The following is a 51940-nucleotide window of genomic DNA, read 5'->3' as shown; positions in this document are numbered from 1 at the left end:
CCTCTCCAGAGACATCGCAGAGAAGATCATGAACCGGTATCAGCTGGACCGGATCGATATCGAAGTGGAGAAGAGGGTCAAACGCCAGGAGACCCCGGAACTCGCCGCCCTTCAGACCGAGTACTCGATATTCAGCCGTGATATTGAAAAGGACATACTCCCCACCTGTGTGGCGCTTGGCATCAGTTTGGTCGCCTACTCGCCCTTGGGCAGGGGAATGCTGACCGGCCGCTACGCCTCGATCAGCGATCGGCCCACCAGCGAGACTGATTTCCGGGCCCAGATGCAGCCGCGGTTTCAGCCGGGAAATATCGAGGTCAACCTCAAACTGGTGGAGGCGATCAAGGAGATTGCCGCCCAAAAGGGATGTGTGGCAGCGCAGGTTGCCCTGGCCTGGGTGTTGGACCAGGGGGATCATGTCGTAGCCATTCCAGGCACGACTCAGCTCGCCAATCTCCAGACCAACCTGGGGGCAATTGACTGTCGCCTCACAGCGGAAAATCGAGCAACGCTGAATGAATTGGCCGATCAGGTGCTCGGGGAACGATACTCCCCTGAAGGGATGTCGGCGGTCAACCGGTAACACCGGCGGGAACCGCCCCCCAGTGCAGGGGCAACGGCTTTCCACCTAATCCGCATAAACAAACGCAAGACCGCTATGCAGTTGACGCCGCTTAGCTTTTGTCGTTGTCGCAATTAACAGAGGCGCCTGTGCGACCAGAAGTAAAAAAAAGCAATGTAGCCACAGCGTTCGAAACCAAGGAACGGTGCTTTATTGAAGAAACAGCGAATGATTCCGGAGATGAGTTTGTTTCTATTTCTCGAGCAAGAGTTAAACCCGGCGTAACTACCGCGTGGCACAAATTAAAAGGAGTAACTGAACGCTACATAATCATTTCTGGACAAGGCCGTGTAGAAATAGATGACCTGGATCCAATTGATGTATTTGTGGGTGATGTGGTACGAATTCCAGATGATACGCCCCAGCGAATCACCAATACCGGCATAACGGACCTTATTTTTTTCGCTGTATGCTCTCCCCGATTCCTGCCTGACTGTTATGAAAGTCTCGAGTAGGATTAAAGAGGTCATTACATGGACAAAGAAGCACTTGTTTTAAAAATTGTTTTAGGTGAAATAAAAGGAAAGAACCAAGCCATTCACGCCTATGACAAAATGGTCTGGACCGTTAGAACAGGATTTCTCACTCTTTATTTTGCTGGTTGGGGCATTCTTTTTAAATCGATCGTTGACAATTCTCCAGGCGCCCAAGTCAACTTACACCGAGTCTTGATGGCGATGCTCTTAGTCTCTATTGCATTAAGTGCTGGAGGCTTAATTATCGACCAGAACTATGTCCGGCGTAAATTTCGCGTCATATATGCCCTTGACTCACTGCTATCGTCCCTTCTGAGGATGGATGACGTTAAGATAGCAGACGGAAACGATGAAATCACTGGCTATCTCCAAGTGTCTGGTGACAAAGATGATACCAATTATACTAAAGTCTCAGGATATAGCCCCGCATGGAAAGCAGGATTTGCGATTTATCTGGTACCTGTCGTTATTGCTTTAATCAGCGTAAAACTGCTTTGGTAATTCGGAGGATGGTAATCACTTACATTGTCAGACGGCCTCAGTCCACGATAGCCGGCAGAAATATAAAATAGTTGAATAAATTCATACCTTAAAATTACTCTATATCACTCGATAGAAGTCTAAAAACGACCAGTCGGCCATGGCCGGAGCGAAACGGCACGAACCGGCCCTTCAAGCGGAACAACCTCCTGCAGGACCGAAGGCCGATGCATCCATGATGCAGGAGAACCGCCGCCGGCAATCTCTCGGCAAGCAGGCATCGGCTGCGAACGCTTTCGCAGAACCGCTGCTTCGAACCGACCCGACAAACAAGGAGGATCGTATGACAGTCACGGTCAATTTCCCCTTCAGCCGCAATCTGCGGTCAGCCCAGCCGCGCCGCCTCAGTCGTATTTCCGACGGTGACACGCCTGTCATTGAGCAACCGATCCGGATGGTTTCATGCGACACGCCTGAAAAGGCCGGCTACGCAGGGAAGCCTGAAAAAAGCCAGCCGAAGCTCGATCTGTGTCGAGAGCGGCTGACCAGCGGTTTCTATGATCAGGTGCCGGAAGATTTCAGACAGTATCTCTGCACCAAGCTCACAGCGGATGCAGCAGAACGGCACATCGGTGCAGGAGACCGTGCTACAGGTGTTTTTGACAGCAGGCTTGCAGAAAGACTGACGAGGCCGGATGGTGTGGTCAGGCGAGTCGCCACCATTCCTACCGGGCAGATGATTGATTCGTATGGAAGGCTATTGGCCTATATCGCCCCTTGGTTTAGCGGCCCTCCGAACGATCCGGTTCCGCTGCCTGACCACCCGGACCGAAGAACCCTCAATCTTGACATGGTAGAGAATGGCTGGGCCGCTTTCTTCCCAATCTACCCTTCACTTCCCCGTAACCGTGACATGAACCTGGCAATCACAGCAGCCGAGACCGCCTGGGGCAATAAGCGTGGCGCGTGGGATGAGTTTGGCGAAGACATGCTGCTTGCCTATGAATTCAGGATGTGCATCAAGCTTGGAACAGCCGAAACGGCGGCCCAGGGTTTACAACGTGCTTTTCAACGCATCTGTATCGATCTTCGAGATTGTTCTGAAAAGGGACGTTTCGGCTGGCACGACGTCCCACCCCCTTATCGACTGTGGGTTTGGGCCGATGAGATCGAGCAGGCTCGCACTGACCTGGGTTTGTAGGTCTTGCCGGGTTTCCCCGGAAAGGTCTGCGGCTAGTAGAGTCGCCAAATGGAAGGCACGCTTTATGGACAACGCTATTGTTTTATTGGGTTGGCCGGAGAGAATAATTTCTGGGTTAAATAATTGAGCCGACAAATGAAATTTTTTTGGGCATATTGGGTTCCGTGTAAGGAAAAACCATGAACGCGTTGAATCGGCAAGTCGCGATTATAAAACCAAAAGCGCCTTATGCGGCATGGATCAATTCGCTTCCAGGCATGCTCGATGATCCGGTCGGCTTCGATTCGCTGAACGAGGACTGCACGGCTCTGCTGATACCGCATTGCGATGACGACAAGGACTCCCTAAAATTCATAAAAACGCTTTACAAAGAAATATTTGAGATCGAACTTGAAAGTTGGAGCATTGATGAGACAACGTGGCCGAAGAAAAGAGATTACAAGATATTTCGCGAATGGTTCAAAATAGAGTTCCATTCAGAAGTTTTTGATTTTGGTGAAGGTCCAATCGAAATCGATGACGATTGAGCATGCGTCCCATGCTTTACCAGGGGGGTGCTCCGCTCCGGCCGCTAAGCCGGCCCGGTAAACAGCATGCCACTTACCGGGTACGGGGGACAATCCATGGATGGCAGTAATAGCGAGCAGGCGGCTATGGCTGAATTCAGGCTGAATATGGCTGTCTTACGGAAGTTTCTTTCTTCCGTTCCCAATGGACTGGCATTCGATGAATAATTGCAAGCTTCTCAAAATATCCTAAAACGAGGTGCAGAAAATGGATGTATCCTATTATGTGACAACCTCATGGAATGTATTCATGATACTTTTTCCAACACTGTCGCTGATCGGAATATTTGTCACCTGGATGGCCTGGGTAAAGGGTTGCTGGCGGTTTGAAAGAAACACGGCGGACGCCAATAAAAGAGAGACGACGATCCGTTATATGATCGTCAAGTTCCTCACGGAAATCATAAACGACTTTAAGCACATATTAGCCATCCTGTTGACGTTCATGTTTGTCGCTACGGTGTTTTCGATTATCTATTTCGCCTTGTTTAAAAATGAGAACTTTACGGAACTCAAGGACGGTCTTCAAGTCGCGGTAGCCACTCTCGGTGGGTTGGTCGGCTCCATCATCGGTTATTACTTTGGAGAATCGGCCGCCAGCAAAAGAGGTGTGGGCCAAGACACGATAGCGGCCACCGGCCAGGAGATCGTCCAGGAAGGCTCCGGCGAATCGGTGGTCGAGGCGTCGAGACCTCCGGATTTAAATGAGGCCCAATCCTAAGCTTACATGAACACGCGATACAAAGAAGGTGGATAGATGAAAGCATTTGAAGTGGAAATACACGACCAACCCTTTGACCCTGACAGCAGCGACAGATCGGTATTTTATTACAAGCGCGGCGAACAATACCTGTACAAGGTCTTTATCTATCTGGTGGGAAGAGATCTCCCGTTTGTCAACAAAGTCACCTATTACCTTCACCATACCTTTCCCAAACCGGAAAGGAGCATCTTCAGAACCGACGCCAATCCCAACTGCAAGCTGATCACCTGGGCCTGGGGAAAGTTCAACCTGAGGGCGGCGGTTGAAGATAAAAAGGGGAACCGATACGAAATCAATCATTTCCTGCAATATGATCGCTACTTCGAGACGGAAACGTTTAAAACGGAGGGGCTGAAGCTGGTCAAAACGCGTTGAAACCCGATCGGGATAACATCGGCATACCGGAACGCGCAGGGCGGATTGCAGGACAGGCGGTTCAGGCCGTCGGCCGGATGCCTCGTGTCAGAGACAGGGAACAACCGCCCATCATACGCGGATGTCCATCTCCGGTTCGGCGGTTTATGGCAGCCGGCCCCGCCTTAACGCTCATTTTGACAAAGGAGGTGCTATGACGACCATTGTCTATGCCGACAAACCCGAAACGATCCTCCATGAAAGCGCCGGCAGCAGTTCGAGGGCGGTCAATCACGTCCTGATGGGAACATGGCTGGAGGTTCTCGAGCAAGACGGGGCGTGGTACCGGGTGAAACCGCGATCCAACCGCGGCAAGGGCGGCTGGGTTCGCCAGTCGCACACGCGCGCCACGCCGGCGCTCAAGATTTTCGTGGTCGATGTCGGACAGGGGGACGGTGCCATCGTCGAAGCCCCCAACGGTCGGCTGCTGATCGACGGCGGCCCGAGCAAAAGCTTCTACCAGTTTCTGCGGCACCGATACTGGCCCCTGATCAGGGCCGGAGAGAAGGTGCACGTCGACGCCGTCGTCGTCAGCCATCCGGACATGGATCACTTCAGGGGACTCACCCACGCATTGAACGATCCTGATTTCACCTTTGGAGAAGTCTTCCACAACGGAATCATCCGCTATGACGACGACCTGCCTGCGGGCCAGCCCTTCGATCTCGGCCGGCTGGAAAACGGCGGGACCGTGCTTGCCGAGACGTTCGACGACCTCGACTACGCGGGCGTCCTGATCGGCAGGGGCGAGCTCATGAAGACCTTCGAGGACTTCTGGCAAGCCGCACGCAAGGCGCGCACCGAGGGCCGCCTCACGGGTGCCAGGCGCATCACGAGCCGCAACGCCACGCTGCCGGGTTTCGCCACGGACGATCCCGACAAACTGCGCATCGAGGTGCTCGGACCGGTGCCGATATCGGAAAACGGCGACGTCAAGTACGTCACCTTCCCGGACCCGAATGACCACCCGATCGCGACCCCGAGCTCGTCACACACCCGCAACGGCCACTCGATCGTGCTGAAGCTCGTCTTCGGCAAGCACTCGTTTCTCTTCGGCGGCGACCTCAACATCCCGGCCGAGAAACACCTGATGGCACACTACGGCGATGCCAACCCGTTCCGCGTAACGGTCGCCAAATCCTGTCATCACGGGTCCTCCGATTTCACGGTCGACTACCTCAAGAAGGTCAAGCCGTACGTCAACATCGTTTCCTCGGGCGACAACAAGAGTTTCGACCACCCGACGGCCGACGCCGTGGGTGCCGCCGCGCGCTGGACGCGCGGCACGCTGCCGCTGTTTTTCTCGACCGAACTCGGCCGCGCGCATCCCAGCGGCGGGGTGCACTACGGCCTGGTCAACGTCCGCAGCAACGGGTCGGTCCTGGTGGCCGCGCAGATGAAAGAGCAGCACAAGCGCAAAAGCGACGTGTGGGATTCGTTCACGGTGCCCTGGAAAGGCAAGTTCCCCGACGCCGTGTAACCCCGGAAACCAGCCACGCGGAGGGACCGGGACGTATCGCTTTCCGAACGGGCGAGGCATCGGGTCGCATTTTTATTTTAGCTATTGAGAAACCTTGCGTGACTGATATAGGATGGATATCTGCATCAGCGTCTGCCATCGAACCGGAAAACCCACCGCCGTTTTCAGATCCAGCCGAAGCGGGCATGTTCTGAGTTGAACAACGCCCGGGGTGGATGCTGCGGAGCGAATCTTCTCGCCGGGCGAGCATGCACGCCGGTCCCACGACAACGCCGGCTGCCTTTTTTGGGGGCGATACCCGGCGGATACGTTTTCCAGGGAGTCTGGCCGATGACGATCAATCCGGATTTTCTCTCTCCTTGCGGACTTTACTGCGGCGTATGCGCCATTCATATCGCCCATCGCGACGAGAAATGAAAATTCCGCGGCTGGCCGGGCTTTACCGGGGGGGCGTTGAAGGCAAGGGCAGGCTTCCGAACAGTGAAACCCTTTCAGCCGAAGATATCCGATGCAGCGGGTGCCTGTCCGATGACCGGTTCATGCATTTCAGGCAGTGTGAAATCAGTGACGGCACCCGAAAAAAAGGATAAGCGGGGTGTCATCCGTGCGACGACTTTCCCTGCCGGCACATTGACCATTTTCCGATGACCGTTGAAAAGAAGTCCTTTTTCGGGTGGTTCCCCACCGGCGAAAAGTCGGTGCCGAACAGTGGGTCAAGGATGAAGCGGCCCGCTGTGTCTGCCCCGGGTGCGGCAATACCGTTTTCCGGGGCGCGGTGACGTGCAACCGGTGCAAAGTGAAGCTGGACCTGGACTAGTACCCGGTCTATGTGCTAACCAGCCACATGTAACCCAACTTGTCAAACAGGACATTCAACCATGTCCATCCTGACCCTTTTATTTTACGCCATCGCCCTGCTGATCGTCGCGTCCACGGTCATGGCCGTCACCCGGCGCAACATGGTCCATGCGGTGCTTTACCTGGTGTTGTCGTTCTTCGGCACGGCCATGCTCTTTTACCTGCTGGGCGCACCCTTTCTCGCGGCGCTGGAGATCATCATCTACGCCGGTGCGATCATGGTCCTGTTTCTGTTTTTGATCATGATGATCCGGCTGAAAAAGCTGCCGGGCATGTTCTTTCCGGTCGGACAGCTGCTGCCGGCCATTTTCATCAGCGCGGGCTTTCTGACCGTCAGCTCCATGATGGTCGGCCGCAACCCGGCGGGGTGGGCCCCGATGACAGCGGCCCAGGCATCGCCGGCGGCCTTTGGCGTTTATCTGTTCCAGACCCACTGGCTGGCCGTGGAAATCGCCTCCATGCTGCTGCTGGTGGCCCTGGTCGGCGCCTATGTGCTGGGCCGCCGGGTTCGCCGACCGTCGGCGGACGTCCGCAAGGAGGCGCCGTGATCGTTCCGCTCAACCACATCCTGCTGCTCTCGGGGCTCCTGTTCAGCCTGGGCCTGTTCTGCACCCTGGCCCGGCGGAACCTGATCATGATGCTGCTGGGCATCGAAATCATGCTCAATGCCGCCGCGGTGGCTTTCGTGGGCGCGTCCCTGCACTGGCAGCAGATGGAAGGCCAGGCCATCGTGATTTTTATCCTGGCGGTCGCCGCCACCGAGGTGTCCATCGGTCTGGCGGCCGTCCTCGTGGTCTACCGGCGCACCGATTCGGTCGACCCAGCCATGGATGCGGTGCTGTGGGAAAAAGGAGGGCCGCGATAGCCATGCAACCGGCAACCCCGCTCCCCGTCAGCCTGCTCGTCACCGGTGCCGCCCTGCTGCTGCCCCTGCTGGCTTTCGGTGTGATCATGCTGGCCACCCGGTCCCGCCACCGGCTCTCGGCGGCCATCTCCATCGGGGCCGCCGGCATGTCGCTGCTGGCAGCCGTCACCCTGCTCGTGCAGCACTGGCAGATGCAGGCGCCGCTGGTGTTCCAGGCGGTCTGGATGGTGTCCGGTCAGATGACGATTCCCATCGGCATCCTGCTGGACCCGACCAGCCTGTCGATGTTCACCGTGGTGGCGGCGATCAGCTTCCTGGTCCAGGTCTACTCGCTGGGCTACATGGCCGGGGACCCGGGATTCGGTCGCTATTACGGCTGCATGTCCCTTTTCGCATGGGCCATGCTGACCCTGACCGTCTCCAGCTCGCTGCTGCAGATTTACATCTTCTGGGAACTGGTGGGACTGGCATCCTACCTGCTCATCGGGTTCTGGTTCGACACGTTCAGCGCCAGCGAAGCCGGCAAAAAGGCCTTCGTGATGACCCGCACCGGCGATGTGGCCTTCCTGCTGGGGCTGGTGCTGCTCTGGCTGCAGCTGGGAACCCTGGACATTCCGGTGCTGACCGATCCCGCAGCGGTGGCTGCCCAGCTGTCGCCCGGCATGATCACCCTGACCGCCCTGTTGATATTCGGCGGCATCGTCGGCAAGAGCGCCCAGTTTCCGCTGCTCACCTGGCTGCCCGACGCCATGGAGGGCCCCACGCCGGTGAGCGCCCTGTTGCACTCGGCCACCATGGTGGCCGCCGGCGTCTACCTGTTCTCGCGGCTGTTCGGCTTCTTCTCGCTTTCGCCGACGGCCATGGCGGTGTGCCTGGCCATCGGCACGATCAGCATGCTGCTGGCCTCCACCATGGCCATGGTGGCCCGGGACATCAAACAGGTCTGGGCCTATTCCACCATCAGCCAGCTGGGCTTCATGCTCATGGGGCTGGGCGCCGGCAGCCTGTTTGCGGGCGCCTTTCACCTGATCACCCATGCCGGATTCAAGGCGCTGCTGTTTCTATGCGCCGCTGTGTTCATCCATCATTGCGGCACCAACGACATGTTCGAGATCGGCAGGCAGGGCGGGCGCCGGCTCAAGTCGGCCGTTGTCTGCACGATCATCGGGGCGGGTGCGCTTGCCGGCCTGCCCCCGCTTTCCGGATTCTTCAGCAAGGAGATCATCCTGGGCCACCTGCTGGACAGCGGACACCCCGTCGCCTTCCTGGCTGCGGCGGTGGGCGCCTTCCTGACCACCTATTACTCGTTTCGCCTGATCTTCATCATTTTGTTTCCCCGAGATGAGGGCGACTCCCCGCCGGAGAACGACCACGGCGGCCACCACGGTGCCGGAGACGAACGGCCCATGGCCGCCGTGCTGTGGTGCCTGGCGGCCGTCACCGTCGTCCTGGGGTGGTGCCAGACGCCCCTGCACGATTTCCTCGCGCGCGCCGACGCGGGGGTCAAAGCAGCAATGCCGGCCCACCCCAGCTGGCTGCCGATAGCCGCATGCCTGCTGGCCGCGGTGGCCATATTCCAGGCCTGGCTCGAATACGGGTGCAAGCAGGCCCGGCAGGTCGGCTGGGTGGAGCGCATCCCCTGGCTGGCCGACCTGTTCGGCCAGCGCTGGTATCTGGACCGGCTCTACCGCTGGTTGCTGGACACCCTGGTCTACCGGGGGGTGTCGCGGCTGTTTACCGCCAACGACCGGCGCGTGATCGACGGCGCCCTGGACGGGCTGGGCCGCTCGACCATCGGACTGGGACGGGTGATCGACTGGGTTCACAGCGGCATGATCCAGTACCGGCTGATGATCATGGTTGCGGCGGTGGTCGGATTGATTCTTTTCATTGGATGGGGCGGGTGACCATGGCATACCAGCTGGCGGACTTTCCCTTTTTAACGATGCTGCTGCTCTGCTGTGTTGCGGGCCTGCTGGCGATCTTAGCCATTCCGGCAAGGCATGTGCGGGCCATCAAAATCGTCAGCGCCGTGTTCAGCGGCCTGACCCTGATCATCTCGATCTATCTTTTCGTGGCCTATGACCAGCAGGCGGGCGGCTACCAGTTCGTTGAGCGGGTGGCCTGGATTCCCGCCCTGGGCATTGCCTATTTCAACGGGGTGGACGGCTTCGCCATGCCCATGCTGCTGCTTACCGGCATCGTCTTTTTCACCGCCGTGCTGACCTGCTGGGAGATGGAACTGCGAGTCAAGGAATTCTTCGCCCTGGTTTTCCTGCTCGTGGCCGGTGTCTTTGGCCTGTTCATGAGCCTGGACCTCTTTTTCATTTTCGTCTGGTTCGATGTTTCCCTGTTTCCCATGTACCTGCTCATCGCCATCTGGGGAAGCACCCGCAAGGAATACGGGGCCATGAAGCTGACCCTCTACCTGCTGGCCGGCAGCGCGCTGATCCTGCCGGCCATCGTTTACCTGGTGGTTCAGTCGGGCGCCATGACCTTCGACCTGCTGGCCCTGATGGAGGGAAACCGGTTTACCCCGGCGCAGCAGCGCATCGCGTTTTTTCTGCTCTACATCGGCTTCGGCATTCTGGCCGGCGTCTTTCCCTTTCACACCTGGTCGCCGGTGGGTCACGTGGCCGCACCCACGGCGGTGTCCATGATCCACGCCGGCGTGCTGATGAAGATCGGGGCCTTCGGCATCCTGCGGGTAGGCATGTTCCTTTGCCCGCAAGGGTGGCAGTACTGGGCACCGCTCATGGCCGGGCTGGCGGTCTGCGGCATTGTCTATGGCACCTTCGTCGGGTTGAGCCAGACCGATCTCAAATATGTGATCGGCTACTCCAGCGTGGCGCACATGGGCATCGTCGGCCTGGGGCTGTCCACCCTGACGGTCGACGGCCTCAACGGGGCGGTGTTCCAGATGTTTGCCCACGGCATCATGACGGCGCTCTTCTTCTCGTCGGTGGGCTATATCTACGACCGGACCCACACCAAGGCCATCGCCGAGCTGGGGGGGCTGAGCCGGACGATGCCGCGGGCGACCGCCTTTTTCATCATCGCCGCGCTGACCGGTATCGGCGTCCCCTGCCTGGCCAGCTTCTGGGGGGAGCTGGTGGTGTTCATGTCCTGTGTGCGGGTCTATCCGGTAGCCGGCGCGCTGGCCATCTTTGCCCTGGCCGTGGGCGCCCTCTTCATGTTGCGGGTGGTCCAGAAAACCTGCTACGGTCCGCCGCTGGAAAAATATGCGGGCCTGGCGGACATCACGGCCGCGCTGGCGGTGCCCCGCATCATCCTGGCGTCGGTGATCGTGCTGTTCGGGCTCTTTCCCGGCCTGCTGTTTGACATGATCCATACGGCCACGATGCAAGTAATTGGATTGCGATGAACTGGATACTACTCACTCCCGAACTGACCCTGCTGGTGGCGGCGGCCCTGTTCCTGATCCTGGCCTGCCTGAAACCGGATCCGCGCAGGGACTACCAGCTGGCGGTGACCATGGCGGCGTTCACCGTGGCGGCAGCCATCGCCTGTGCGACGATCAGCGGCGACCTGTTCAATCACGTCTACCGGGTGGATCTCTTCTCCCAGGTCTTCAAGGCCTTGCTGGCCATCGGTTTTTTCCTGGTTGTCGTCCTGTGCGACGACTTTCGGGGCGTGGCCCCCTCGCACCACGGCGAGGGGTATTTCCTGCTGGCCGTCTGCACGCTGTCCATGATGATCCTGGCCTCTGCGGTCCACCTGCTGGCTATCGTTCTCGCCCTGGAACTGTCCAGCTATTCACTCTACATCCTGGTTTTCCTGCGTCGGGAGAGCCGCTGGGGGATGATTGCGGGACTGCGCTATTTTTTTGTGGGAGCCAGCGCGTCGGCCATCATGCTCTTCGGCCTGGCCATCGTCTACGGGATGACCGGTGCGGTGCACGTCGACATGCTGGTCCAGCGGCTGCCGGCCTTGATGGGCCATCCCATGGCGGTCACCGGGCTGCTGTTGACCCTGGCCGGGTTCTTCTTCAAGCTGGCCGTCTTTCCCTTTCATTTCTGGGCGCCGGAAGCCTACCAGGGCGCACCCAACCCGGTGGCGGCCTTCATTGCCGCGGTGTCCAAGGTGGCCGCCGTGGCCATTTTGCTGCGCCTGATCTCCCTGGCCCAGGGCAACAGCGACCTGCTGGCCAGAGGACTGATCGCCATGGCTGTCGTCTCCATGACCGTGGGCAACCTAGCGGCCATTGCACAGAAGGATTTCAAGCGGCTGATGGCTTTTTCCAGCGTCGCCCATGCCGGCTACCTGCTCCTGGCCATGCTGTGCATGACACCGGCCGGCTATGCCGCCGCCATGTTCTATGGAGCGGCGGTGCTGATCATGAAATACACCTGTTTTATGGTCATGACCCGGGTGGCCGATGACGGCCGCAACCTCCAGATCGATGAACTGGCCGGCCTGCACCGGCGCTCCCCGCTGCTGGCCTTGGCCCTGATGATGGCCCTGTTCAGCCTGGCCGGCATCCCGCCCACCATCGGGTTTGCCGGCAAGTTGATGATTTTCGTGGCCGCCATGCAAAAGGGCTACCTGGCACTGGTGCTGATCGCCATGGCCAACGTCGTCGTCTCCTTGTACTATTACCTGCTGGTCCTCAAGGCCGCCTACCTGGATGAACCCGCCCGGCCGCAGCCTGCCATCCGCCTGACGATGCCCGCCCGCCTGGTGGCCGTTGCCATGATCGTTCTGACGGTGGCCCTCGGGTTTTACCCGACCACTCTGCTGAACCTGGTTCAGGCCGCGGTGTTGAGATTGCCGTAACCCTGCCGCGTGTTCTCCGGAAACACCCGTTAACCCGGCATATTTTCTATCCACTTTCCCTTTTTTCCCGCGCACGAACAGACGCAGGCGAGAAATCCCGGCTCAATCGTTTGATCATTCCCATCCAAAAACTTGATTGAATCAAATTTTTGAGCGTCCGCATCAGGCTCGCACATATTAATTTCATTTATTTACAATAAGATAAAGGCGCACGGGCCTTCGGCACGACTATTGTAGAAGTAGTCGGTGACGCGTGGGTTCCGGACCGAGAGTTCGCACCGGAACCGTTAACGGGCTAAATCACGGAGGTGTAAAATGAGTGACGAGACCAAAGACGTTGAAAAGAGCGACCCGGAAAAATCAGTCTCCAAGGAAAGTGACAGCACCTGTTGCTACTACGTCGATCCATGCGGGTGTCACGTTGATCCATGCTGCTGCTCGCCCCGCTATGTCTCCTGTTGCTGTTAGCCGACGGCCGGCGCCCTTGGTGTGCCAGCGTTTTTGCGCCGCCTGAACGATCACGACAATCTGAATGGATGGTGGTAATTGCCAGTGCCTGTTCCATCAGTTCAGCGAACGACACGATGTCAGGAACCCAACCATGAATCATGAGACCGCAGACAGGCGGATGCATCAGCGGTGCGTCAAGGATGTCAGCATGACATGCGCGCATGTGAATGCCGACGACGACCGCATGGTCACCGTGCGCAATTACAGCAGCACGGGCGTCTATTTCGAATCGGTTGAACGCGAGCGGATCGGTGCTTTTGTCGTGATCAGGGCGCCCGGTTCCCACGATACGGGGGCGCCTGGCTCTCCATCGGACGATCCCATCGAGTTCGCCATCGGGAATTCCGATCCCCGGGTTTGCTGGGCGTTTCGGTCGCATTCGGTGGCCAGGGTCGTGCGCTGCGACAAGGTTGACGACGCGGCCCGTTTCGGTGTCGGTGCCGAAATATTGATTCTTTCCGAATGATCCGGCAGGCGATGGTCGACAGACGGCCCCTGCACGATCAAGCACCCGGGTTCGATAAACAGGTTCATCATACCATGCGTTGAAACAGAATATCGTCGTTAATGATATGGAAAGACCCATGAAAAAAATGCCATCCAGAGACACGACCGGCCACTGCCAGGGAGAATGTCGCGATCGGGTCCGTGAAGGTGAAGTCGATCGACAGACCATGATCGACACTGCCGTCAAAACGTACACGGCGCCGGCTGGACGATCCGCGTCCTGACCATGCCGACGCGACGGTCGCCCAAGGCCACGGGCGTCCTGCCCGGGTATATGATCGACGGGGCAGAACCATCTCCCGCGGGTCTGACTTCACCACCAGGGATGCGCCGGCCGTGAGGATGCCGACTGCCCGGCGTCACCGGAGGAAGAAATGACCATGGGGAAAAATGTCACCCGGAAACTGATCGATGCCCATCTGATCGACGGCGAACCGGCCGTCGGTGAGGAGATCGGCCTGCGCATGGACCAGACCCTGGCCCAGGACGCCACGGGAACGATGGTCATGCTGGAATTCGAATCCATGAACGTCGGGCGCGTGCGCACCGAATTGTCCGCCCAGTACGTCGACCACAACCTGCTGCAGACCGACTACCGCAATGCTGACGATCATCTTTTCCTGCGCAGCGCCTGCCGGAAATTCGGCGTGTGGTACAGCCGGCCGGGCAACGGCGTGAGCCACCCGGTGCACATGCAGCGATTCGGCGTGCCGGGCAAAACCCTGGTCGGTTCGGACAGCCACACCCCCGCGGCCGGTGGGCTGGGCATGCTGGCGTTCGGTGCCGGCGGCCTGGAGGTGGCCACGGCCATGGCCGGGGGGCCCATTTACGTCACCATGCCCAAAGTGATGGGGGTCCACCTGACCGGCCGGCTGCCGGACTGGGTCAGCGCCAAGGATGTGATCCTGGAGATGCTGCGCCGCCATGGCGTGGACGGCGGCCGGGGCAGGATCATCGAATATTTCGGGCCGGGACTGGCCGACCTGACGGCCATGGATCGGCACGTCATTGCCAACATGGGCACCGAACTGGGCGCCACCAGCACGGTCTTCCCCTCCGACGACGCCGTGCGGCAATTTCTCGCCGAGCAGGGCCGCGCGGACGCCTGGCGGGCGCTGACCGCCGATGCGGATGCCGGATACGACGAGACCGACGAAATCGATCTGTCCGGCCTGGAACCGCTGATCGCCCTGCCCAGCAGTCCGGGGAACGTGGTGCCGGTGCGCGAGGTGGCCGGGCGCCCCATCTACCAGGCCTACATCGGCTCGTCGGCCAATCCGGGACTGCGCGACTTTGCCGTGCCGGCCCTGATGGTCGCCGGCAGACAGGTGCCGGACCATATCTCCTTCGATGTGAATCCCACCTCTCGCCAGCTCATCGAAAACATGATCGAAACCGGTCTGATGGAACATCTGATCCAGACCGGTGCGCGGTTCCACCAGGCCGGCTGCAACGGCTGCATCGGCATGGGTCAGGCCCCGGCCACCGGGAAGATCAGCCTGCGGACCGTGCCGCGAAACTTCCCGGGCCGCTCCGGCACCGTGGAAGACCAGGTTTACCTGTGCAGTCCGGAGACTGCCGCGGCATCGGCCCTCACCGGCGTCATCACCGACCCGCGGACCCTGGACATGGCCTGTCCGCGCTTTGCACCGGCGACGGCGCTGAAGATCAACACGGCCCTGCTGGTGCCGCCGGAGTCGGGCGATGAGGATTGTGAACTGGAAAAAGGGCCCAACATCAAGCCGCTGCCGGTGTTCGACGCCCTTCCTGACCGCCTTGAAGGTCCCGTGCTCCTCAAGATGGGGGACGATATCTCCACCGACGAAATCATGCCGGCCGGCGCCGCCGTGCTGCCCCTGCGCAGCAACATCCCCGAAATCAGCCGCTTCGCCTTCAGCCGCATCGACGACACGTACCACGATCGGGCCATGGCCTGCCGGGACAACGGCGGCTCCTTCGTGGTGGGTGGCAACAATTACGGTCAGGGGTCGAGCCGCGAACATGCCGCCCTGGCACCGCGGTTCTTAGGGCTGCGCACGGTGGTGGCCAAGAGCTTTGCCCGCATCCATGCCCAGAACCTGGTCAATTTCGGCATCCTGCCCCTGACGTTCGAAAACCCGAAGGACTGGGCAGCTATCCATCCGGGTGATGTGCTGCAGCTGGGCAAATTGCGGACGGCGCTGCCGGCGGGCCGGCAATTGCGCCTGGTCAACACCACCCGCAGCGAGACCTACACCCTGGTTCACCGCCTCAGCGGCAGACAGCTGCGCGTGGTGATGGCTGGCGGCCTGATTAATGCGATTCGGACAGGTGTGCAGGGACAAGGCCGATGAAGCGGTGGTCGTGTGCGTCTGAAGGGCGCTCCACCCGGCCGACGGAACATCCGTTCGAATCCGGGTATGAGGAAAAGGCCTCCATGGACGACACCGGTGACACCCCGCACACCTGCAGCATGCCTGGGACCGATCAAGACGGTCGTGCCAATCTTTGCTGCTGCTATATCATGGACACGGATGGCCGCCTCCAGGACGCCTGCTACCGTCCGGCGAACGACTGCTGCTGATCATAGGGTTCAAATGACGACCCACAGCGACATAAAACGGGTGAAAAAACCCCGCATTGAATTGACCGGCCATGATCTGAAGCACCTCGGCGAGATCCATTCCCCCCTGTCCGTTCCGGTGCTGGCCAGACGCACCGGACTGCCCTACATGCAGGTCTACAACATCCTTCATGGACGCGTGAAATCCATATCGGACCGGCATTACCGGCTTCTTTTCGGCCAGGCCCCGCCTCCCCGGAAACCAAAGAAAGTGGATGGCACGGCGTTCAGAGCCATGGTCGACTTGTGGCTGTTTCTCAATGACGGCCTCACCCGATCGGATCTCAGTCGTGATTTCGAGGAAGGTGCACCCCCCAAGAAACCCGACCTCAGGATCTTCAGCGGACAGGTCCGGACGGTGCCGCCCAGGCTGGAACGCATCATGCGCAAAAAGTTTGCGGACGCTGGCGTCGCCGGGGGGCAGCTCGACCAATGGCTCGCTGAACTGGACGCGCTGCCCCCCGGCGGCCGGGTCCCTTACCGCCGGATCAGGCCGGTTCTGCACTTTCTTCGGGATTCATTGGGATTGCACCCCACCGCCATATTGAACCAGTCCGTCGAACGTTACGAAACCGGCTTGCTGAAAAGCGTCTCCCGGGACATTTTCAACCGGGCGATGGCCCTTAAACACCGGACCGAAAAAACCCTGGCCCGGGGTCGAAAACGGGAAATCGAGAAGTTAAAGGAAGAGGTCTGCGGAGGAAAGGCCGGCTACTCCCTCTATCTGGAGGTTGAAGAGGAGTTGACCTTTCTGTGCAGGTACGCCCGAAAAAGCGCCAAAAGCTATCTGGGCAGAAGCATGTGGACGTACCAGACCGGTAAAGCCAGGCGCATCAAAGACTGGCGGGCCCGACAGATCTTCGAAGACTGCGACCGGTTCATCCGGGAGACGCCGGACCTGCCCCTCTACTGCCTGCCGCGGTCCCGGCGGGCCAGGCGGGTCCGGATGCTGGTCGATGTCCTCGTGGCCCGAACGACGCAGCTGCTTTCCGAACAGGAGGGCCTCGTTTTCGAAAAACGGATTCTACGTCCTGCTCACGCACGGGATGAATACAGCAATCAAAAGCATGGATTCACGCGGTTCGACATGGCACCCGGCGTCCTGGGGATGAAAAAGAAGGCCTTCGACCTGATGGTGGCCAAAAACTGCGAAATCTTCAGGTCGGTCGGCAGATACACCAAGCGGTGGTACCTGTCTGACCTGTACCTGAAAGAACTCTCCCAAAAGGAATTTTTCGATTTGATTTCGGCAAAGTATGAATGGATGGCCAAATCACTGAACCGACCGGCGGGGGTCGACGCATGCCTGCATTGAGATTGTTTTATCGTGTGCCGGTCAATGCTCCGGGTCGAAGCCGAGCCCGGGCCGGCCGGTGGGGTGCAGGGTGCCGTTGCGCAGCCGCACCGCCCCGCATGCAGGGTCGCCGGTCAGGTCCAGATGACCGTCCAGGTCGGCGTATTTCACATTGGGGCGCGCCAGGGCAAAGTGAAGGCCGGCGGCAATGCCCAGTGCCGACTCGTCCATGCACCCGACCATCACCTCCAGGTCGGCGGCGTGGGAGACGGCGTTGATCTTCAAGGCCTCGTCGATGCCCCCCACCTTCATCAGCTTGATGTTGATCATGTCCACCAAGCCTCGCCTGGCCAGCCGGAAGGCGTCCTTCAGGCTCATCAGGCTTTCATCGGCCATGACGGGCAGCGGGATCTGTCGGGTAACCCGCCCCAGCAGCCGGTCCTGCGCCCGGGGGGTGGGCTGCTCGATGAGTTCCAAACCAACCGGCCGCACCGCCGCCACGAAACGCAGGACGTCGGCCTCCGAATAGCCCTGGTTGGCATCGAAGCGCAGCTCGATCTTCTTTCCCACGGCCTCACGAATTTTGACCAGACGCTCGATATCGACCGCCACGTCCGCCCCCCCCTTGATTTTCAGGGCCAGAAACCCCTGCCGGGCATAGTCGACGGCCCTGGCGACGGTTGCCTCGACGGGCAGAATCCCGATGGTGATGCTGGTGCGCATGCGGCTGCGGTACCCACCGAGAAGGTTGCACAACGGCAGTCCGGCCGCTTTGCCGAGAATGTCCCAAAGGGCCATGTCCGCCATGGCCAGAGCCGCCGGTTGATCCTTCAGGTGCGGCCGGATACGCTCCATGAGCATCACGAGCCGCAACGGATCCGACCCCTTGAAGGCCGGCAGGATCACCTTGCTGCAGGCGTCCATGACGCCTGCCGGCGTCTCGCCGGTCACTTCCAGGTCCGGCGCCGCACAGCCGTACCCGACGATGCCCGCCGAGGTCTCCACACGCAGGAAGACATTGGTAGTCGAGCTGATAGTCTCGTACGCGATAGTGTAAGGCTCGGTCAGCTTCATGGTGACCGGCCATGCTTCGATGTGCGTTGTTTTCATAGTCAATACTTGCGCTGGTATATTTCCTTTAGCGTCATGGTTTTCAGCTGATCCACGAAAATGACCAGGTGGGCGATGATGAGCTCCCACATCTTCTCCCCTTTTTCCACACTGGCTTTGGTGGGATCGCCCATGACGCCGCTGGAGGATATCTTGTGGGTGTGGGCGTACCAGGAGACACTCCGCTTGGAGGTGAAATCGAGATACCGGCTGGTGAAGGCCGGCACCTCCATCTGCAACCGGTCCATGCGCACCAGATGGGGCCGGATGGCCAGGCTGGTGCTGGTTTCGATCTCGCCGGCATGGACATCGTTGGGGGTTTCGATGAGGCTGTCCACATCCACGTCGCTGGTTTCCCCGGTGTCCACGCAGACGAAGATCCGCGCATCCTGATTGATGCGCTGGGCGGCAAAGTTCAACGACGGGGCATTGCCGCCGTGCCCGTTGATGATCACCAGCTTCCTGATGCCGTTTTTGGCCACGCTGATGCCGACGTCGTAGACCAGGTTGGCCAGGGTGTCGTTGTTGATGCTGATCGTGCCCTTGAAGGCTTCGTGGTGGTAGGAGACGCCGTAGGCGATCAGCGGCAGCACCAGCGGCTTGGGGTCGCGGCAGCCCTCGGCGACGCGCCTGGCCAGGTACTCGGCGTCAAAGGCGTCCGTGTCCAGGGGCAGGTGGGGTCCGTGCTGTTCGATGGCCCCCACCGGCAGCAGGGCGGTGTCCACGACGTCGAGGCGATGGGCGGCATCCGGCCAGCAGAGCTCACCCCAGAAATAGGTAGTCGGCCGCCTGTCGGCGTCGCCGGTCTCCTCGGCCTGCAATGCCCCGGATTCGGGCGCAAAAGGGGCCCGCAGATCCGGGTGGGCAAAGGGATCCACCGGCTGCCAGGCGGTCCCCTGACGCTGCACCGCCCCGTCGGCATGTTCCATGTAGATGCGGTACAGGTCCACCCGCAAGTCCTGAGGGATCCCGTCGATGGGCGACACGTCTGGGTCGAACCGCAGCATCATGATTTCGGGGTGGGGTTTGGCGGACCGGGCAACGCTGTCCGGCACGCGCAGATGGTCGAGCTGGGCCAGCATGAAAAACAGCTGGCCCGCTTCGGCCGATGCCTGGGTGTAGACCCCTTTTTCAAACAGGGCGTCCAGGCAGACGGCGATCTGATTGTCGCTGTAGCCGCAGCGGGACGGATCCTCCTCCAGCGCCGTGAGCATGCCCACGATGCGCCGGCATTTTTCGCACTTGCCGCAGGGTTTGATCCGGTCGCCCGCCTTGTGGGTGGCGTGACAGGAGGTCTGGTGCTCCTGAATGTGGGCGTACCGCTTGACCAGCATCTTTTCGATGAGGAGTTCGGACAGGGGGCGCAACATGGAGAACTGGCTGACCGCCCAGCCCTTGCGCATGAAATACCGCGACAGGGCGGTATCGAACCAGATGCTCTGGTCGTACAGGCCGTCATAATGGCGGATGCCCTGGGTGGTGACGCGCCGCGAGGTGTCGAACTCGTCCCCGATGATCAGGCGCCCGATGCCCCGTTTGCGCAGCAGCGGCAGGACACCGAAGAGAAATACCGCCACCGTCCACAGGCGGATGGGGTACTCGTCCGACCGCACGCCGGCGAAATCTTTCCTGATGAAGGGCATCCGGCGAAGCATCCAGGGGTACAGCCGGTCGGCATTGACCCAGACCCGCGCGGTGTTGGGGATGTTGTCCCTGAAGTGGCGGTAGGCGTTTAAGGCCGTGTACCAGTGCCGGCCCGATTCGTTGACGAAAATGGGGTGCACCTCCCGGCCCATTTCGTCCAGCAGGCCGAAACTGAGCAGGCTGTCCTTGCCGCCGCTGGAGAGAACGCAGTGGCGGCTCGAATCGGTTTTCCAGTGGGGCAGATGATCGGTTCGAACCGTGACGGGGAATGTCAGCTGCGCCCGCAGATAAGCCTTGGGCTTGACTGCCGGCAGTCGGGCCGCCTCTCCCACCAGAAAGGGGTTGGGCGCTAAAAACTTCTTGACGAAAATTTCCCGGGCGGTGTTTTCCGCCATCTCTCTGAGAAACTGGCGGTCGGTTTTGTCGAACAGGCCGTTGAAGACGATGGCGCGGCAGAACAGACCGTAATTGAGGGCCACCTGGGCGGCGATCATGTCGGCCAGGTTCCGCGATTCGGGTCTGCCGGGATCGAACACATCCTCTTCGTACGTATAGATCAGTTCGGTCTGCTCGGCCTGGTCGCCGTAAAACAGCCGGTACGGCGCCACAAGGCGCCTTCGCTCAAGCTTCACCGGCCCCACCTCCAACCGGTCGAACACCGCCAGGATGCTCAGGGGATCGTCATTGCTGTCTACCATGGGGGGGGATGACTCCGGCATCGGCGCCGCCTTTCTTGCCCACTGTCCTTTTTCAGGATGCCTTCCAATCGCGTTCGTGCGTCATCGTTTCTTCAAATGGGGAACCAGCACAGCCACCAGGCCGTCCCCTTGATCCCGGAGCACATCGAATGCCGGCAACCCCACCACCTTCTCGATGGCGTCGCAAACGAAGGGGATCTGGTCGACGGAAAGGTTCTCGTGATTGACGGTAACGGCGACCACGGGCTTTTCCGACAGGGTCTCGATAGCCTGGATCTGCCGCGACAGGGGCTGGATCGGATAGCCGGGGAAGCCGTCGTATTCTTTTCTGGCCGGGGCGTGCTGCAGGACCACCAGGTCCGGCCGGCCGGCCGCTAGGATTTCGAAGCCGCCCGGGTAGGCCGGATTCATCAGGCTGCCCTGCCCCTCGATGACGATCACGTCGGGGTGCTGCTCGTTCCAGGCCTGCCACACGGCGTGTTCAATCTCTCCGGACACGAAATCGTTCACCAGCGAATCCATGATGATGCTGTACCGGGCACCCTGCATCCAGGCGGTCTGGCCGGTGCCGATCATCTGGGTCCGATAGCCCAGTCGTTCGAAAGCCTGCACCATCAGCCAGGCGGTGGTCCGCTTGCCCACGGCCGAGTCGGTTCCCAGCACGGCGATCTTCAGCGCGGCCACGTCCTCGATCTTGCCGGAGAAGAAGTGCAGCCGGTCCCTGGGCGGCGGTTTGCGGATATCCCGGATAGCCACGCCGCGCATGTCCGCCTGCCGGGTTATTTCCTCATCCTCGGACAGAAAATCATGCAATCCGCAGTCCACATTGAGATTCATCTCGATGGCCCCGATCACATCATGGAGGGCGCTTTTTCCCAGCCGCCCGCCGTCGGGGGCGATGCCGATCACCAGGTGGGTGGCCGGGATTCCTGCATCTTCGGCGGTCTGAACGGCCGCTTCGATGGAGTCAACCACCGGGATGCCGACGGCTTTGCCGTCGAGCACCTCCCCGGCATCCCGGCCCGCATGCCGGGAATCCACCACGGCAGCGATCTTATACCGGAGGCAGAAGCGAACCAGTCCGTGGGCCGTCTTACCGTTCAGGGTATTGAACGCACCTTCACAATAGACAATGGCATTGCCGTCGACTTTCATGATTTTCTCCCCGTCAGGACGACCACATAGCGGTCGTTGGGCAAAGGGTTGATTTTGTGGTTTTCGATCAGGGCGATCAGTCCGGCCGTGGAGGCGGGGAGCACGTCCAGCCCCTCCCGCTCGCGGATCAGGCGGGAATACAACCGCATGTTCTTGTCCGAGGCATCACCGGCCCATCCGTTGGTTTCCCGAATGGCCTTGAGCGCCAGGTTGCCGTCAATGGCGTGCCAGTTGATCAGCGGTTCGTTCACCCGGGTCTCCCGTATCTTTTCGGGGACCAGGTCTTCGCAGGTGGGTTTGTTCTTCAAGGCGGCGTGGACGATGGGGTTTTTACGGAAGGAGGAGCCGGCCACCATCCTTGGCATGCGCGATGTCTTGCCCCGCCGGTTCAGGCTGGCGAATCCCTTGCACACCCCGGCAAAGGTCGTCCCGTTGGACACGGGCAGGGCGACCGCCGCCGGCGCATCGCCCAACTCGTCGTAAATTTCATAGGAGATGCCGCCGTAGGCGACCAACTGCATGGTGGTGTTGCTGCCGCCCGGGTTGGCATCGTACCATTCCTCTTTGTCCGCCTGCTCGCTGGAGGCTTTGACGGCCCCTTCATAATCGCCCGGCACACGGACGATCTCTGCCCCCAGCGACTCGATCTCCCCTATGCGCCGGGTGTGGTAATTGCCCGGGATATAGATGACACAGCGGATGCCGGCCAGGGAGGCCGCCAGTGCCTGCGCCACACCGAAATTTCCGCAGGTGGCCACCGTGATGGTGTCGAACCGGCGCCGCATGGCATCCATGGCCTGGAAAAAGGCGACGCGGTCCTTCTGGGTCCCGGTGGGATTGCCGCCTTCGAACTTCAGGAAAATCTGGCGCAAACCGGTTTCCCGTTCGATGTTGCGGGCACGGATAAAGGCCGTATCGCCCACTTCGGAATCGATGATGTCCTCGTAAGCTTCAAGACGCTCAGCCAATGGGCGGGAGTGATCGGCGGTGATTTCCCGCTGACGGTTCACCTCCTGGTGGATCTGCTGAAACGCACCGGAAGCACCGTCCATCAACCCGAACGGCTGGTTGAGATTGCTGTTTCCATTCGTCATGTTCGATGTCCCCGTTTTGGAAAGGCCCGGTTTCCGACGGCCGGAAAGCGACGGCGGCCGCATGGCGTGTCGGGCTTTTTTGGTTTTGCGGATCATGTCTGCACCGGCCACGCCCGCATACCCTCGCCTTCATGGACGGCCAGGATCTGTCCGGGTGGAACAAATGGTTCCGGTTTTTTAAAAACCAGAACCCACCTATCACTGCTAATTATAATCAAGATAACAATATGTTGGCAAAATGCGTACTGTATTTTAGAATTCCGGCGCGGCTGGCGGACGGGTACTGATCGGATCTAACAGTTCTGATTTTATACTAGAATTTGCGATTATTCAAACAATATCTGATAGATATGATAATGGCCCAATCATTGCTCAACCGGAATCACCGGGCTGTCGACGGCGCCCGGCGGATATATTCAGAGACACGTTGTCCTTTCCAGCCAACAAAGGAGAAAAGCAATGAAGCGAGGTAAAATGAAGTTCATGACGGTGCTGGTCGCATTGGTGTTGATGGCGTCGGTCCCGATGACCGCCATGGCATCGGAGCCGGTGACCATCCAGGGCGAGATCAACGACAGCTACCAGATTGTTGACAGCAATGGCCAGGTTTACGAGATCGCCGAGACCGAGAAAGGCAACGATCTCGTCGAAAACCACATCGGTGAGAAGGCGAAGGTGGTGGGCACACTGCAGCAGGATCAGGATGTGAAAATCATTACGATCACCGCGTTCGAGATTCTCGCCGAATAAGAGAACTGAGGACCCGGCCACGGATACGGCCGGGTCCTTAAGTTAGAAGAAGCAGGAGCGATCATGAGCAAAAAAGTTACCGCATCCATGCAGACGCTTGTCGGTATCGTCACCCCTTACGCGTGGGATGAGAGCGACCGGGTTTCCGCTGTATCTCTTTCAGCCACGGATGATGAAGAATACATCATCGAGAACAGCGGACGATTTCTCGATCTGCTTCAAAAACCGATCCGGGCCCAAGGGATGGTTACCAGCGGCAAGAAGATGCATCGGGCGATCAATATTAAAAAATTTCAACTCTTGGAAAGCGCTTCGATCAGCGAGTAGCCAATTACAGGGAGTCTCCATGGAAAAAAAGGATCTCGACTATTTTCGTCAGCTGCTGGAAACGGAATTGAATCTTCTCTTCGAAAAGGCCGGGGAGACCGTTTGGGAGTTGATGGAGGCCACCTCCGACAGCGAATCGGACCCGTTGGACCGTGCGACCCAGGAGCTTTCCCAGAACAATGTGTTCCGGATTCGCAGCCGGGAGAGCCGGCTGATCAAAAAAATCAGGGAAAGCCTTCAAGCCATCGAGGACGGCACCTACGGTATCTGTGAAGACTGTGAAGAACCGATTGCCATCGAGCGGCTGATTGCCAGACCGGTCACCAGTTACTGCGTTCAATGCAAAAGCCGCCGGGAGGCGTTTGAAAAGGCGATCGGGTACTAACCGCAATTTCAGTCATTGAAATCCCTCGTTGGCCGCAGCGTTGTCGATAGGATTGACGATTGTCGCCGTTGCCTTGGGCCCGGCATTTCCCCGACCTGCCATCCGCAGCCATTCTCAGGCGCCAAGCCACCATGGCCCTGACCAACCGACCGGCGCCACCCCAACCATTCATCAGACCGGCAGCGGCCGGGCCACCACTCGAACCGGCTTGTCCATCCGCCCGAAAAGGGAATCATGGTATCCAGATTGGGCTTGTGTTTAACCGTTTTTTATGGGAAATCCGAAAATATGGCATTGCAGTAGAGCGCCATCGATGATGATCCCGTCAACACTAACCCTGACCAGGCACTTGACCTGGTGACGCCCCTGGCGCAGCCTCATGGATACCATCCTCATTGCATCGCAGGACCCGCACACGAACACTGCCATCCGCAGAATAGTATCTCCCGACGACCACATCCATGTCGCGGATTCATCGGATCAAATCCTGGAGACGATCAAAGCCGTCACCTGCGATTGCCTTTTCATCGAACTCTCCCTGATGGAAGCCCTGCATGACACCCTGGACGGTTCGACGGATTCGAAGACCACGATCCAGCACCTGAAGGATATACGGCCGCTGATGGCCATTATCGTGATTGCCGGCAACGACGATGTCCGCGATGCCGTGAGGTACATGAAAAACGGGGCCAGCAACTACATCACGACACCCATCGATGCGGATGAAGTGCGCCTGGTTATCGATGAAATGTCAAGTGAGCGGCGCCGGCAGTCCGAACTGGCCTACCTGCGGGACCGGATATGGAAGGATGATTCTCTCGATATTGTCCACACGCACAGTCCCCGGATGAAAAAGGTGTATGACAATGTCATGTCCGTAGGCCCGACGAAGACCACCGTGCTTTTGCTGGGCGAGACCGGAACGGGAAAAAGCTTCACCGCCAAGCTCATCCACCGTCACAGCAACCGAAAGAATGGTCCGTTTATCAGCGTTCACTGCGGTGCCATACCGGAGACGCTGATCGAGAGCGAACTGTTCGGCCATGAAAAGGGATCCTTTACCGGCGCTCACCGACGAAAGCTGGGCAAGTTCGAAGTGGCCTCAGGCGGCACGATTTTTCTGGATGAGATCGGTACCATTTCCAAGTCGGCACAGGTCAAGCTGTTGACCGTCCTGCAGGAAAGTATCTATCAGCGCGTTGGCGGCGAACAGACGCTGGCAGCCAATGTACGCGTGATCGCGGCATCCAATGCCGACCTGAAACAGATGTGCGACGAAGATCTGTTCAGGAAAGACCTCTATTACCGCCTCAACGTGTTTCCCATAACCATTCCGCTATTGAGTGAACGCAAGGAAGACATCCCGGTGTTTGTGCATGCATTTCTAAACAAATTCAATCAGTTCAATAGCAAGCACATCCAGGGGGTTCACCCTTCGGTGATGCAGGCTCTGCTGCGATATGACTGGCCTGGCAACATCCGTGAGCTCGAGAACCTGCTGGAGCGTGCCTACATCCTCGAAACGACCGCCGAACTGACGCCGGAAAGTTTTCCCTCCGAACTGTTCGATCATGCCGAACCGCTGACCGAAATTGCCATCGACACCAGCGACACCCTGGCAGCGGTCAGGCAGAAGGGGCTTGCAGAGATCGAGCGGCGATACCTCAAAGAGATCCTCGCCCGAAACATGGGAAAGATCAATGCGTCGGCATCGGAGGCCGGCATAGGCACCCGTCAATTGAACAAACTGATGCACAAGTACAAACTGGACAAGGGTGTCTTCAAATAGTTTCCTTCGCCCCACCTGTGGAGAACTATGATGTCCGATCGGACATCAAAACCGGAACTCCCTGTTCCCGTACCGGCAACTCATTCATATCAATCCTAATTTAACCATCCTTCGGCGCCTTTTGACGGGAAATTTCCGTTGGTCGATGGGCCGCCATCAGAATTGCCCCGGTTCAGCAAGAACCGGACCCAACCGTATTTCATTACAATTCAAATAGATATGATTTGGCATGCTAATTGATAGGGTCATCTGTGCCACGCACCCTTTCCATTTTTGGCGTAGGGGGGCCGAGGCGTCATCATCTCAGTCCGAAAAGCAAGAAAGGAAACCAATCGATGAACTGGAAATTCTGGAAGAAGGAATCACCCGACTCAACCACTGGCGTAAATGGGCCCAAACTTGCCAAACCAAAGGAGCTTCCAGAACCGGTCGGTCGAAAAATGGTCACGGCCATGAAGTTGGATCCGGATCTGGTGTGGTCGCTCAAATATGTGAGCCGGCCAATGGGTGATCGACGCAGCGCCAGTGAATTCAGGATCTACAATCCCGAAACGGCGTTACAAAGAGGGATCGCGGTCAAGAACTGGACATCCCTGGACGACCTGCCGGACCTGATTCTCTATACGGGTTCTTACGATAAGAGTACCAACAGCATCGACATTCATTAGCCGGTAACGATCCGCTAGACTCGATAACCAGTTGAAGGACGCCCCTCGCCCGCCATTCGTGGGCATTACGGGAAGCGCGGAAAAATGCCCGCCCTGTATTCAGGCGGGCATTTTGTCAAGGCCACCAGGCATGATTCCGGCACCCTTTCGACCCGCCATCCGACTCCATGGTACCGACCGAACGCAATATCTGTCAACTATCTGTTATCATATTTAATAAAATTATTCTGACAACGCTTGACAACGCCCTTTTTCGCTTTAAATTTGCGATATCTTTCACAGGCGGCGCCCAGATTGTATCCACTACCAATTGACCGGTGAGTGTTGGCTCAATCACCGTTGGCAGGGTTGCCGGAGTGATGGACCGACGCTCCCGCCAGTTAGAATGAAAATGAGAAAAAGTCAGCAACAAGGAGAAAAAAATGAAGGTCAAACCACTGAATGACAGAGTGCTCGTAGTTCGCGTCGAAGAAGAGAAGAAAACCGCCGGCGGCATCATCATTCCGGACACCGCCAAAGAAAAACCCATGGAGGGCAAGGTGGTCGCCGCCGGTCCCGGCAAACTGGATGAAAAAGGCAAGCGGATGCCCATGGAGTTGAAAAAGGGCGACCGGGTACTCTTCTCCAAATACGCGGGGACCGAAATCAAGATCGATGGTGTCGAGCACCTGTTCATGCGAGAAGACGACATACTGGGTGTAATTGAATAATTCGGGGAGGAAAAACAGATGGCTGCAAAAAAAATTATCTATGGTTCGAGCGCCCGCGCATCGATGCTCAAAGGCGTCAACACGCTGGCCAATGCGGTCAAGGTGACGCTTGGCCCCAAGGGAAACAACGTGGTGCTGAATAAATCCTTCGGCTCGCCTCTGGTCACCAAAGACGGTGTGACCGTAGCCAAGGAGATCGAGCTGACGGACAAGTTCGAAAACATGGGCGCGCAGATGGTCAAGGAAGTGGCCAGCAAGACCAGCGATGCGGCCGGCGACGGGACCACCACCGCGACGGTGCTGGCCCAGGCCATCTATGCCGAAGGTCAGAAACTGGTGGCCGCCGGCGTCGACCCCATGTCCATCAAGCGCGGCATTGACCTGGGCGCGGTCGCGGTGATCGATGCCCTGAAAAAACTGTCCAAGCCCACCAAAGACCGCAAGGAGATCGAACAGGTGGGCGCCATTTCCGCCAATAACGACGAAACCGTGGGCAAGCTGATCTCCGAAGCCATGGAGAAGGTCGGCAAAGAGGGCGTCATTACCGTTGAAGAGGCCAAGGGCATGGAGACCTCCCTGGACATCGTCGAAGGCATGCAATTCGACCGGGGGTATATCTCCCCCTATTTCGTCACCAATGCCGAGAAGATGGTTGTCGAACTGGAGGAGCCCTTCATCCTGCTCAATGAGAAGAAAATATCCAACATGAAGGACATGATTCCCCTGCTGGAGTCGGTGGCCCGTTCGGGCAAACCCCTGCTGATCATCGCCGAGGATGTGGACGGTGAAGCCCTGGCGGCGCTGATCGTCAACAAACTGCGCGGCACCCTGAAGGTGGCCGGCGTCAAGGCACCCGGTTTCGGTGATCGCCGCAAGGCCATGCTCGAGGATATCGCCATCCTGACCGGCGGCCAGGTGATCTCGGAAGACCTGGGCATCAAGCTGGAAAACATCACCGTCAACGACCTGGGCAAATGCCGCACCGTGAAAATCGACAAGGACAACACCACGATCGTCGACGGCACCGGCGCCAAGTCTGCCATCGAGGGCCGGGTGCGCCAGATCCGAGCCCAGATCGAAGAGACCACCTCCGACTACGACCGCGAGAAGCTCCAGGAGCGGCTTGCCAAACTGATCGGCGGCGTGGCCGTCGTTAGCATCGGTGCGGCCACGGAAACCGAGATGAAGGAGAAAAAGGCCCGCCTGGAAGACGCGCTGAACGCCACCCGCGCGGCCGTTGAGGAGGGGGTTGTCCCCGGCGGCGGCGTGGCCCTGATCCGCTGCATGGCCGCCCTCGAGAAGGTCCAGGCCAAGGGCGAAGAGAAAAACGGCATTGCCATTTTAAAGCGCGCCCTTCAGGAACCCCTGCGCCAGCTTGTCTGCAACGCCGGCCTGGAAGGCTCCGTGGTAATCAACAAGGTCCTGGAAGGAAAGGACGACTACGGCTTCAACGCCGCCACCGAACAGTACGAGAACCTGCTGGCATCCGGCGTCCTCGACCCGACCAAGGTGGTGCGCTTCGCCCTGCAGAACGCGGTGTCCGTGGCCGGCCTCATGCTGACCACCGAAGCCATGATCGCCGAGAAGCCCGAAAAGAAAAAAGCGCCGGCGATGCCGCCCATGGGCGATGACATGTATTGACATGCATCTCACGCTTGAGATGGCTTCTGGCTATTAACGCCGCAAAGGATAGTAAAACGATACCTGCCCGATCGTCCAACGATCGGGCAGGTATCGTTTGTTGACATCCTTAAGTAGTCCCGTCATGTATTCGCTTCTGGTGCGCTTTCCTGCAACGGCCGGCCGCCCGGTGCCAGACCGGCAAGAATGGCTCTGGCGACCCATCAGCAGGGTTGGTTCCCCTCCTTTTCGCCTTGGTTTCGATCTTACTGCCTCAAGGCCGACGTTTGCTGGATAAGGATACGGCTGCCCGGTCAATGGGGGCCGCCGCCAATGTCTTGAGAAACGCCGGGAACCAGGGCATTCAAGGGTATGCCGTTCAAACCGGTCAACGGGCGCGGTGCCCACAAGGATCCCGGTAAAACCCTGTCGGTCACCTTCGCGTGGACGGTGACCAACGCCAGTTCATTGAAAACCGCCACCACGTCTTTATTCTTCGATAGACCGACCGGCGGCATCGTCCGGGTGGACCCAGACGACCTGGGGGATGGGGCCGAAAACGTCCGTGAACTGGCTGTGCGTATAGTTGGCCACCGAGCTGTTCAGCAGAACCAGCCAGGATGCTGCACGCGCCAGCGGTTGCTGGACCGGCAGCGGCGTCGACCCGCCATGCGAGGCCGTGGCGGCAAACTCGATTTTGCCCGAGGGCGTTTGATACCGGTCGGTCGGCCAGTTGCCGCATCACCCGGATTTCATGCCAGCTGTCGTCCAGCGGGGCAATGGCCCGTTCAGACAGGCGGCTGTGGGGATGGTGGTCGGAAACAGCGACGTCCCGCTTCTCCAAAAAGGTGGGAGCAGGCAGAACCACGTCGGCGCGGGCGGCGGTTTCCGAACAGTGGGTGTCATGAACGACCACGAACACATCCTCACGATCAAGGCCGCACCGAACGGCAGACTGGTCGGGCAGGGTCATGGCCGGATTCGACCCGAAAACATAAACGAGCTTGAATTCACCGGCCGCCAGCCGACGGCCGATGCCGGCCTGGCCAACCACTTTGCTCCGATGAGCAGACAGCCGCCGGCCGGTGATCGTCGGCCAGTCAATCTCATGCCCTCGTGAATTGCTGTACTGAAATCCCCGGTGAATCCCCAGCAATACCGGCAGCAAAGCCACGGCCCTGGCTGCCTCCGCCCCCTGCATGGACTTCTGGAGGCCGAGTCCGATCATGAACGCCGCTGACCCTCTCGACCCGATCCGGTGTCCAGTCCAGGGCAACGTCCCAGGTGACAGGCGCAAAGGATGCCGGCCTGCCGGCTTTAGATTTCACATGAGGACCACACACCCGATTATCGCTGTAGACCCGCTGCGGGTCTCCGTTGCCCCTCGGACAGAGACCCCCGGGTTACCGGGTTTTCGGTGCTTCCCCGAACGACGAGGATTTTCCCCCGCTCGACAGCGACGTCCATGAAACAGGTGTCCGGGCAGTCGCGATGGCATACGGTTTTGATGGTTTTCAATGGGATTGCCTTTCTAAATAGGGGGCGTCCGGGTGCAGGGATCCGCCAACCCGGCGTCCCTATCGTCCGTTCCGGCGCCGGAACGCTTTGATCAACCGGCCGTCAATGGCGATCAATCCCATGAAGATCAGCGCCATTCCGCCGAAGGCATTCCATCCGGGCCGTTCTCCCAGCACCATGACCCCTAAAAAGATGGCGCTGGCCGGAATCAGGAAGGTGACCAGCAGGATGTTGGTGGCTCCGGCAACGGCCAGGACCCGAAAATAGATGATGTAGGCCAGTGAGGTGCTCACCGCGGAAAGTCCGAGCAGCGCCGCCCAGGTGGCGGCGCCGGGCGCCAGGTGCCAGGGTTGTTCGACGATCAGCGCCATGGGCAGCATCATGACCGTCGATCCGCACAGCATGCCGGCGGAAACGACCACCGGATCCATGGCCTTGAAGCGGCGGCCGTAAATGGCTGCGCATGCATAAGATACGGAAGCGCCGACGACAGCCAGCTGGCCCAGCACCTGGATGCCGAATCCGCCCAGGGACTCGATGCCGATCAGCACGGCCACGCCGACCCAGCCGACCAGCACCCCGGTCATCCGGTTGGTCGTAAGCCGCTCCTCGCGCGTCATCAGGTGGGCGAGGAGCACACTGAAAATCGGTGTGGTGGCGTTCAGAATCGAGGCCAGGCTGCTGCTGATATGGGTCTGCCCCCAGACGATCAGGCTGAAGGGAATCAGGTTGTTCAGCGCCCCCAGAACGAAAAACGCCCCCCACACGCCGGCGGACACGGGCATCCGCTTTCCGGTCAACCCTACGACGGCCAATAGAATCATCGATGCGAAAGCCACGCGGCACAGCACAATGGTCAGCGGCGTCATCTCTCTTACGGCAACGCCCACAAAGAAGAAGGAGCCTCCCCAGATAACCGACAGAATCAGGATCAGCCCCCATTCCCTAAGACCCATGACGGCGTTCACATCCGTGGAATCCGCCTGCTGCACCGGGGCATCGCCTGAATTGACGGTGGTACTCATAGATTTCATTTTTAGTGGGGCTTATTATGATTCCGGGTTGAATGGTTGAATAGCTTTTTGTGCCTTTATACCCGTTTCATCATCGCTTGGCGACCCGAATATTGCTGGGATGGAGAGCAAGATTCGGGTGGCTATCCACCGTTGGCTCCGGTAGGATGGCCCCACCACGCGGATGGAGGTTAAAATGGACCCGATCGACTATTCACAGCAATCCGAAGACTACCGGCGCGTCGAAAAGGCCATCCGCTTCATCGAGGCCAACTTCAGGTCCCGGCCGACCCTGGATCAAATCGCCGCGCATGTAAATCTCAGCCGATTTCATTTTGACAGGCTGTTCAAACGCTGGGCGGGAATCAGCCCGATCCGGTTCCTCGGCTACCTGACCCTGGACTACACCAAACGGAAGTTGGCCGAATCGAAAAGCCTTCTCGATACCGCGCTGGCCGCCGGCCTGTCCGGGCCGGCCCGCCTGCACGATCTGTTCGTCACCTTCGACGCGATGACGCCGGGGGAATTCAAACGGATGGGCGCAGGATTGAAAATCCGCTACGGGTTCAGCCCGTCTCCGTTCGGCGACTGCCTGATTGCCCGAACGGACAGGGGAATCTGCCATCTGGGATTCGTGGACGGCAGCAACCGGGCCGATGCCCTGGCGCAGCTTGACGCGGCCTGGCCGGGTGCGGTGAGGGTTGAAAGCCGCAGCGACACCGACCTGATCGCCGGCCGCCTATTCAATCCGGAACCGGTGGATGGCGCGCGTTCGTTCCACCTGCAGCTCAAAGGGACCAACTTTCAGGTCAACGTCTGGCGGGCGCTGCTGAGGGTGCCGGCAGGCAGTTTTGTCACCTACCAGGACATGGCGGGCTATATCGGACGGCCCAGGGCCTTCAGGGCAGTGGCCAACGCCATCGCCATCAACCCGGTCGCCTACCTGATCCCCTGCCACCGCGTCATCGCCAAATCAGGCGCGATTCATCGATACCGCTGGGGAGCGGCGAGAAAGAAAGCCATGGTGGGGTGGGAAGCTGCCGGGGCAGGATAGAACCGTCGGGAAAAGGCCGGCACTCACTCGCACTGTGACGCGCAGGCCACGCACAACGCCGCACCCGGCACGGCCATCAGCCTGGCGAAGGCGAAGCGATGTGGCCGACGGTCAATCGATGCGCCGGCGCATATACCGCTTTCGCTAAACGCGCTCCTTTTTTGTCATGGTTCGCTGCATTTCAGTCTTTGTGCATGCGGTCCAGGATCTCCTTCTCCCCTTCCCGTTTCAAGCGCTGCACCTCATCGAGAATCCTGCCGTCCAGGGGTTCGGGCTGGTGGGTGTCCACGATCTTGCGCACCTCCTGGCGGACACGATCCTCCATGGTCGGCTGGCCGGCCGCCTGCCAGGTGGCGATGGGCTGCCGGTTCAACAATCTGGCCTGCCACAGCTCCTTGCGCAGATGATCCACCGTGTGCCGCTGGGCCAGGAAATTGCCGCCGGGTCCCACGGCGTCGATGACGTCCCGGGCCAGGGTGTCCGCGTTCACGGTGATGCCTTCGATGAAGCGCTTGGTCATGCCGATGATTTCGTTGCCCATGACCAGCTGTTCGCAGGAGCAGGCCATGCCGCTGGCCATGTAGCCGACGTCGTGGATCAGGTTCAACCCCGCCAGCGCCTGGCTGAAAATGGCGAAGGTGCTCTCGATGCCGGCCTGGGCATCCAGGCGCTTGGCATCGGTGGCGCCGGCCAGGCCCCACGTAGGCAGGCCGAAAGACTGCGCCACCTGGGCCTGGGCCGCCAAACCCAGGCTACCCTCGGGCGCACCGAATGCCATCAGGGCGGTGGCCATGTCCAGGATGCCGACGTTGCCGCTCATGGACACCGGGCAGCCGGGGTTGCGCAACTGGGCCAGGGTGATGTGGATCAGGGATTCGGCGGTAATCTGGACGACCGTACCGGCCAGGGTCATGGGTGACGTGGCACCGGGCTGGGCGGTGGCACCGGGCACCTGGGGCATGTACCGGTCGGCCGCGATAAAGATGCGGTCCACCACTTCCTGGGGAAAGACAAACGGCGAGATCGCCTCCGGGTAGAGAAGCACGAAGGGGCGTTCTCTCAGCCGGTCGGCCCCGCCGGCCACAATCGCCGCCATTTCAAATACATATTCGCAGCCCAAGGGGGTGTAGCCGATAAAGACCATGGGTTTGCTGGTGTTGGTGACCACCGCTTCGAACTCGTACAGGTCGGCCACGTTGCCGTCGACATCCTGGGACGACCCCATGGGCATCACAAAGTCAATGTGGGGCAGGGCGTCGGCTACCCGGGCACCGATGGCGATATCCGCCACACGCGTTTCGTGGTATTCACCGGTGAGGGCATCCTTGGTGTTGGGGCTGGCCGTCGAGGTGCTGTAGTGGCTTTTGCGTCCCTCCACCTCCATGGCCCTGCGGCCGCACCGGTCATAGATGGTCCACCCTTTGGGAACGGTCGCCAGGCAGCCTTCGACGAGGTAGCGGGGAATCTTCACCCGTTCGTCCTTGACAATGGCGCCGGCCCCGGCCAGCATCCGCCGGGCTCCTGGATGAAGGCATTTGAACCCCGATTTTTCGATCACTTCAAAAGCGGCCTGGCGGATTTCCCAGACCTGGTCATCGGTCAGGACACGCATGTCAACGCTGCGGGTTTGGGTTCGTGAGGTCTGAATCACCGTGTGCCTCCATTCATCAATTTTAGTTGTTGTGTCAAATCAGCGGTGCTCTGCCGTTCAGGGTTGGCATTCATTTATAGCCGGCCACCACTGCCTTGACGGCAGCGGCCTTCTTCTCATCCATCGGTGTGGACGTGTGGGTTTTCAGAATCTGGTTCAAGCGCTCGTGGGCGCGGTCCAATAGGCTGGTCCTGCCGTCCGCCGACCAGCGCTCATAGCTGTTGCGGCAAATCAGCCGTGGACGCCACTGCGTGCTGCGCAGGTGTTTGAGCGTGTGAGGCTGGGTGAGAAACTGTCCCTGCCGGCCCCCCTGCGCGATCACCTCAACGGCCAATTGATCGTCGTCGACGACTATGCCTTTCTGGATCCGGCGGATCTGGTCGATCACCTCATCCATGATCACGATCATCTCCAGGCTGCCGGTCAGGCCGAAATCCAGGTAGCCCACATCGTGGTTGAGGTTCGAGCCGGCGGCGGTGGACAGGTAGGTCAGCAGGCCGGCTTCGTAGGTGGCCTGGCCGTCGGGGATCTGGGCGTCGCTGGTGCCGGCATAGCCCCAATTGGGGATATCGAAGTAATGGCTCATCTCCACCATGCCCATGTATGCCATGAGGTATTCGGGGGCGTTGTAGGAGCACTGGCTGGTGGCCATGTCCAGCACGGCGGCACCCATCCCCATCAGGAAGGGCGCACCCGGCGCGGTTAGCTGGTGGACGACCAGACCGAAAAAGCATTCGGCCAGGCCCTGGACCACGTGGCCGGCGACGGTCATGGGCGCGGTGGAGCCGGCGATGGGAGCCGGAGAGTAGATCACCGGCATGCCCGTTTCCGCGCAAAAAATCAGCTTGTCGATGCTTTTAAAGGGGTGTTTGAGCGGGCTGATGGGCTCGTCATACTGGACCCAGTATGGCTTTTCCCGCAGCTGGGGTTCCCCGCCCCTGAGGATTTTGGAGATTTCCCACATGGCCGCCAGGTCGTCGCGGCTGTCCGCCGTGTTGACGATGGGTTTAATGGAGTTGGCCGACATGGCGGCAAAGCTTTCCACGTAGGACCGCTTGGCATCGATGTCGTGGGGATGGGCAAACGACATGATAAAATCGATATTGGTCAGGGCGTCGCACACCCGGGCCGCCCGGACGATGTGTTCCAGGCGGGTATGCGTCCGCTCCAGGGTCTTGCCGTCCACGTGGTACATGAGATCGGAGCCCGTACCGAAATAGGCCCGCCGCCCCCCCAGGTCCATCACATGCTCGCCTTCCCGGTTGAACATAGGGATGTTGGCCGGTGCGCTGTCCACCGCTTTTTCAACCAGTGCGGGGGGAATCGTGATCACGCCGTCCGCATCCTGGCGGCATCCGGCGTCCTTGAGCAATTTTGCAGCGCCGTCGTGCTGCAGGCGCATGCCGGTGTGCGCCAGCACCTCAAGGGCGGCGTGGTATATTTTTTCCCTGTCTGTTTCAGAAAGAAAGGTCAGCGTGGGCGCAAAGGCATTGGGTTCCAGGTTCATGGTCGGTATTCCTTTTCGGTTGGCGGCGGCGATGGCGCCGCTTAAGTGGTTCAGGACGGGGGGGCAACGGGCTCGATGCCCAGAGCGGTCAGCGTTTCCTTCAACGGACGCCCCTTTTCGTCCCAACCCATGGCTGCGTAAAAGTCGAGAAGCATCCGGGTCATGACCGCCTGCGTCAGCAGCGTGTCTCCATTTAGAAAGAACATCTCGGGGAGGCGGTCTTCATCCATATCCGGGGCATGCTTGAGATTGAACAGGCGTTCCATGGCCGCGATCCGATCACCGATATGAAAGAGGTCATCGGCGTACAGGGACAACCCGGTGATGGCCGAGGCCAGCACCGCTTCATTTTCCAGGTCGAAGGTGCCCAGCAGCGACAGGGTGGGCACCTTGCACAGCCCCAGGCTGTCCACGATGATGTTCACCAGCACAGCCCGGCGCACCAGCCGGCCCTTGCCTGCCGGTCTTCGCCGGTTCACCGAATCGGCGGACCCGAATGCATCGGCACCCTTTTGCGCCGGCCATCGATGCTCCAGGGAGGCATACACATTGTTGTAGTCGCCGCCGCGGCTGGATACGACATAGCCCAGCGCACTGCCCAACATGTTCGCAGGGTGGTAGGCGGTCAACTCCAGCCCTTTGACATGGGCGGCGAATTTCCACGAATCCTTGCCGATCGTCGCTGCCGCCCGCTTGACGCCCTGCGCCAGGATGCCGCCCAATCCGTCGCCGGCCGCCATCTGCCGGATAAGCGCTTCCATGGCCGCGGCATCGCCCCATGCCAGGGCCATGCCGTTTGTGTCTGCGCCGGTGAGGATACCGCGCTCGAACAGGTCCATGGCAAAAGCGATCGCCGTTGCCGCCGACGTGGAATCCATTCCCAGGCGCGTGCACAAGTTGTCCAGATGGACGACCGCCTGCAAATCCCCCAGTCCGCACTTTGATCCCAGGTTGATCATGGGTTCGAATTCCGGTCGGGTGGCTGATTGGCCCCTCATGGGGCCGTTTTTGAATGATAGATCGGCTTTGCATTGGACCGGGCAGCGGTAACATCCGCTGGAGCGGACTTTGTCTTTGATCAGCTGCCGGCCATCCAGCCGTTCTGCCATCTCGAAGCGGTTTTGCCGGTAATTGCGGGTACCCATGACGCCCATGTCGTCGGCCCACTTGATATAGCCGGCACCGCCGAAGCGGGAAAAGGTTTGGTAATCCGGGGAGGCCTTGATCTGCTTGACATATTGGCCCACTGCACTGCCGATGAGAGTGCGTCGATCGTCGAAAGGCCTGCATGCCCCTTTTTCAATGGCCACCGCCTTGAGATGCTTGGTGCCCATAACCGTACCGAGGCCGGTCCGGCCTGCGGCATGGTCTCTTCCGGTGACGATGCAGGCAAAGCGGGCCCCGGACTCGCCGGCGGTACCGATGGACAGGATTTGAAGGTCAGGCTGGGCCAGATCACCGGCGATGCGGTCCTGGGTCTCGAAGGCATCCAGCCCCCAATAGGACGAGGCGTCTCTGATTTCGACCGTGCTTTTGGAAATGTATAGATAGACCGGCGTTGACGATCGTCCCCGGATCACCAGGCTCAGGATACCGGTGGATCTCAGCCAGGCGCCGGCATAGCCGCCCACGTTGGAACTTCCGATCAGCCCGGTGAGGGGCGACAGGGCGTTGAGGTGAAGCCGTGAGGCCGTGGGGGCCCGGGAACCGGTGAGCAGGCCGCAGGAAACGACAAGGATGTTGTCCGGCCCCATGGGGTCGGCTCCCTTCGGCAGATGCTCGAAAAGGTAACCCACATTGAATCCGCGGCCGCCCAACAACCGGCTAATGGCCGCATGGGACAGCGGCCGGCGATTGCAGGTGCCGTTGCTCAGATTGACCTCCAGCAGGTCGCCGAACGGGTTCGGCGGGTTGCGGTCCACCATTTTATCCATCACAGCTGACGGGTTCGTAAAAAAAGCCGATATCTACGTTACGCCTCATTCCCCGGTAATGGCAAGCCGTGAGCCCGGACGCTTTACGAATCCGTCGGAAAATAGCACGATTGAGGAATACATCATCTCGGAAACAGCTTTTCCGCAACGCATGCGTTGCGTTTGATTGCGTACAGCCGGTCCTTCAGTAAAAGTCGCCTTCACCTGTATATACAGCATACAGCCTTATTATTCATGGGTAAAAATAAAGTCAAGCAGATTTCACCTCGACAATTGGGATCAAATGTGCAAAGAAATGAAGTGATTTTCCGGCCTCTGGGTTTCCTCGTCCATCCGATGCGTAAAGCTCATCAGTCATGAAAACGTCGGCTCCCAAATATGCATTGATCAAGGATCATTTGATCCAGGGGGTTGCCGCGTGCCGGTTTCATGATCGCCTTCCGTCGGAAAACGAACTGGCCCGCTTTCACAAAGTCAGTCGCATGACCGCCCGAAAAGCCCTGGATGAACTGGTGCGCGACGGTATCGCCCGGCGGGTGCCGGGCAAGGGAACCTTCCTGAAAAAGCGGGATTTCACGCAGGCCTATTTTCACATCCATCCGTTTTCGGAAAACGCCAGAATCTTTCATGTGGGCACTCGATCGCGGCTGGTCCGTTCGGGGATGGTCAATCTCCCGCAGGAGTTGGACACCCGACTTCCCGGTAAAAAAGCGGTAGGCATCGTGCGTGTTCACCATTTCGACGAACGGGCGGCCTGCCATGAGGTGCGCTACCTGCGGGCCGATTGCTGTGCCGGCATTCTGGACGAAAACCTGGCGGTGCAATCCGTTCATGACCTGCTTGCCCGACGGTTTGGACTGGTCATCACCCGGGTATGGCAGCGTCTGGAAGCCGTCAGCCTGAACACGTCCATCGCCGTGGAACTGGGGGTGCCACCCGGTGTTCCCGCGTTTTGCATGCATCAATTGCTGATTGCCGGCGACCGGCCCGTCTCTTATGTGATTTACCATATGCGCAGTGATCTTTATGCATTTGAAGATACCTTCTCTCCGCAAGGGGAGGGATCAATCCGGGAGGCGGTCGCTTCGAAGCCAGTAAAGATAAATCAGTAATCTCATCTGATATATCAGTCTAATAAGATGACACCTTATTTTAATTTTATTGATATTAAAGGCGATCAATGCTATTGGTTTTTCACTGATTTTTCTAACCTGTGGGGCTGACCCGTTTCATAGATACCGTCGCTGCCATGGCGGCCTTATTGACCTGAAGCCTTTGTGACCTGTGCTTTGCAGGCACTGCGTGCGCCCCCCGATCGTCACGCAACGGCGACAGGTGACAACCATATCATTGACCGATGGTCCACTATCACCCAAGGAGGAGACATGAAAGAAAAGATGCATTCGGCAGTCGAGGCGCTTAACAGCGATTTTCAGAAAGGCAAGATGACCCGACGGGAGTTTATCCGATTCACCACCCTCCTGGGGGTCTCCGCCGCCGCCGCCACCCAGATGGCGGGACTGGCCTTTCCCAAAAAGGCAATCGCCGGCGCGGTTAAGCGAGGCGGCACCTTGAAAGTGGCCGCACCGGTTCACAAAGTGACCCATCCGGCCCAGTTTTCCTGGATCTCGCCCACCAACCAGATGCGCCAGGTGGCCGAGTATCTGACCTATACCGACGAGAACAACATCACCCATCCCTACCTGCTGGAAAACTGGCAGGCCAGTGACGATCTGAAAACTTGGACACTCAACCTGCGCAAAGGGATCAAACACAACAATGGCGACGACTTCAATGCCGATGACGTGGTGTTTACCTTCAACCAGTGGCTGGACAAGGATGTGGGATCGTCCATGAAGGGCATGCTCAGCTACTTGGACGCTGGCAGCGTGGAAAAAGTGTCCGACCACCAGGTGAAGCTCCACCTGAAAAATCCCGAAATCGCGGTGCCCGAGCACCTGTTTCACTATCCAGCCATGGTGCTGAACCACCGCACCTTCGAAGGGGACTTCATCAAAGCACCCCACGGTACCGGCCCCTACACCATCGAGACCTATCTCGAAGGTGAACGCTGCGTGCTGAAACGGCGCAACGACTACTGGAACAAGGGCGCAGACGGCAATCCGCTGCCCTATCTGGACAAGATCGAATTCATCGATATGGGCACCGAAATGGGCCCCATGATCGCCGCCATCCAGGCCGGTGAGATCGACCTGCTGGATTTCAGCGATATTGGAGGTACCGAAGCCTACCAGGCCCTTAAAGACAACCCCAAGGTCAATGTTCAGGCGGTCACCACCAACCAGACCCGCATTCTGAGAATGCGCGTGGACATGAAGCCGTGGTCCGACAACCGCGTGCGCTCGGCGCTGAAGCTGTGCCAGCACCGCGAAAAAATACTCGCCCTGGCCTACTTCGGGCAGGGCATGGAGGGCCAGGATGTGCACGTGAGTCCCAAGCATCCGGAATACTGCCCCATCGACACACCCAAATACGACCCCATGAAGGCCAAACAACTGCTCGCGGAAGCCGGATACCCCAACGGACTGGACGTCAACCTGGCCGTGGGCAGCGGCTGGAGCGAGATCGTGCGCTACGCCGAAATCCTCAAGCAGGACGCGGCGCCGGCCGGTTTCCGGATCAACATCCAGACCATGCCCAACAGCCAGTACTGGGAAAAATGGACCGAAGTTGACCTGGGCATCACCACCTGGGCCCATCGCCCGGTCGGCACCATGGTGCCCAGTCTGGCCTATGTGGGCGACGAAAACGGCAAACCGGTGGCCTGGAACGAAACCCGCTGGGTGGACAAGGAGTACTCCGAATTGCTGACCCAGGCCAACGGCACCCTGGATGTGGAGGCCCGCCGCAAGATCTTCTGCAAGCTCGAAAAGATCCAGCAGGAGCGCGGCTCCATCGGCAATGCCTTCTGGATCAACGTCTGGACCATCTCCAGGAAGCCGGTCCAGGGGGTCAAAGCCCACCCCAGCCTCTACCTGAAGCTGGACGATGTCTGGATGAGCTGATCCGCTGCGTCATGCAATTTAATAAATGGCGGAGAGGGCCGAACGTCGCCCTCTCCGCCCGAAGGAAAAGTGCCACACGATAAATGACCGAATCCAACGCACCGCAACCGACTGAATCCCGAACCGACAACAGGGTCGATTCGTTGACCGGCGGTGCGTCATGCCACTGTTTCTCCGCAGCCTCCGACTATCCCAACCCAACCCTTCCCACGGTTGCTATGGCCCGGCAACACCATGGGCACCGCTTTTCCAACAACACCACAGGAATCTGACGCTATGGCCAAATTTATCCTCAGACGGTTTTTGCTGCTCCTGCTGACCATGTTCCTGGTCTCCATGGCCGTTTTTCTGATTGCCGAGGCATCGCCGGGCAACGTGGCCAAAAACATTCTAGGTGCTTTTATCACCCCGGAACAGGAAGCCTCGTTTCTGGCCCAGATGGGGCTGGACAAACCGGCGTGGCAGCGCTACCTCTACTGGCTGGCCGGCAGCGACTGGCACGCATCCAGAAAGGTGGGGCTGCCCCTTGAAAAAATTACAACTGCCAAGGGCTTCGAGGAGTGGTGGGCGGTGGACACATCCGGCCGGCTGGTCCGTTGGACCCTGAAGGGAGAAAACTTAGTGGCCCTGGTCCGCGAAACGGACGGGAGTGTCACCGAATCGATCGACAACGGTCGCTGGGCCACCGATAAAAATGGAAAAAGCACCTTTTGGGGACTGGACAAGCAGAACCACGCCGTTCTGTGGGAAAAGGGCACCGACCGGGAGGTCTGGAGTTTCGTGGTGGGCAAGGGGTGGATGAAAACCAGTGGCGGCCCCGCCGAGTATATCCCGCTGAAAAAAGGCTTTGTGCGCGGCGATCCTGGCGTCAGCCTTCGAACCGGCCGGCCGGTGGGCAAGAGCATGTTCGTGCGGTTGAGAAATTCGCTGGTCCTGGCCGGCATCGCCTTCGTGATCGTCATGCCCCTGGCTCTGATTCTGGGCATCATCGCCGGCCTCAAGGAGGGCTCCATCAAGGATCGGTTCCTGTCCATCTCCGGCATGATGTTCTCGGTGATTCCCGAATTCGCCACCGGTATCTTTCTCATTCTCATCGTGTCACACTGGCTTCAACTGGTGCCCGGCGCCACCGTCTTCGGCGAAAAAGCCCCCTGGGAGCGGCCGGACATGCTCGTGCTGCCGGTGCTCACCCTCACGCTGATCGAGTTGGGCTACGTATTGCGCATCACCCGGGCCAGCATGTCCGAAGTCATGCGCTCGCCCTACATCCGCACCGCCTTCTTAAAGGGCCTGCCCTATTGGAAGGTGGTCACCGGCCACGCGGTGAGAAATGCGCTGATCGCCCCCATCACCGTCATCATGCTCCACGTCAACTGGCTGCTGGGCGGCATCGTGATCGTCGAGGTGGTCTTCGGCTATCCGGGGCTGGGCCAGTACCTCCTGGATTCAGCCCTTTACAAGGACATCAATGCCCTGGAAGCCGGCACCATGATCATGGTCCTCATGGCCGTCTCCACGCAGCTGGTCGCCGACATCATTTACACCTTCCTCAACCCGAGAATTCGATATGCCTGACGAAGCGAATATGGAAATGAACGATAAAAAAGTTGGCGTCCCCTCCTCCCAGCCGGAAAGGGGGCGTTTTGAGAAACTGAAGAACGCACTGGCCGTCCTCTTCGCCTCGAAGACCGCCGTCGTCGGTTTGTTTCTGGTGCTGTTCTGGGTGGCGACCGCCCTTTTCGCCCCCTATATCACCGCTTACGGACCCAACGACCAGGACTGGAAAGCGCCCAACCAAGGCCCCTCCTGGAGCCACCCGCTGGGCACGGACGAACTGGGTCGGGACCTGTGGTCCCGTCTGGCCTACGGCGCCCGCATCGTACTGGTGATCCTGCCGGTGACCGACAGCTTCTGGATTCCCGGCGGAACCGCCCTGTGGGGGGTATTTGCCTCCCTGCTTTTCGGGGCCACCCTGGGCCTTCTGGGGGGCTACCGCGGGGGCTGGATCGATGAAATTATCATGCGCTTTCTGGACGCCATGATGTCGGTGCCCATTATCCTGCTCTACCTGATTATCGTGGCCGCCATCGGCGCCTCGGCCGTGAACGTGGTCCTGGCCATCGCCATCGTGGGCACCCCCGGTGTGGCCAGGCTGGTGCGCAGTCTGGCCCTGGACATTCGCACGCGCGATTATGTCCGGGCGGCGGAAACCCGCGGCGAGAGCGACGCGTATATCATGTTTACCGAAATTCTGCCCAATGCCAAGGGCCCCATCATCATCGATGCCATGCTGCGGGTGGGCTATGCCATTTTCGCCATGGGAACTCTGGGTTTTCTGGGACTGGGCCTGCCGCCGCCATCGCCGGACTGGGGCTCCATGGTGGCCAAAGGCCGTGAGTTTATCCTCATCGGCAGCCCCTGGGCCGCCCTGTGGCCGTCTTTGGCCATCGCCTCCCTCGTCGTCGGGTTGAACCTGCTGGCCGACGGGCTTCGCGAGGAGTCCATGCGCTACCAGTAGCGCGGCGGTTGCCAGTCCCTTTCACGGCTGCCGGCACCGGGGAGCCGGCAGCTTAAGGAAGTCTCAGCGCAGCGTTTATAAGACTTCTCAACTGCCCCAACAAGGAAGCCTGAATCATGACCTCAAGCGAATCGTCCACTGCACCACCGATTCTGGAAGTCGAAGACCTGGCCATCTCCTACAAAACCCGCAAACGGGAGGTCCCGGCGGTTCGTGGCGTGAGCTTTGCCGTGCACGAACAAGAGACCGTGGGGATCGTCGGCGAGTCGGGCTGCGGCAAGAGTACCATCGCCTTCGGCATTCTCGATTTTCTCGGTGCCAACGGCAAGGTCGTGGCCGGAAGCATTCGTTTCAAGGGAGAAGAATTAGTGGGTCGCCCCAAAGAGGAACTTCGCCGCATCCGGGGCAACCAGATTTCCATGGTCTACCAGGATCCCATGCAGGCCCTCAACCCATCCCTAACCATCGGCCGACAGCTTTCCGAAGTGCTCACCACCCACCAGGACATGTCCCATGAAGAGGCCTGGAAACACAGCATTCAAATGCTCGACCGGGTATACATGCCCGATGCCGCCAATGTCATGAACCGCTACCCGCACATGATTTCGGGCGGGCAGCAGCAACGGGTGGTAATTGCCATGGCCATGCTCAACAACCCGGCCCTGCTGATCATGGACGAACCCACCACCGCCCTGGACGTGACCGTGGAGGCGGCGGTGCTGGATCTGATCGAAGACCTGAAAAAGGATTTCAACACCGGCATCATCTTCATCACCCACAACCTGGGCGTGGTGGCCCGGGTCAGCAACCGCCTCTGCGTCATGTACGCCGGGGAGCTGGTTGAAAAAGGCCCCATCAACGATTTGTTCGCCCAACCGGCGCACCCTTACACCCGGGGGTTGCTGTGCTGTATCCCCCGATTGACCGACGATCTGTCCTATTCCCAGCTGTGGTCCATTCGCGGACGCGTACCACCGCCGGCCGAACGATCGGCCGACCGCTGCATTTTCCAGCCCCGTTGCGACTGGGCGTTTGACCAATGCAGCACCGCCCATCCCGAGTTGGAAGCGATCACGACGGAGCATCAATCCCGCTGTTTCCTCGGCAAAGAGACCCTGAACCACCCCCATGACGAGTACACCCGGGGGAAAAGGCGAACCTTGGCGGTGTCCGAAAACGGTGCCGCCGAACGGCCGGAGGAAACGCTGAGCCGGCTGGAGAACGTCAGGGTATACTACGAACAGCAGAGCAGTTCACTGAAGAGCCTGTTCGGCATGGGGGAAAAGCGCTACGTCAAAGCAGTGGACGACATCTCCCTGCGCATACGCAAGGGCAGCACCATAGGCATCGTCGGCGAGTCGGGCTGCGGCAAGAGCACCCTGGTCAAGGGGCTGATCGGCCTGGAGCGGCTCACCGACGGCCGGGCCCAGCTGATGGGGCTCGACATCTCCGAGCCCGTATCCCGGCGAGAGCTCAAACTGATCAAGGAACTGCAGATGGTCTTCCAGAATCCCGACTCCACATTAAATCCCTCCTTTTCCATCGGCAAGCAGATCGGCCGGCCCATCCGGCGTTTTAAAACAGGCAAAGGGGCGGCGGTGCGCCAGGAGGTAGAACGGCTGCTCAGGGCCGTGAAGCTGGCCGCCTACTACTATGACCGCTACCCCCGGCAGTTGTCCGGCGGCGAGAAACAGCGCGTGGGCATCGCCCGCGCCCTGGCCAGCAACCCCAACATGGTCATCTGCGACGAACCGGTGTCCGCCCTGGACGTTTCCGTGCAGGCGGCGGTGCTCAACCTGCTCAACGAGATCAAGGAAGAATTCGGCACCACCCTGATTTTCATCGCCCATGACCTTTCCGTGGTCCGGTTCATTTCCGACTACATCGCTGTCATGTACCTGGGCCAGATCGTGGAGTTCGGACCGGTGGACCGGATCTATCCGCCCCCCTATCACCCGTATACCGAAGCCCTGCTGTCGTCTGTGCCCGTACCCGACCCCCAGGCCAAAAGACGCCAGATCCGTCTCTCCGGCGATGTGCCCAGCGCCTTGAATCCTCCGCCGGGATGCCGGTTCCATACCCGTTGCCCCCGCCGGGCCCTGGCCCCGGACGAGGGCGCTATCTGCGCCCTGCAGGCACCGCCCTGGCAGAAAGGCAAAGGAGAGCACCGCATTTTCTGCCATATCCCCATCGAACAACTGGCGGCGATGGAACCGGTGGTTCCCCAGAGCAAGACCGCCGCCTGATCATCGGCCACCCCACCCTGAGGGAGACATACCATGAAACTCGGCCTCCACACCTACAGCCTGAATCTGCACGGCATCGGCCAGGCCTGGGCGGGGTTCACCTGCCCCTGGCCCCGGCAGCTCTCGACCTTTCAGCTCTTCGACCTGCTGGTTGATCTGGACCTGGAGGGGGTGCACCTGGATGACGGGGTGCTTGAACGCCTGGATGCGGTGTACCTGAAGGAAGTCGGCGCAGCGGCGAAAGACGCCGGACTCTACCTGGAGTATAATTTCTCCATGGACCGGGGCGGCTTCGGCATCGGCATCCAGCACGATTTACGCGCAGCCATCCAGACCGCCGGGCATCTTGGCGCAGACATCGTCAAGGTGGGCATGGAGCTGCGCCGCCCCCGCCCTGTGGCTGCCAGCCGGTTTCATCCAACGGTCATCGAACAGATGGAGAAGGTGGCAGGCCTGCTGGCGGCAGCCGTGCCGCTGGCGGCCAACCAGGGCATCCGTCTGGCCGTGGAAAACCACTGCGACAGCTTTTCCGAAGAGATTCTCTGGCTGCTGGACCGGGTGGACAGCCCGGTGGTGGGGGCCTGCATCGATACGGTCAACGCTCTGCATGTCACCGAAGACCCCATGACCGCTATCGAGCGTCTGGCCCCCCGGGCGTTCACCAACCATTTCCGGGACGACCGTATCGAATTCCAGCGCTGGGGCTTCAAGCTGGTTGGCGCTGCCGTGGGAGAGGGGGATATCGACATGCGGCGGGCCTACGAGCTGTTCCGGGACCGTTCTCGTATGAACCGGATCAATATTGAAACCGAGTTGGAAACGCCCTTGGACGACATGCAGACGGCCCTCGACATGGAGATCGACGCTATTCGGCGCAGCGTCCGCTACTGCCGTGAAGTGTTGGGCATCCACCGGCAAGACGGTTGACCCTGGCACGGATCGGACGCGATCATACGGGATTGTCCGCTCCGGGAAACAGGCTGCTTATTTTTTCCAGCAGGGCCGCCTTTCGGATGGGTTTGACCAGGTAGGCGTCACATTGGTCTTTGGCTTTAACGACATAGTCCACATTGCCGTGAGCGGTTACCATGATCTTTTTTGACCGGGCGACCTGGTTTTTGGTCTCCAGTGCACAAAACCGGCTCAGCAGTTCCAGACCGGTGACGTCCGGCAGTTCGATGTCGATGGTTACCAGGTCATAGGGCTGGTTTTCTTTGATGGCGGCGACGAACCGCTCTGTGGCCTTGACGCCATTGGTGGCCGTATCGCAAGGCCCCACCTTTTTCTCTAGTATCAACTCCAGTTTGGTCAAGGCCACCGGCTCGTCATCGATCAATAAAATTCGCATGGTCATGCTCCTTTCCATTTGGAGACAAACTCCCTGAAATGGTAATATTGGTTCTTTAATTCACCGAAGTCGGCACGGATATCCACCATCGTGGCATCTCGCGCACGCGCTTCCAAACGAGCAGCTGCCGTGGAAAGGGCTGCCGCCTCCATCGTGGCAGCGCCGCCTTTGATGGCGTGAGCCTCCTTGCGAATTCCCTCCCGGTTTTCGGCTGAAATGAATTTTTCAATGACCTCGAGTTGGTTCGTTACCAGTTCGATCAGTTGATCGGCTACTTTTTTCACTGTTTCTGCGTCACCGAATTCTTCCAGAGCAGTAGCGACATCCATGATACCGACATCATCATCTTCACCGGCGACGGTCGGTGGGGCCGGATTGGCCATGGGCTGATTTGTGGGTCCATCTTGCCCCAGGCCGATCCAATGGTCCGCCGTCTTGATCAGTTGGTGCCGATGAACGGGTTTGGTCAGGTAGCCATTCATGCCGGCGTCCAGACATTTTTTCTCGTCCCCTTTCATGGCATTGGCAGTCAGGGCAATGATAGGGGTTCGCCGTTTGCGGCCCTGGGCAGCTTCGAGTGCCCGGATCTTCCCTGTGGCGTCAAAACCGTTCAGGATCGGCATCTGAATGTCCATGAGAATCAGATCATATCGGGTATGCTCGAAAGCTTCCATGGCCTGCTGGCCGTTTTCCGCCAAATCCACGGTGAAGCCGACTGCCGTCAGGTGCATGAAGGCCACCTGCTGATTGGTCAGGTAGTCGTCAACCACCAGGATGTGTCCGCTTCGCGGAGGAACCGGACTGCCGCCACGACCGGTTTGGGCAGGTGCCGACAGTTTCTTTGCGCCGGCTGTGTCGCGCGTGACGCATCCCGTCACCCGCTCGAGGACCGCCCGCAGTTCCCCGATCTTGACCGGCTTGGAAAAAAAACCGTCAAATCCGAGGGAGACCAAATCCCTGCCTGCCGCCATCTCCTGCAGGTTCGTGGCAACGACAATGGGGGTCTTGGCATACGCGGGCATACGCCGGATGTGGTCTTTCAGCGCGACACCACTTAGTCCCGGCATACCGGCATCGGTGATAATGACATCGATGGGTGCGTTCCGATCGGCCATTTCAGCCAGCACGGCCAGTGCAGCATCCCCGTCGGAAGCTGTCACCGCGGACATTCCCAGCTGGCTCAGGTAGGCAGACACAATCCGGCACGTGGTAGCGCTGTTGTCCACCACCAGGAGCATCATCCGGCCTTGGCGAACTTTTTCATCCACAGGCGACGGCTTGCAGTCGGGCTGCATCCCGAAAACGGCTGTGAACCAGAAGGTGCTGCCTTTGCCGGGTCGGCTGTCAACGCCGATCTGGCCACCCATCAGTTCAACCAGCTGCTTGCTGATGGTGGTGCCTAATCCGGTGCCGCCATATTGTCTGGTGATGGAGTCATCGACCTGCGTAAAGCTGGAAAAGACCCGGTCCACTTTTTCCGGGTCGATGCCGACACCGGTGTCAACGATGGAAAAGCGGATGACCGCCCGATCCCCCGGCGGCTGATCCAGCCTGGCCTCGATGAGTATCTCTCCCTCGTGGGTGAATTTCACCGCATTTCCCGCAAGGTTGAGCAGCACCTGACGCAGCCGCACCGGATCACCCACCAGTTCGGTAGGGAGCGATGGATGGACAAAGACGTTGAGTTCGACCCCTTTTTCGGAGGTCTGAAAAACAAAGCTTTCCCCAACCTCTTCCATGAGGGTGCGAAGATTAAATCCGATCTGCTCCAGGTCCAGCTTGCCCGACTCAATTTTTGAAAAATCCAGCACGTCGTTGATTTGCCGGAGCAATGAAAAGGATTCACGGCCGATGATTTCGATGATCCGGCGCTGGCTATCGTCCAAACGGGTGGACAGGGCGACCTCGGTCATACCGAGGATTCCGTTGAGTGGTGTCCTCAACTCATGGCTCATCTTGGCCAAAAAATCCCCTTTGGCCCGGCTGGCGGCCTGGGCCTCTTCGGCCAATCGGTTTGCCCGGCACATGGCCCCCTCCAGCTCCTGTTGGGACTGGGTCAGGGCCTTGGTCCGCTCGGCCACCTGTCTCTCCAGCAACAGGCTCTGATTTTTCAACAGGCTGGTGTAGGCCATGCTTTCCGTCGCATTGGCCACATGCAGCATGATGATCGACAACAGCGTCATGGCCGTGTCCGGCAGCGAGGCGTGGCCGGCCGGCAAAAGGCCGCCGAACATGCCTTTGACCTGATTGTGATTGGCGATCACGTGAAGCAGATACTGCCGCTGGTGGTCTATCGAGGAGATGATTACGCCGCGGCGTTCCCGGATGGCCCAGGCAAAATAGCCCTTATCGATCATGTAGTCCACTTCATGCTGGATCATGTCGGCCATGTTGTCCGGGTGCCGAAAAGTCGGCTGGAATGAAAAATCCGATTCGTCGACCATATAAAAGGCCAGCATCTCGAATGGGTAAATCGCATCGATGCGACGCTTGGCCTCGGGCAACAGGGTGGCGAGGCTGTAGTTGTCTCCTCCCATCTCGGTATAGAAATCTTCTAAGCTGAGAACCATCTCCAGGGCGTTTTGGATGTAGCGCCGGTTGTCCTCTAAATGGACAATGCGGGCGTTCAGGCGGTCGCTATCGCTTTCCAATGCCATTTTATGCTTCACCCTGGAAAACCGTCATGAGAAAGCCCAGGTGGTGAATTGCCTGGGGAATGACCGTGGAAAGGGTCTGGGGGGAAAGACGTAGCTTCTCCCAGGCCGCCACATCCAGCTCCGGTACCCGCCACTCACCGCTTTTGCCCTCACCCAGGCTGTGGGCAATCATGTCCGAAAGGTGGATAATAGCGGCTTTCGCCGGGTCCTGGGCCGCCATCGGACGGTGATGGTAAATTACGTTCTGGCTCAGGGCCACGGGGAACTTCCATTTTTCGAAAAGATCGGCAGCGACGTCGGTGTGTCGAAACCCCATGACGGCCTTCTCCATTTCATAAAGCGATGCCGTGCCACCGGAGGAAGCTGTCAGCATCGATCCGGCCTGCTGAGGAAAATACTTGAAAATCACCATTCTGCCGATGTCATGGAGCAGTCCGGAGATGAAAAGCTGCTCGGTATTGCGGATGTTGCCTCCGGCAGCCAGAATTCGCGCCAATACGCCGCAGGCCAGGCTGTGGTGGGTGAACGCACGCATGTCGAATACCGTCTGGGGGATATCCTTGAAAATTTCCATGGTGGTAATGCCCACGGCCAGGGCAGAAATCTCCTTTGATCCGATGATGGTGACGGCACGGGTGACACTGTCGATCCGTGATGGAAATCCGTAAAAGGCGCTGTTGACGATCCGCAGGAGCAAGGCGGACAGGCCGGGGCTTTTGCTGATCACCTGGGCGATGTCATCGGCCGATGAAAATGGATCGGCGATGGTGTCGTTGAGCTTGAAGATCATGGACGGGATTTCCGGGAGCTTGATGTCCCTGCGGCGCAGCTTTTTGCGGATGTCCTGGCCGGCCGCGGGCAAAGGCGGCGCATTGACCGGCTCCATCCGTCCGGGCCGTTGATGGCCGGCGGCGTGACTGCTCCGGTGTATCACCGCCTGGCGGAAAATCTCGGCAACGGCAGGATGGGCGAGATCGTTGCCTGCAAAGGCAGATTTGAGCGCCTCTGCCACACGCCGCATGGCTTCCGGGTCCGGGGCGTGTGGCTCTTCGGGTTTCCCTTCCTCGGCATCATGGACCTGGACATCCGGCACCCCCCACATTTTAAAGATGGTCAAGTGCTTATGGGCGATGGCTTGGCCTTCGGAAAGCAACAGGCGGCCATTCGTATCCGTCACGTCGCTGGCCAGGACCATACCTGGTTTGAGCTGGTCAATGGAAACATGCGGCATAGCTATTCCGGTCCGTGTGTTCGGGTGAATCGATAGATTGCATTCAATGGGCCGACGCTTTGTATATCGTGCGGCGCCGGCTAAACTTTAGCCGGTTTCCCCGTGCGGATGTGCCCCGGGCCGAACGGCGACCGACGACAGTTTAGAACTACGGATTTGAAAACCGGCGAGGCGTGGTTTATTGTATGGCTTGGGAACCACAGCGGCCAACCGACAGGAGGAAAAACGGATGTCAGAAAATCGCATAAAAGCAGCGGTCATCGGGGCGTTTGTGGCCGATGCGCTGTCCCTGGGTGCGCACTGGGTTTACAACACCGGTGTAATCGACAAGAAATTCGGTCGGGTGCAACGATATTACGATCCGTTGACATCTTACCACAAGGGCAAGAAAGCCGGGGACTTTACGCATTACGGGGACCAGACGCTGGTGCTGCTGGACTCGATGAACGGCGGCGGGTTCGAGGCCCACCGGTTTGCCGACCGGTGGCGCACGTTTTTTGCCGATTACGGCGGCTATTTCGATCAGGCGACCAAATCGACCCTGGCAAACATGGATGCCGGCAACGGCCTGACCGACAGCGCCTCGGATTCAGACGACCTGGCAGGTGCCTCGCGCCTGGCGGCGCTGGTCGATCCCATCCTGGCGGACCCGGTACCCGGCGGCGACGCGCTGCGCCAGGTGGCCTGGACGCTCACAGCGCAGGCGGCGGAGACCCGGGGAGACCACCAGGCTGCCGTCAGCGCCTACCGCGAGGCACGGGTGCTCATCCCCGACGGGGACGAGAGAGCCCGGGCGCTGGAGTCCGGCCTGGCGATCGCCCTCTTGGCGGCCTCCCGCGACGCGGCGGAGCG

At 59.4% G+C, this 51940-nt stretch carries 48 protein-coding genes; 35 read left to right on the top strand and 13 right to left on the bottom strand.

Annotation, left to right across the window (positions count from 1 at the left end):
• The 20 genes from ACZCED_RS17265 to ACZCED_RS17170 form a co-directional block, all read left to right on the top strand.
• Positions 1–583: aldo/keto reductase (locus tag ACZCED_RS17265; protein ID WP_464861290.1), on the top strand; the 583-nt coding region annotated here is incomplete at its 5' end.
• 128 nt (positions 584–711) lie between these two features.
• On the top strand, positions 712–1077 hold the full coding sequence (locus ACZCED_RS17260; protein WP_462968973.1) for a cupin domain-containing protein: 366 nt from the start codon (positions 712–714) through the stop codon (positions 1075–1077).
• Positions 1078–1095: 18 nt separating this feature from the next.
• Positions 1096–1599, top strand: coding sequence for a hypothetical protein (locus ACZCED_RS17255; RefSeq protein WP_464861289.1), 504 nt, complete (start codon positions 1096–1098; stop codon positions 1597–1599).
• Positions 1600–1738: 139 nt separating this feature from the next.
• Positions 1739–2779, top strand: coding sequence for a thermonuclease family protein (locus tag ACZCED_RS17250; protein ID WP_462968971.1), 1041 nt, complete (start codon positions 1739–1741; stop codon positions 2777–2779).
• 179 nt (positions 2780–2958) lie between these two features.
• Positions 2959–3306, top strand: a complete 348-nt coding sequence (locus ACZCED_RS17245; RefSeq protein ID WP_464861288.1) for a hypothetical protein — start codon at positions 2959–2961, stop codon at positions 3304–3306.
• Positions 3307–3595: 289 nt separating this feature from the next.
• Positions 3596–4066, top strand: coding sequence for a hypothetical protein (locus ACZCED_RS17240; RefSeq protein ID WP_464861287.1), 471 nt, complete (start codon positions 3596–3598; stop codon positions 4064–4066).
• 36 nt (positions 4067–4102) lie between these two features.
• Positions 4103–4483 (top strand): pYEATS domain-containing protein, encoded by a 381-nt coding sequence (locus tag ACZCED_RS17235; RefSeq protein ID WP_462968968.1) that lies wholly within the window; start codon positions 4103–4105, stop codon positions 4481–4483.
• Positions 4484–4676: 193 nt separating this feature from the next.
• Positions 4677–6002: an MBL fold metallo-hydrolase gene (locus ACZCED_RS17230; RefSeq protein ID WP_462968967.1), complete on the top strand. Its 1326-nt coding sequence runs from the start codon at positions 4677–4679 to the stop codon at positions 6000–6002.
• A 413-nt stretch (positions 6003–6415) separates the two neighbouring features.
• Positions 6416–6592 (top strand): hypothetical protein, encoded by a 177-nt coding sequence (locus ACZCED_RS17225; RefSeq protein ID WP_462968966.1) that lies wholly within the window; start codon positions 6416–6418, stop codon positions 6590–6592.
• Between the two features lie 288 nt (positions 6593–6880).
• Positions 6881–7408, top strand: a complete 528-nt coding sequence (locus ACZCED_RS17220) for an NADH-quinone oxidoreductase subunit J family protein (protein ID WP_464861286.1) — start codon at positions 6881–6883, stop codon at positions 7406–7408.
• A complete protein-coding gene (gene nuoK, locus ACZCED_RS17215) occupies positions 7405–7725 on the top strand; it encodes an NADH-quinone oxidoreductase subunit NuoK (protein WP_462968964.1) in 321 nt (106 codons plus the stop codon). Before ACZCED_RS17220 ends, nuoK begins: the two co-directional genes overlap by 4 nt.
• Positions 7726–7727: 2 nt before the next feature.
• Positions 7728–9632, top strand: a complete 1905-nt coding sequence (locus ACZCED_RS17210) for an NADH-quinone oxidoreductase subunit 5 family protein (RefSeq protein ID WP_464861285.1) — start codon at positions 7728–7730, stop codon at positions 9630–9632.
• A 2-nt stretch (positions 9633–9634) separates the two neighbouring features.
• Positions 9635–11110 carry a complex I subunit 4 family protein gene (locus tag ACZCED_RS17205; RefSeq protein ID WP_464861291.1) on the top strand — a complete coding sequence of 492 codons (1476 nt, stop codon included), beginning with the start codon at positions 9635–9637 and terminating at the stop codon, positions 11108–11110.
• Positions 11107–12522: an NADH-quinone oxidoreductase subunit N gene (locus ACZCED_RS17200; RefSeq protein WP_462968961.1), complete on the top strand. Its 1416-nt coding sequence runs from the start codon at positions 11107–11109 to the stop codon at positions 12520–12522. The genes ACZCED_RS17205 and ACZCED_RS17200 overlap by 4 nt, the downstream gene beginning before the upstream one ends.
• A gap of 315 nt (positions 12523–12837) precedes the next feature.
• Positions 12838–12990, top strand: a complete 153-nt coding sequence (locus ACZCED_RS17195) for a hypothetical protein (RefSeq protein WP_462968960.1) — start codon at positions 12838–12840, stop codon at positions 12988–12990.
• Between the two features lie 133 nt (positions 12991–13123).
• Complete coding sequence (locus ACZCED_RS17190; RefSeq protein ID WP_462968959.1) at positions 13124–13498, top strand: hypothetical protein; 375 nt, start codon at positions 13124–13126, stop codon at positions 13496–13498.
• A 118-nt stretch (positions 13499–13616) separates the two neighbouring features.
• Positions 13617–13763: a hypothetical protein gene (locus ACZCED_RS17185; protein ID WP_462968958.1), complete on the top strand. Its 147-nt coding sequence runs from the start codon at positions 13617–13619 to the stop codon at positions 13761–13763.
• 150 nt (positions 13764–13913) lie between these two features.
• A complete protein-coding gene (locus ACZCED_RS17180; RefSeq protein ID WP_464861284.1) occupies positions 13914–15872 on the top strand; it encodes an aconitate hydratase in 1959 nt (652 codons plus the stop codon).
• Entirely contained in the window at positions 15869–16102 is a 234-nt protein-coding gene (locus ACZCED_RS17175; protein ID WP_462968956.1) for a hypothetical protein, read from the top strand. The genes ACZCED_RS17180 and ACZCED_RS17175 overlap by 4 nt, the downstream gene beginning before the upstream one ends.
• 13 nt (positions 16103–16115) lie before the next feature.
• On the top strand, positions 16116–17456 hold the full coding sequence (locus ACZCED_RS17170; protein WP_464861283.1) for a hypothetical protein: 1341 nt from the start codon (positions 16116–16118) through the stop codon (positions 17454–17456).
• Between the two features lie 21 nt (positions 17457–17477).
• Here ACZCED_RS17170 and ACZCED_RS17165 read toward each other — a convergent pair whose 3' ends face one another.
• The 4 genes from ACZCED_RS17165 to ACZCED_RS17150 are packed head-to-tail and all read right to left on the bottom strand — an operon-like array spanning position 17478 to position 23136.
• The gene (locus tag ACZCED_RS17165) at positions 17478–18545 is read right to left on the bottom strand and encodes a mandelate racemase/muconate lactonizing enzyme family protein (protein WP_464861282.1); all 1068 of its coding nucleotides are present in this window, start codon (positions 18543–18545) and stop codon (positions 17478–17480) included.
• 2 nt (positions 18546–18547) lie between these two features.
• On the bottom strand, positions 18548–20908 hold the full coding sequence (locus tag ACZCED_RS17160) for a creatininase family protein (protein WP_462968953.1): 2361 nt from the start codon (positions 20906–20908) through the stop codon (positions 18548–18550).
• Between the two features lie 60 nt (positions 20909–20968).
• Positions 20969–22042 carry a DUF1611 domain-containing protein gene (locus ACZCED_RS17155; protein WP_462968952.1) on the bottom strand — a complete coding sequence of 358 codons (1074 nt, stop codon included), beginning with the start codon at positions 22040–22042 and terminating at the stop codon, positions 20969–20971.
• Positions 22039–23136, bottom strand: coding sequence for a pyridoxal-phosphate dependent enzyme (locus ACZCED_RS17150; RefSeq protein WP_462968951.1), 1098 nt, complete (start codon positions 23134–23136; stop codon positions 22039–22041). Before ACZCED_RS17150 ends, ACZCED_RS17155 begins: the two co-directional genes overlap by 4 nt.
• A gap of 459 nt (positions 23137–23595) precedes the next feature.
• On the opposite strand from ACZCED_RS17150, the gene ACZCED_RS17145 reads away from it, so the two are divergent.
• The 7 genes from ACZCED_RS17145 (at position 23596) to groL (ending at position 29406) form a co-directional block, all read left to right on the top strand.
• Positions 23596–23886, top strand: coding sequence for a hypothetical protein (locus ACZCED_RS17145; RefSeq protein ID WP_462968950.1), 291 nt, complete (start codon positions 23596–23598; stop codon positions 23884–23886).
• Between the two features lie 63 nt (positions 23887–23949).
• Positions 23950–24213 (top strand): hypothetical protein, encoded by a 264-nt coding sequence (locus ACZCED_RS17140; RefSeq protein ID WP_462968949.1) that lies wholly within the window; start codon positions 23950–23952, stop codon positions 24211–24213.
• A gap of 19 nt (positions 24214–24232) precedes the next feature.
• On the top strand, positions 24233–24598 hold the full coding sequence (dksA, locus tag ACZCED_RS17135; protein WP_462968948.1) for an RNA polymerase-binding protein DksA: 366 nt from the start codon (positions 24233–24235) through the stop codon (positions 24596–24598).
• Positions 24599–24977: 379 nt separating this feature from the next.
• Complete coding sequence (locus tag ACZCED_RS17130; RefSeq protein ID WP_464861281.1) at positions 24978–26387, top strand: sigma-54-dependent transcriptional regulator; 1410 nt, start codon at positions 24978–24980, stop codon at positions 26385–26387.
• Between the two features lie 335 nt (positions 26388–26722).
• A complete protein-coding gene (locus ACZCED_RS17125; protein ID WP_462968946.1) occupies positions 26723–27055 on the top strand; it encodes a hypothetical protein in 333 nt (110 codons plus the stop codon).
• A 422-nt stretch (positions 27056–27477) separates the two neighbouring features.
• Entirely contained in the window at positions 27478–27765 is a 288-nt protein-coding gene (gene groES / locus ACZCED_RS17120; protein ID WP_462968945.1) for a co-chaperone GroES, read from the top strand.
• Positions 27766–27783: 18 nt separating this feature from the next.
• Positions 27784–29406 (top strand): chaperonin GroEL, encoded by a 1623-nt coding sequence (groL, locus tag ACZCED_RS17115; protein WP_464861280.1) that lies wholly within the window; start codon positions 27784–27786, stop codon positions 29404–29406.
• Between the two features lie 412 nt (positions 29407–29818).
• On the opposite strand, the gene ACZCED_RS17110 is transcribed toward groL, so the two are convergent.
• From ACZCED_RS17110 to ACZCED_RS17100, 3 genes are all read right to left on the bottom strand, one after another.
• Positions 29819–30613 carry a molybdopterin-dependent oxidoreductase gene (locus ACZCED_RS17110; RefSeq protein WP_464861279.1) on the bottom strand — a complete coding sequence of 265 codons (795 nt, stop codon included), beginning with the start codon at positions 30611–30613 and terminating at the stop codon, positions 29819–29821.
• A gap of 119 nt (positions 30614–30732) precedes the next feature.
• On the bottom strand, positions 30733–30903 hold the full coding sequence (locus tag ACZCED_RS17105; RefSeq protein ID WP_464861278.1) for a hypothetical protein: 171 nt from the start codon (positions 30901–30903) through the stop codon (positions 30733–30735).
• Positions 30904–30962: 59 nt separating this feature from the next.
• Positions 30963–31928, bottom strand: coding sequence for a DMT family transporter (locus ACZCED_RS17100; protein WP_462967794.1), 966 nt, complete (start codon positions 31926–31928; stop codon positions 30963–30965).
• 184 nt (positions 31929–32112) lie between these two features.
• Between ACZCED_RS17100 and ACZCED_RS17095 the strand changes: the two genes are divergently transcribed.
• On the top strand, positions 32113–32970 hold the full coding sequence (locus ACZCED_RS17095) for a methylated-DNA--[protein]-cysteine S-methyltransferase (RefSeq protein ID WP_462967793.1): 858 nt from the start codon (positions 32113–32115) through the stop codon (positions 32968–32970).
• A 181-nt stretch (positions 32971–33151) separates the two neighbouring features.
• Here ACZCED_RS17095 and ACZCED_RS17090 read toward each other — a convergent pair whose 3' ends face one another.
• The 3 genes from ACZCED_RS17090 to ACZCED_RS17080 form a co-directional block, all read right to left on the bottom strand.
• Complete coding sequence (locus ACZCED_RS17090; RefSeq protein ID WP_462967792.1) at positions 33152–34621, bottom strand: trimethylamine methyltransferase family protein; 1470 nt, start codon at positions 34619–34621, stop codon at positions 33152–33154.
• 70 nt (positions 34622–34691) lie between these two features.
• Positions 34692–36128: a trimethylamine methyltransferase family protein gene (locus ACZCED_RS17085; RefSeq protein WP_464861277.1), complete on the bottom strand. Its 1437-nt coding sequence runs from the start codon at positions 36126–36128 to the stop codon at positions 34692–34694.
• Positions 36129–36178: 50 nt separating this feature from the next.
• Positions 36179–38062, bottom strand: coding sequence for an aldehyde ferredoxin oxidoreductase family protein (locus ACZCED_RS17080; RefSeq protein WP_464861276.1), 1884 nt, complete (start codon positions 38060–38062; stop codon positions 36179–36181).
• Positions 38063–38418: 356 nt separating this feature from the next.
• Between ACZCED_RS17080 and ACZCED_RS17075 the strand changes: the two genes are divergently transcribed.
• The 6 genes from ACZCED_RS17075 (at position 38419) to ACZCED_RS17050 (ending at position 46779) form a co-directional block, all read left to right on the top strand.
• A complete protein-coding gene (locus ACZCED_RS17075) occupies positions 38419–39174 on the top strand; it encodes a GntR family transcriptional regulator (RefSeq protein ID WP_462967789.1) in 756 nt (251 codons plus the stop codon).
• 273 nt (positions 39175–39447) lie between these two features.
• Positions 39448–41088, top strand: coding sequence for an ABC transporter substrate-binding protein (locus tag ACZCED_RS17070; RefSeq protein WP_462967788.1), 1641 nt, complete (start codon positions 39448–39450; stop codon positions 41086–41088).
• Positions 41089–41364: 276 nt separating this feature from the next.
• Complete coding sequence (locus tag ACZCED_RS17065) at positions 41365–42663, top strand: ABC transporter permease (protein WP_462967787.1); 1299 nt, start codon at positions 41365–41367, stop codon at positions 42661–42663.
• A gap of 10 nt (positions 42664–42673) precedes the next feature.
• Positions 42674–43606, top strand: coding sequence for an ABC transporter permease (locus ACZCED_RS17060; RefSeq protein WP_464861275.1), 933 nt, complete (start codon positions 42674–42676; stop codon positions 43604–43606).
• Positions 43607–43722: 116 nt separating this feature from the next.
• A complete protein-coding gene (locus ACZCED_RS17055; protein ID WP_464861274.1) occupies positions 43723–45852 on the top strand; it encodes a dipeptide ABC transporter ATP-binding protein in 2130 nt (709 codons plus the stop codon).
• Positions 45853–45885: 33 nt separating this feature from the next.
• Positions 45886–46779: a sugar phosphate isomerase/epimerase family protein gene (locus ACZCED_RS17050; protein ID WP_464861273.1), complete on the top strand. Its 894-nt coding sequence runs from the start codon at positions 45886–45888 to the stop codon at positions 46777–46779.
• A gap of 22 nt (positions 46780–46801) precedes the next feature.
• On the opposite strand, the gene ACZCED_RS17045 is transcribed toward ACZCED_RS17050, so the two are convergent.
• The 3 genes from ACZCED_RS17045 to ACZCED_RS17035 are packed head-to-tail and all read right to left on the bottom strand — an operon-like array spanning position 46802 to position 51088.
• The gene (locus ACZCED_RS17045) at positions 46802–47200 is read right to left on the bottom strand and encodes a response regulator (RefSeq protein WP_462967783.1); all 399 of its coding nucleotides are present in this window, start codon (positions 47198–47200) and stop codon (positions 46802–46804) included.
• A gap of 2 nt (positions 47201–47202) precedes the next feature.
• Positions 47203–49857 (bottom strand): response regulator, encoded by a 2655-nt coding sequence (locus ACZCED_RS17040; protein WP_462967782.1) that lies wholly within the window; start codon positions 49855–49857, stop codon positions 47203–47205.
• A gap of 1 nt (position 49858) precedes the next feature.
• Positions 49859–51088 (bottom strand): HDOD domain-containing protein, encoded by a 1230-nt coding sequence (locus tag ACZCED_RS17035; RefSeq protein WP_464861272.1) that lies wholly within the window; start codon positions 51086–51088, stop codon positions 49859–49861.
• Positions 51089–51317: 229 nt separating this feature from the next.
• Between ACZCED_RS17035 and ACZCED_RS17030 the strand changes: the two genes are divergently transcribed.
• A partial coding sequence (locus tag ACZCED_RS17030; RefSeq protein ID WP_464861271.1) for an ADP-ribosylglycohydrolase family protein occupies positions 51318–51940 on the top strand: 623 nt, incomplete at its 3' end.

The sequence above is a fragment of the Desulfosarcina sp. genome, assembly GCF_055467485.1.
This window is presented reverse-complemented; position numbering and strand designations above follow the sequence as displayed.

What these genes read in the sequence shown, in the direction of transcription:
- ACZCED_RS17200 (WP_462968961.1), top strand. Translation starts at nt 11,107, where the DNA reads ATGAACTGGATACTACTCACTCCCGAACTGACCCTGCTGGTGGCGGCG.
- ACZCED_RS17075 (WP_462967789.1), top strand. Translation starts at nt 38,419, where the DNA reads ATGAAAACGTCGGCTCCCAAATATGCATTGATCAAGGATCATTTGATC.
- ACZCED_RS17125 (WP_462968946.1), top strand. Translation starts at nt 26,723, where the DNA reads ATGAACTGGAAATTCTGGAAGAAGGAATCACCCGACTCAACCACTGGC.
- ACZCED_RS17220 (WP_464861286.1), top strand. Translation starts at nt 6,881, where the DNA reads ATGTCCATCCTGACCCTTTTATTTTACGCCATCGCCCTGCTGATCGTC.
- ACZCED_RS17255 (WP_464861289.1), top strand. Translation starts at nt 1,096, where the DNA reads ATGGACAAAGAAGCACTTGTTTTAAAAATTGTTTTAGGTGAAATAAAA.
- ACZCED_RS17240 (WP_464861287.1), top strand. Translation starts at nt 3,596, where the DNA reads ATGATACTTTTTCCAACACTGTCGCTGATCGGAATATTTGTCACCTGG.
- ACZCED_RS17070 (WP_462967788.1), top strand. Translation starts at nt 39,448, where the DNA reads ATGAAAGAAAAGATGCATTCGGCAGTCGAGGCGCTTAACAGCGATTTT.
- ACZCED_RS17095 (WP_462967793.1), top strand. Translation starts at nt 32,113, where the DNA reads ATGGACCCGATCGACTATTCACAGCAATCCGAAGACTACCGGCGCGTC.
- groES (WP_462968945.1), top strand. Translation starts at nt 27,478, where the DNA reads ATGAAGGTCAAACCACTGAATGACAGAGTGCTCGTAGTTCGCGTCGAA.
- ACZCED_RS17080 (WP_464861276.1), bottom strand. Translation starts at nt 38,062, where the DNA reads ATGGATAAAATGGTGGACCGCAACCCGCCGAACCCGTTCGGCGACCTG.
- ACZCED_RS17245 (WP_464861288.1), top strand. Translation starts at nt 2,959, where the DNA reads ATGAACGCGTTGAATCGGCAAGTCGCGATTATAAAACCAAAAGCGCCT.
- ACZCED_RS17150 (WP_462968951.1), bottom strand. Translation starts at nt 23,136, where the DNA reads ATGACGAATGGAAACAGCAATCTCAACCAGCCGTTCGGGTTGATGGAC.
- ACZCED_RS17085 (WP_464861277.1), bottom strand. Translation starts at nt 36,128, where the DNA reads ATGAACCTGGAACCCAATGCCTTTGCGCCCACGCTGACCTTTCTTTCT.
- ACZCED_RS17040 (WP_462967782.1), bottom strand. Translation starts at nt 49,857, where the DNA reads ATGGCATTGGAAAGCGATAGCGACCGCCTGAACGCCCGCATTGTCCAT.
- ACZCED_RS17035 (WP_464861272.1), bottom strand. Translation starts at nt 51,088, where the DNA reads ATGCCGCATGTTTCCATTGACCAGCTCAAACCAGGTATGGTCCTGGCC.
- ACZCED_RS17160 (WP_462968953.1), bottom strand. Translation starts at nt 20,908, where the DNA reads ATGCCGGAGTCATCCCCCCCCATGGTAGACAGCAATGACGATCCCCTG.
- groL (WP_464861280.1), top strand. Translation starts at nt 27,784, where the DNA reads ATGGCTGCAAAAAAAATTATCTATGGTTCGAGCGCCCGCGCATCGATG.
- ACZCED_RS17250 (WP_462968971.1), top strand. Translation starts at nt 1,739, where the DNA reads ATGGCCGGAGCGAAACGGCACGAACCGGCCCTTCAAGCGGAACAACCT.
- ACZCED_RS17145 (WP_462968950.1), top strand. Translation starts at nt 23,596, where the DNA reads ATGAAGCGAGGTAAAATGAAGTTCATGACGGTGCTGGTCGCATTGGTG.
- ACZCED_RS17050 (WP_464861273.1), top strand. Translation starts at nt 45,886, where the DNA reads ATGAAACTCGGCCTCCACACCTACAGCCTGAATCTGCACGGCATCGGC.
- ACZCED_RS17175 (WP_462968956.1), top strand. Translation starts at nt 15,869, where the DNA reads ATGAAGCGGTGGTCGTGTGCGTCTGAAGGGCGCTCCACCCGGCCGACG.
- ACZCED_RS17055 (WP_464861274.1), top strand. Translation starts at nt 43,723, where the DNA reads ATGACCTCAAGCGAATCGTCCACTGCACCACCGATTCTGGAAGTCGAA.
- ACZCED_RS17065 (WP_462967787.1), top strand. Translation starts at nt 41,365, where the DNA reads ATGGCCAAATTTATCCTCAGACGGTTTTTGCTGCTCCTGCTGACCATG.
- ACZCED_RS17225 (WP_462968966.1), top strand. Translation starts at nt 6,416, where the DNA reads ATGAAAATTCCGCGGCTGGCCGGGCTTTACCGGGGGGGCGTTGAAGGC.
- ACZCED_RS17180 (WP_464861284.1), top strand. Translation starts at nt 13,914, where the DNA reads ATGACCATGGGGAAAAATGTCACCCGGAAACTGATCGATGCCCATCTG.
- ACZCED_RS17205 (WP_464861291.1), top strand. Translation starts at nt 9,635, where the DNA reads ATGGCATACCAGCTGGCGGACTTTCCCTTTTTAACGATGCTGCTGCTC.
- ACZCED_RS17230 (WP_462968967.1), top strand. Translation starts at nt 4,677, where the DNA reads ATGACGACCATTGTCTATGCCGACAAACCCGAAACGATCCTCCATGAA.
- ACZCED_RS17155 (WP_462968952.1), bottom strand. Translation starts at nt 22,042, where the DNA reads ATGAAAGTCGACGGCAATGCCATTGTCTATTGTGAAGGTGCGTTCAAT.
- ACZCED_RS17170 (WP_464861283.1), top strand. Translation starts at nt 16,116, where the DNA reads ATGACGACCCACAGCGACATAAAACGGGTGAAAAAACCCCGCATTGAA.
- ACZCED_RS17195 (WP_462968960.1), top strand. Translation starts at nt 12,838, where the DNA reads ATGAGTGACGAGACCAAAGACGTTGAAAAGAGCGACCCGGAAAAATCA.
- ACZCED_RS17130 (WP_464861281.1), top strand. Translation starts at nt 24,978, where the DNA reads ATGGATACCATCCTCATTGCATCGCAGGACCCGCACACGAACACTGCC.
- ACZCED_RS17165 (WP_464861282.1), bottom strand. Translation starts at nt 18,545, where the DNA reads ATGAAAACAACGCACATCGAAGCATGGCCGGTCACCATGAAGCTGACC.
- ACZCED_RS17045 (WP_462967783.1), bottom strand. Translation starts at nt 47,200, where the DNA reads ATGCGAATTTTATTGATCGATGACGAGCCGGTGGCCTTGACCAAACTG.
- ACZCED_RS17210 (WP_464861285.1), top strand. Translation starts at nt 7,728, where the DNA reads ATGCAACCGGCAACCCCGCTCCCCGTCAGCCTGCTCGTCACCGGTGCC.
- ACZCED_RS17060 (WP_464861275.1), top strand. Translation starts at nt 42,674, where the DNA reads ATGGAAATGAACGATAAAAAAGTTGGCGTCCCCTCCTCCCAGCCGGAA.
- ACZCED_RS17110 (WP_464861279.1), bottom strand. Translation starts at nt 30,613, where the DNA reads ATGATCGGACTCGGCCTCCAGAAGTCCATGCAGGGGGCGGAGGCAGCC.
- ACZCED_RS17190 (WP_462968959.1), top strand. Translation starts at nt 13,124, where the DNA reads ATGAATCATGAGACCGCAGACAGGCGGATGCATCAGCGGTGCGTCAAG.
- ACZCED_RS17140 (WP_462968949.1), top strand. Translation starts at nt 23,950, where the DNA reads ATGAGCAAAAAAGTTACCGCATCCATGCAGACGCTTGTCGGTATCGTC.
- ACZCED_RS17235 (WP_462968968.1), top strand. Translation starts at nt 4,103, where the DNA reads ATGAAAGCATTTGAAGTGGAAATACACGACCAACCCTTTGACCCTGAC.
- dksA (WP_462968948.1), top strand. Translation starts at nt 24,233, where the DNA reads ATGGAAAAAAAGGATCTCGACTATTTTCGTCAGCTGCTGGAAACGGAA.
- ACZCED_RS17100 (WP_462967794.1), bottom strand. Translation starts at nt 31,928, where the DNA reads ATGAGTACCACCGTCAATTCAGGCGATGCCCCGGTGCAGCAGGCGGAT.
- ACZCED_RS17185 (WP_462968958.1), top strand. Translation starts at nt 13,617, where the DNA reads ATGAAAAAAATGCCATCCAGAGACACGACCGGCCACTGCCAGGGAGAA.